Source organism: Brevibacterium sp. CFH 10365 (assembly GCF_009299785.1).
Classification (GTDB): domain Bacteria; phylum Actinomycetota; class Actinomycetes; order Actinomycetales; family Brevibacteriaceae; genus Brevibacterium; species Brevibacterium limosum.
Window position 1 is genome coordinate 230,127 of record NZ_VIGO01000006.1, and the last position, 57,671, is coordinate 287,797.

General features: G+C 66.6%; 48 protein-coding genes and 1 pseudogene (1 of these 49 only partly in view). 36 read left to right on the forward strand and 13 right to left on the reverse strand.

The window, feature by feature from the left end:
• Positions 1-82: 82 nt before the first annotated feature.
• Entirely contained in the window at positions 83-1,282 is a 1,200-nt protein-coding gene (locus FHG09_RS13840) for an acyl-CoA dehydrogenase family protein (RefSeq protein WP_152348378.1), read from the reverse strand.
• A 157-nt stretch (positions 1,283-1,439) separates the two neighbouring features.
• On the opposite strand from FHG09_RS13840, the gene dxr reads away from it, so the two are divergent.
• Positions 1,440-2,660, forward strand: a complete 1,221-nt coding sequence (gene dxr, locus FHG09_RS13845) for a 1-deoxy-D-xylulose-5-phosphate reductoisomerase (protein WP_227492769.1) — start codon at positions 1,440-1,442, stop codon at positions 2,658-2,660.
• Positions 2,657-4,198 (forward strand): M50 family metallopeptidase, encoded by a 1,542-nt coding sequence (locus FHG09_RS13850; protein ID WP_152348230.1) that lies wholly within the window; start codon positions 2,657-2,659, stop codon positions 4,196-4,198. Before dxr ends, FHG09_RS13850 begins: the two co-directional genes overlap by 4 nt.
• 50 nt (positions 4,199-4,248) lie before the next feature.
• Here the strand turns inward: FHG09_RS13850 and FHG09_RS13855 are convergent, their stop codons facing one another.
• Complete coding sequence (locus FHG09_RS13855) at positions 4,249-5,670, reverse strand: serine hydrolase domain-containing protein (protein WP_152348231.1); 1,422 nt, start codon at positions 5,668-5,670, stop codon at positions 4,249-4,251.
• 260 nt (positions 5,671-5,930) lie between these two features.
• Here FHG09_RS13855 and ispG point away from each other — a divergent pair, with 260 nt between their 5' ends.
• Entirely contained in the window at positions 5,931-7,094 is a 1,164-nt protein-coding gene (gene ispG / locus FHG09_RS13860; RefSeq protein ID WP_152348232.1) for a flavodoxin-dependent (E)-4-hydroxy-3-methylbut-2-enyl-diphosphate synthase, read from the forward strand.
• A gap of 81 nt (positions 7,095-7,175) precedes the next feature.
• Complete coding sequence (locus FHG09_RS13865; protein ID WP_152348233.1) at positions 7,176-8,057, forward strand: DUF4081 domain-containing GNAT family N-acetyltransferase; 882 nt, start codon at positions 7,176-7,178, stop codon at positions 8,055-8,057.
• A gap of 12 nt (positions 8,058-8,069) precedes the next feature.
• Here the strand turns inward: FHG09_RS13865 and FHG09_RS13870 are convergent, their stop codons facing one another.
• Together FHG09_RS13870 and FHG09_RS13875 are read right to left on the reverse strand one after the other, a co-directional pair.
• Entirely contained in the window at positions 8,070-8,486 is a 417-nt protein-coding gene (locus FHG09_RS13870) for an RNA-binding S4 domain-containing protein (protein ID WP_152348234.1), read from the reverse strand.
• Between the two features lies 1 nt (position 8,487).
• On the reverse strand, positions 8,488-9,321 hold the full coding sequence (locus FHG09_RS13875) for an NUDIX hydrolase (RefSeq protein WP_152348235.1): 834 nt from the start codon (positions 9,319-9,321) through the stop codon (positions 8,488-8,490).
• 206 nt (positions 9,322-9,527) lie between these two features.
• Between FHG09_RS13875 and FHG09_RS13880 the strand changes: the two genes are divergently transcribed.
• Positions 9,528-11,375, forward strand: a complete 1,848-nt coding sequence (locus FHG09_RS13880; protein ID WP_152348236.1) for a proline--tRNA ligase — start codon at positions 9,528-9,530, stop codon at positions 11,373-11,375.
• A gap of 9 nt (positions 11,376-11,384) precedes the next feature.
• The gene (locus tag FHG09_RS13885; RefSeq protein WP_227492770.1) at positions 11,385-12,194 is read left to right on the forward strand and encodes a TSUP family transporter; all 810 of its coding nucleotides are present in this window, start codon (positions 11,385-11,387) and stop codon (positions 12,192-12,194) included.
• 69 nt (positions 12,195-12,263) lie between these two features.
• Here the strand turns inward: FHG09_RS13885 and FHG09_RS13890 are convergent, their stop codons facing one another.
• A complete protein-coding gene (locus FHG09_RS13890; protein WP_152348237.1) occupies positions 12,264-13,283 on the reverse strand; it encodes an aminoglycoside phosphotransferase family protein in 1,020 nt (339 codons plus the stop codon).
• Positions 13,280-14,242, reverse strand: a complete 963-nt coding sequence (locus tag FHG09_RS13895) for a hypothetical protein (protein ID WP_152348238.1) — start codon at positions 14,240-14,242, stop codon at positions 13,280-13,282. Before FHG09_RS13895 ends, FHG09_RS13890 begins: the two co-directional genes overlap by 4 nt.
• Before the next feature lie 257 nt (positions 14,243-14,499).
• Between FHG09_RS13895 and rimP the strand changes: the two genes are divergently transcribed.
• The 14 genes from rimP to FHG09_RS13965 all read left to right on the forward strand — a co-directional run bounded on the left by rimP (position 14,500) and on the right by FHG09_RS13965 (position 29,337).
• On the forward strand, positions 14,500-14,964 hold the full coding sequence (rimP, locus tag FHG09_RS13900) for a ribosome maturation factor RimP (RefSeq protein ID WP_152348239.1): 465 nt from the start codon (positions 14,500-14,502) through the stop codon (positions 14,962-14,964).
• A gap of 136 nt (positions 14,965-15,100) precedes the next feature.
• Entirely contained in the window at positions 15,101-16,063 is a 963-nt protein-coding gene (gene nusA, locus FHG09_RS13905) for a transcription termination factor NusA (RefSeq protein WP_152348240.1), read from the forward strand.
• Positions 16,064-16,135: 72 nt separating this feature from the next.
• Positions 16,136-16,411 carry a YlxR family protein gene (locus FHG09_RS13910; RefSeq protein ID WP_152348241.1) on the forward strand — a complete coding sequence of 92 codons (276 nt, stop codon included), beginning with the start codon at positions 16,136-16,138 and terminating at the stop codon, positions 16,409-16,411.
• Between the two features lie 130 nt (positions 16,412-16,541).
• Entirely contained in the window at positions 16,542-19,457 is a 2,916-nt protein-coding gene (gene infB, locus FHG09_RS13915) for a translation initiation factor IF-2 (RefSeq protein WP_152348242.1), read from the forward strand.
• A 190-nt stretch (positions 19,458-19,647) separates the two neighbouring features.
• Positions 19,648-20,082, forward strand: a complete 435-nt coding sequence (gene rbfA / locus FHG09_RS13920) for a 30S ribosome-binding factor RbfA (RefSeq protein WP_152348243.1) — start codon at positions 19,648-19,650, stop codon at positions 20,080-20,082.
• Between the two features lie 192 nt (positions 20,083-20,274).
• Positions 20,275-21,141: a ligand-binding protein SH3 gene (locus FHG09_RS13925; protein ID WP_152348244.1), complete on the forward strand. Its 867-nt coding sequence runs from the start codon at positions 20,275-20,277 to the stop codon at positions 21,139-21,141.
• Between the two features lie 12 nt (positions 21,142-21,153).
• Positions 21,154-22,119 (forward strand): tRNA pseudouridine(55) synthase TruB, encoded by a 966-nt coding sequence (truB, locus tag FHG09_RS13930; protein WP_152348245.1) that lies wholly within the window; start codon positions 21,154-21,156, stop codon positions 22,117-22,119.
• A gap of 171 nt (positions 22,120-22,290) precedes the next feature.
• Entirely contained in the window at positions 22,291-22,911 is a 621-nt protein-coding gene (locus tag FHG09_RS13935; protein ID WP_152348246.1) for a hypothetical protein, read from the forward strand.
• Positions 22,901-23,272 carry a hypothetical protein gene (locus FHG09_RS13940; RefSeq protein ID WP_152348247.1) on the forward strand — a complete coding sequence of 124 codons (372 nt, stop codon included), beginning with the start codon at positions 22,901-22,903 and terminating at the stop codon, positions 23,270-23,272. The genes FHG09_RS13935 and FHG09_RS13940 overlap by 11 nt, the downstream gene beginning before the upstream one ends.
• Positions 23,273-23,428: 156 nt before the next feature.
• Positions 23,429-24,367 carry a bifunctional riboflavin kinase/FAD synthetase gene (locus FHG09_RS13945; protein WP_152348248.1) on the forward strand — a complete coding sequence of 313 codons (939 nt, stop codon included), beginning with the start codon at positions 23,429-23,431 and terminating at the stop codon, positions 24,365-24,367.
• A 91-nt stretch (positions 24,368-24,458) separates the two neighbouring features.
• Complete coding sequence (rpsO, locus tag FHG09_RS13950; protein ID WP_152348249.1) at positions 24,459-24,728, forward strand: 30S ribosomal protein S15; 270 nt, start codon at positions 24,459-24,461, stop codon at positions 24,726-24,728.
• 335 nt (positions 24,729-25,063) lie between these two features.
• Positions 25,064-27,286, forward strand: a complete 2,223-nt coding sequence (locus FHG09_RS13955; protein WP_152348250.1) for a polyribonucleotide nucleotidyltransferase — start codon at positions 25,064-25,066, stop codon at positions 27,284-27,286.
• Between the two features lie 62 nt (positions 27,287-27,348).
• Complete coding sequence (locus tag FHG09_RS13960; protein WP_227492771.1) at positions 27,349-28,626, forward strand: M16 family metallopeptidase; 1,278 nt, start codon at positions 27,349-27,351, stop codon at positions 28,624-28,626.
• Between the two features lie 69 nt (positions 28,627-28,695).
• Positions 28,696-29,337 (forward strand): TetR/AcrR family transcriptional regulator, encoded by a 642-nt coding sequence (locus tag FHG09_RS13965; RefSeq protein WP_152348251.1) that lies wholly within the window; start codon positions 28,696-28,698, stop codon positions 29,335-29,337.
• Between the two features lie 52 nt (positions 29,338-29,389).
• On the opposite strand, the pseudogene FHG09_RS13970 reads toward FHG09_RS13965, so the two are convergent.
• Positions 29,390-29,683: pseudogene (locus tag FHG09_RS13970) on the reverse strand (SDR family oxidoreductase); the annotation flags it as partial.
• A 115-nt stretch (positions 29,684-29,798) separates the two neighbouring features.
• On the opposite strand from FHG09_RS13970, the gene FHG09_RS13975 reads away from it, so the two are divergent.
• The 8 genes from FHG09_RS13975 (at position 29,799) to FHG09_RS14010 (ending at position 38,916) form a co-directional block, all read left to right on the forward strand.
• Positions 29,799-30,983: a Glu/Leu/Phe/Val dehydrogenase dimerization domain-containing protein gene (locus tag FHG09_RS13975; RefSeq protein ID WP_152348252.1), complete on the forward strand. Its 1,185-nt coding sequence runs from the start codon at positions 29,799-29,801 to the stop codon at positions 30,981-30,983.
• Between the two features lie 4 nt (positions 30,984-30,987).
• A complete protein-coding gene (locus FHG09_RS13980; protein WP_152348253.1) occupies positions 30,988-33,045 on the forward strand; it encodes an acetate--CoA ligase family protein in 2,058 nt (685 codons plus the stop codon).
• 2 nt (positions 33,046-33,047) lie between these two features.
• Complete coding sequence (locus FHG09_RS13985) at positions 33,048-34,685, forward strand: thiamine pyrophosphate-dependent enzyme (RefSeq protein WP_227492772.1); 1,638 nt, start codon at positions 33,048-33,050, stop codon at positions 34,683-34,685.
• Positions 34,686-34,751: 66 nt separating this feature from the next.
• Positions 34,752-35,918, forward strand: coding sequence for an acyl-CoA dehydrogenase family protein (locus FHG09_RS13990; RefSeq protein WP_152348255.1), 1,167 nt, complete (start codon positions 34,752-34,754; stop codon positions 35,916-35,918).
• 277 nt (positions 35,919-36,195) lie between these two features.
• On the forward strand, positions 36,196-36,822 hold the full coding sequence (locus tag FHG09_RS13995) for a superoxide dismutase (protein ID WP_152348256.1): 627 nt from the start codon (positions 36,196-36,198) through the stop codon (positions 36,820-36,822).
• Positions 36,823-36,948: 126 nt separating this feature from the next.
• Positions 36,949-37,509 (forward strand): GNAT family N-acetyltransferase, encoded by a 561-nt coding sequence (locus FHG09_RS14000; protein ID WP_152348257.1) that lies wholly within the window; start codon positions 36,949-36,951, stop codon positions 37,507-37,509.
• A gap of 202 nt (positions 37,510-37,711) precedes the next feature.
• Complete coding sequence (dapB, locus tag FHG09_RS14005; protein ID WP_152348258.1) at positions 37,712-38,458, forward strand: 4-hydroxy-tetrahydrodipicolinate reductase; 747 nt, start codon at positions 37,712-37,714, stop codon at positions 38,456-38,458.
• The gene (locus FHG09_RS14010) at positions 38,458-38,916 is read left to right on the forward strand and encodes a tetratricopeptide repeat protein (protein ID WP_152348259.1); all 459 of its coding nucleotides are present in this window, start codon (positions 38,458-38,460) and stop codon (positions 38,914-38,916) included. Before dapB ends, FHG09_RS14010 begins: the two co-directional genes overlap by 1 nt.
• Here FHG09_RS14010 and FHG09_RS14015 read toward each other — a convergent pair.
• A complete protein-coding gene (locus tag FHG09_RS14015; RefSeq protein ID WP_152348260.1) occupies positions 38,879-40,159 on the reverse strand; it encodes a heparan-alpha-glucosaminide N-acetyltransferase domain-containing protein in 1,281 nt (426 codons plus the stop codon). The genes FHG09_RS14010 and FHG09_RS14015 overlap by 38 nt on opposite strands.
• Positions 40,160-40,345: 186 nt before the next feature.
• A complete protein-coding gene (locus FHG09_RS14020) occupies positions 40,346-41,653 on the reverse strand; it encodes an ATP-binding protein (protein ID WP_152348261.1) in 1,308 nt (435 codons plus the stop codon).
• A 207-nt stretch (positions 41,654-41,860) separates the two neighbouring features.
• Between FHG09_RS14020 and dapA the strand changes: the two genes are divergently transcribed.
• Both dapA and FHG09_RS14030 read left to right on the forward strand, forming a co-directional pair.
• Complete coding sequence (gene dapA / locus FHG09_RS14025) at positions 41,861-42,784, forward strand: 4-hydroxy-tetrahydrodipicolinate synthase (protein ID WP_152348262.1); 924 nt, start codon at positions 41,861-41,863, stop codon at positions 42,782-42,784.
• 34 nt (positions 42,785-42,818) lie between these two features.
• Positions 42,819-44,465 (forward strand): ribonuclease J, encoded by a 1,647-nt coding sequence (locus FHG09_RS14030; RefSeq protein ID WP_152348381.1) that lies wholly within the window; start codon positions 42,819-42,821, stop codon positions 44,463-44,465.
• Between the two features lie 272 nt (positions 44,466-44,737).
• Here FHG09_RS14030 and FHG09_RS14035 read toward each other — a convergent pair whose 3' ends face one another.
• Entirely contained in the window at positions 44,738-46,699 is a 1,962-nt protein-coding gene (locus FHG09_RS14035) for an L-lactate permease (RefSeq protein WP_227492773.1), read from the reverse strand.
• A 280-nt stretch (positions 46,700-46,979) separates the two neighbouring features.
• On the opposite strand from FHG09_RS14035, the gene aceB reads away from it, so the two are divergent.
• Together aceB and FHG09_RS14045 are read left to right on the forward strand one after the other, a co-directional pair.
• Positions 46,980-48,584 (forward strand): malate synthase A, encoded by a 1,605-nt coding sequence (gene aceB / locus FHG09_RS14040; protein ID WP_152348263.1) that lies wholly within the window; start codon positions 46,980-46,982, stop codon positions 48,582-48,584.
• A 178-nt stretch (positions 48,585-48,762) separates the two neighbouring features.
• Positions 48,763-49,917 (forward strand): FAD-binding oxidoreductase, encoded by a 1,155-nt coding sequence (locus tag FHG09_RS14045; protein ID WP_152348264.1) that lies wholly within the window; start codon positions 48,763-48,765, stop codon positions 49,915-49,917.
• Positions 49,918-49,971: 54 nt separating this feature from the next.
• On the opposite strand, the gene FHG09_RS14050 is transcribed toward FHG09_RS14045, so the two are convergent.
• Together FHG09_RS14050 and FHG09_RS14055 are read right to left on the reverse strand one after the other, a co-directional pair.
• Complete coding sequence (locus tag FHG09_RS14050) at positions 49,972-50,433, reverse strand: universal stress protein (RefSeq protein WP_152348265.1); 462 nt, start codon at positions 50,431-50,433, stop codon at positions 49,972-49,974.
• Positions 50,434-50,443: 10 nt separating this feature from the next.
• On the reverse strand, positions 50,444-51,931 hold the full coding sequence (locus FHG09_RS14055) for a CitMHS family transporter (protein WP_152348266.1): 1,488 nt from the start codon (positions 51,929-51,931) through the stop codon (positions 50,444-50,446).
• A 143-nt stretch (positions 51,932-52,074) separates the two neighbouring features.
• On the opposite strand from FHG09_RS14055, the gene FHG09_RS14060 reads away from it, so the two are divergent.
• Together FHG09_RS14060 and FHG09_RS14065 are read left to right on the forward strand one after the other, a co-directional pair.
• Positions 52,075-53,988 carry an ATP-binding protein gene (locus tag FHG09_RS14060; protein ID WP_152348267.1) on the forward strand — a complete coding sequence of 638 codons (1,914 nt, stop codon included), beginning with the start codon at positions 52,075-52,077 and terminating at the stop codon, positions 53,986-53,988.
• Positions 53,985-54,644 carry a response regulator gene (locus tag FHG09_RS14065; protein ID WP_227492774.1) on the forward strand — a complete coding sequence of 220 codons (660 nt, stop codon included), beginning with the start codon at positions 53,985-53,987 and terminating at the stop codon, positions 54,642-54,644. The genes FHG09_RS14060 and FHG09_RS14065 overlap by 4 nt, the downstream gene beginning before the upstream one ends.
• Before the next feature lie 123 nt (positions 54,645-54,767).
• On the opposite strand, the gene FHG09_RS14070 is transcribed toward FHG09_RS14065, so the two are convergent.
• Positions 54,768-56,081, reverse strand: a complete 1,314-nt coding sequence (locus tag FHG09_RS14070; protein ID WP_319803266.1) for an MFS transporter — start codon at positions 56,079-56,081, stop codon at positions 54,768-54,770.
• 203 nt (positions 56,082-56,284) lie between these two features.
• On the opposite strand from FHG09_RS14070, the gene FHG09_RS14075 reads away from it, so the two are divergent.
• The gene (locus FHG09_RS14075) at positions 56,285-56,986 is read left to right on the forward strand and encodes an ArsR/SmtB family transcription factor (protein WP_152348269.1); all 702 of its coding nucleotides are present in this window, start codon (positions 56,285-56,287) and stop codon (positions 56,984-56,986) included.
• A gap of 508 nt (positions 56,987-57,494) precedes the next feature.
• On the forward strand, positions 57,495-57,671 hold the 5' end (the start) of the coding sequence (locus FHG09_RS14080; protein WP_152348270.1) for a DNA translocase FtsK. 2,607 nt of this gene lie beyond the right edge of the window; 177 of the gene's 2,784 nt are visible here — the first part of the coding sequence; the start codon lies at positions 57,495-57,497; its stop codon lies beyond the right edge, outside the window.

The following is a 57,671-nucleotide window of genomic DNA, read 5'->3' on the forward strand; positions in this document are numbered from 1 at the left end:
GAGACAGCGAACCGCCCGCCGAACCGGAGAGTTCGACGGGCGGTGAGTCGCTCGGCGCTCAGCTGCGCTTGGGCGATGCGGGTCAGTTAGCGAAGGCGTTGATCCCGGTCATGGTCCGCCCCAGGGTCAGCTGATGCACTTCGTGCGTGCCTTCGTAGGTCAGCACGGTCTCGAGGTTGACGGCGTGACGCAGCGGCGGGTACTCACTCGTGATGCCCGAACCGCCGAACAGGGCGCGCAGGTCGCGGCAGACGTTCATCGCGGTGTCGACGTTGACCATCTTGCCCAGGCTGATCTGTTCGGGGCGCACACCCTTCTCCGAATCCTTGAGCTTGCCCAGGTGAGCGGCGAGCAGTGTGATCTGCGAGTACTGACCGAAAGCCTTCGCGAGCTTCTGCTGGGTGATCTGGAACGACGAGAGCGGACGGTCGAACTGGATGCGGGTGCCGGTGTACTCCAGAGCCGAGAGCAGGGCATCGCGAGCGGCGCCGGTGACACCGAAGACGATTCCGTAGCGGGCCTCGGACAGGCAGGACAGGGGGCCCTTGAGGCCCTTGGCCTTCGGCAGCATCGCATCTTCGGGCAGGCGGACGTTGTCGAGGACGATCTCACCGGTGATCGAGGCGCGCAGCGAGATCTTGCGGTGGATCTCCGGAGTCTGCACACCCTCGGTGTCCGAGGGCACGACGAAGCCGCGGACGACGTTCTGTCCCTTGTCATCGACCTCTTCGGTCTTGGCCCACACGACCATGACATCGGAGACCGGCGAGTTCGTGATCCACATCTTCGCGCCGTTGAGGATCCAATCGGATCCGTCCTTCTTCGCCGTCGTCTTCATACCCGACGGGTCGGAGCCGACATCGGGTTCGGTCAGCCCGAAGCAGCCGATGGCCTTGCCGGCGGCCATCTTCGGCAGCCATTCCTCTTTCTGCGCTTCCGATCCCCAGTGGTGGATGGCGAACATCGCCAGCGAACCCTGCACGGACACAAGCGAACGCAGACCGGAGTCGACGGCTTCGAGTTCACGACAGGCCAGTCCGTACTGAGTCGCTGTCGACCCGCCGCAGCCGTAGCCGTCGAGGTGCATGCCCAGCAGACCGAGCTCGCCGAGCCCTTCGGCCAGTTCGCGGGCGGGGATGGTGGCGTCAAGGAAGTAGTCGCCGATCTTCTCCCGAACGTTCTCGTCCAGCCATTTCTTCACGATCGATGCGAATTCGAGGTCATCGGGTTCGAAGACCGAATCCAGTCCAAGAATGTCGTCGGGGCTCAGCGTCTTGCTCATATCCATCTCTTTCGCCATTGATTGTCTTCATTCACAGTTTTACCGGAACCCGGTGGAGGACCGGTGTCCCGAAGCACTACAGATGACCAGGTACGCTGGGCGACACACGAGCTCATGTCGAGTCATTTCCCAGAGAACTTTGGCATCATCGGTTGGCGTGAGTAAACGTGGTTTCATTGTAGTCGGCTCGACAGGTTCGGTCGGCACCCAGGCCCTCGACGTCCTCGCCGAACACAGGGACGAGCACGCGATCACCGGCCTGGCTGCCGGATCCCAACTCGACCTTCTGCTCGAGCAGGCTCTTGACTTCCGTGTGCCCGTCATCGGGCTCACGACCCCTCCGACCGGGGGAGAGCCCGAGGTGCGCGAGCGCCTGACCCAGTTGGCCGCCGAGCGGGGAATCGCTGATCCCGTCGAAGCCATCCACCTCGGGCACGACGCCGCCGAGGTGGTGGCGGGCTCGGACGCGGACATGGTCCTCAACGCGATCACCGGTGCGGCCGGTCTCGGCGCGACTCTGGCCGCTCTCGAGCGCGGCACGGATGTGGCCCTGGCGAACAAGGAATCCCTCATCATCGGCGGCTCCCTCGTCCTCGACGCAGCCCGGGCCACGGGTGCCCGACTCGTTCCCGTCGACAGCGAACACTCCGCCATCGCCCAGGCGCTGCGGGCCGGCACCCATGGGGAAGTCAGCAAACTCATCATCACTGCCTCGGGTGGGCCGTTCCGGGGAATGACCCGCGATGCCCTGCGCCGAGTCACCCCCGCTCAGGCGCTCAACCATCCCACATGGTCGATGGGCTCGATGATCACCATCAACTCGGCCACCCTGGTCAACAAGGGCCTCGAAGTCATCGAAGCGCATCTGCTCTTCGACATCGACTTCGACCACATCGAAGTCGTCGTCCATCCGCAGTCGCAGATCCATTCGATGGTCGAGTTCACCGACGCCTCGACGATCGCGCAGCTCTCCCCGCCGGATATGCGCTTGCCGATCTCCTATGCGCTGGGCACCCAGTATGATGGAACGACGAAACGGCTGTCCTCGGGGGCCGTCCCGCACAATTGGGGTCAGCCCATGCACTGGTCGTTCGAACCGGTCAACCATCTCGCTTTTCCCGCACTCGGCCTGGCCATCGACGCCGGCAGGAAGGGCCGCAGCTACCCGGCGGTGCTCAATGCCGCCAATGAGGAACTCGTCGCAGCATTCATCGCCGGTGACATCGCCTTCACCGGCATCGACAAGGGCCTCACCCGAGCACTGGCCGCTCACGAACCGGCGGCCGACCACACGGTGGAGACCGTACTGGGCGCCGATGCCTGGGCACGGGAGTTCGCTCGTGCCGATGTCGCCGAACAGAACGGGGGTCGTCGATGACAGTCGTGCTCTATATCGTCGGGATCATCCTGTTCCTCATCGGCATCTCGATCTCGATTGCGCTCCACGAACTCGGCCACCTCACCCCGGCGAAGAAGTTCGGGGTGAAGGTCACGCACTATATGGTCGGCTTCGGACCGACCCTGTTCTCCTTCCGCCGCGGTGAGACCGAACACGGCATCAAAGCGTTCCCCCTCGGCGGGTTCATCGCGATGCCGGGAATGTACCCGCCGGAAGACGCGACAAAGTCCCGCCTCGAAAGAGCAGCAGTCGCGAACAACGGGGCCGCTGCGAACAGCAGTGGCGACGGCACGGAAGGCCGCCTCGGCGAACCGGGCGCGGCACTCGACTCAACCGGCGACGGAACGGTGGAACACCTCGGCGAGGAGATGGATGACGGTGATGCCGCTCCGCTGCGCAGGGATCGGAAGAAGCGGAAGGGGCGGCTGTTCGAGAACACGATGGCCGATGCCCGGGAGTTCTCGAATCAGGAGATCGAGCCGGGGGAGGAGCACCGGACGTTCTATGCGCTCAGCGTGCCCAAACGGCTCGTCGTCATGTTCTCAGGTCCCTTCGTCAACCTGGTGCTGGGCATCCTCATCATGGGGATCTCACTGCTGGGCATCGGTGTGGTCACTCCGACGACCACGGTTCAAACCGTCGTCGAATGTGCCGTGCCCGCGTCCGAGGCGCAGGAGCGTCCCGCCTCGGAGCAGAACACGTGCCGACCAGACGATCAGCTCACGCCCGCGTGGGAGGCCGGGATCAAACCGGGGGATGAGATCACCGCGATCGCCGGCGTCGAGACGAAGGACTGGGACCAGCTGTCGTCGGTCATCAAGGAACATGCCGGTGAACGCGTCGATGTCGACTTCGTCCGCGACGGCGAGGCACAGACGGTGACGGTGCCGATCATCGCCACCGAACGGCCGAAAGTCGACGACGCGGGCAAGGCAGTGCTCAACCCGGACGGGACTGCGCAGACCGAGACCCAGGGATTCTTCGGCGTCGGCCCCGTCCAGGAACGCCGGTCCCTGCCGCTCGAGGAGTTCCCCGGCGCAGTGTGGGATCAGGTCTCCGGAGTCTTCCACGCGATCCTGACGCTGCCGGTCAAACTCGTCGACATCGGCGAGGTCGCCGTCGGCACGAAGGACCGCGACGCCGAAGGGCTTGTCGGCATGGTCGGCGTCGGACGCATCGCCGGCGAGATCGTGTCCACCGATCAGATCGACGTCGTCGACAAAGCGCAGATGGGGTTGGGCATGCTCGGCTCGCTCAACATCTTCCTGTTCGCATTCAACATGATCCCGCTGCTGCCGCTCGACGGCGGACACATCGCCGTCGGCCTCTACGAAGGCGCGCGCCGCCGCATCAACCGGTGGCGCGGACGCGGGCTGATAGGCCCCTTCGACACGGCGAAGCTGCTGCCCCTGACCTATGTGTGCATCGGGCTGATGCTGTGCATGACGGCGTTGCTCGTCTACGTCGACCTCGTCAAACCCATCACCCTCGACGCGATCTTCAACTCCGGGGGATAGGAGAGGCAGGGCGGCTGGGCTGAGCGACCGAACTCTGCGGCTGAGCTCGTTCAGCTGCTGAGGGTGATCGCCTGCACCTCGCCGAGGTGGTTGAGCCCCACCGTGATCGTCGCCTTCTCTGCTGTGCCCGTCACCGCCGAATCGCCGGTGTTCGGCACCGTGACCACTCCGCGCAGCGGGGAGACCATGGTCAGGTCCGCCCCGGTGAAGGGACGGTCGATCTGCTTCTCCGCCCGCCACCGGGCGAAGCGCTCCCGCCGTTCGTCGCGGGGTTCGTCGAGGTCCATATTCATCGAGAAGATCGCCTCTGCGACGGTGTCGTCGAAGTCGTTGACGAGGTTTGCCGCGGCCAGCACGGTGTCGGTCTGGGTTTGGGCTGCGGGGAAGCGCGGCACCGGCGCCGAGGTGGTCCGTCGTTCCTGCCGGGTGGCCTGTCGTCCCGTGGCCGCCGTCCAGCCGAGGTCGATTGCGTCCTGGACGACTCGCTGCGCCGGATAGTACGTGGTGTTGCCGAGCACGACGATGCTTAACCCCAGGTCCGGGAACCACCGCATGTGTGAGCCGTATCCGGGGTAGCCGCCGGAATGGCAGACGACGCGACCGAATCGGGTGTCCAGACGTGTCTCGAGCCCGTATCCGTAGCTGAGCGTCTCCGAGTGATGGTCACTCGTCTGGAGCTCCATGGTCCGTCGTGGCTGCTGGTCGTCGGCGAGGATCCGCGACCAGGCCCCGGGAATGTATGTGTCCAAGTGTTCGAGGGCAGCGAGGTGTGTGTCCATCCACGCACCGATGTCGTCCACGGTGGAGATGACACCGCCGATGGGGGAGAAGACCCCCGGGCCGGTGAGTTCTGCCGGGTGGAGACCGCCGTCGAGGTCGACGCGGTGGCCGGGCGCCAGGTCCGGGAAATCGGTGTGGTCGAATCCGGTGCGCTTGAGCCCCAGCGGCCCGAAAACCTCCGTGGACACGATCTCGGTGAACGTTCGGCCCGTGACCGCCTCGGCGACCATGCCGAGCAGGGCATATCCGAGGTTCGAATACTCGTAGCCGGTGTCGGCGGGCGCGCAGGCGATCGCGCCGCGGTGCAGCCATGCGGTGAGCTCGGCCGGTGTCATCGCCTCCATCCGATCGGCCCACGGGTCATCCTTCGTGAACCCCGTGCTCATCGTCAGCGCCTGTCGGCAGGTGCGGTCGGTGATCGCAGTGTCGGCGAGCTCGGGCAGCAGGACACCGAACGGTGTGTCCAGGTCGAGGCCGTCGGCGGCGAGAAAGCCGATGGCTGCGGCAGTGAAGGACTTCGTCATCGAGGCGATCCGGTACGGAACGTCGGCGTTCACGGTTCGGGCGGGGCCGCCTCGGCGAAAGATTCCCCAGGCCAGGGATCCGCCCTGTTCGTCGAGCTTCTGAGATTCGGCATCGAGGGCCGCGGTCATCGCCTCGATATCGGGTTCGACGAATTCGGGTGTGCTCACTGGGCCGCTCCTTTGTGCAGACTTCACGTCATCTTCACACTACCGTCAGCCGGTGACAGGGGTGCGCGGTCGGCGGCGCGGCAGTGGTGCGGAGGTGGGCCCGCGGTCGCGCAGGTGCCGTTCCAGGGTGCGCACTGCGGACGGTCGGTCGTGTGTCAGTGGGAGGTCCTACAATGGTGATGGTTCGCACAATCCGGGCTCCGCATCGGCGCCGACTCGGACATTGTGGCTGGTCACCAGCCCGACTGAAGGGATCCTTCGTGACATCGGTCAATCTCGGAATGCCCGCACCGCCGCCTCCCGTGCTTGCTCCGCGGAGGAAGACGAGGCAGATCAACGTCGGACGGGTGGGGGTCGGCTCCGATTCCCCGGTGAGCGTGCAGTCGATGACGACGACGCCGACGACGGACATCAACGGGACTCTGCAGCAGATCGCCGAACTCACCGCCGCCGGCTGCGATATCGTCCGCGTGGCCTGCCCGACCGCCGATGATGCCGCGGCCCTGCCGATCATCGCCGGCAAATCCCAGATCCCCGTCATCGCCGATATCCACTTCCAACCCAAATACGTCTTCGCCGCCATCGACGCCGGCTGCGCGGGGGTGCGCGTGAACCCCGGCAACATCCGCAGATTCGACGACCAGGTCAAAGAGATCTCGAAGGCCGCCGCCGAGGCGGGGGTGTCGATCCGCATCGGCGTCAACGCCGGGTCTCTCGACAAACGGCTGATGGAGAAATTCGGCAAGGCCACTCCCGAAGCGCTCGTCGAATCCGCGCTGTGGGAGGCTTCCCTGTTCGAAGAGCACGGATTCTTTGACTTCAAGATCTCCGTCAAACACCACGACCCGGTGATCATGGTCCGCGCCTACGAGCTGCTGGCCGAACGCGGCGATTGGCCGCTGCATCTGGGCGTCACCGAGGCGGGACCCGCCTTCCAAGGCACGATCAAATCCGCCACGGCCTTCGGTCACCTGCTGGCCGAGGGCATCGGGGACACCATCCGAGTGTCGCTGTCCGCACCTCCGGCCGAGGAGGTCAAGGTCGGCAACCAGATCCTCGAATCCCTCAACCTGCGCCCCCGGAAGCTCGAGATCGTCTCCTGCCCGTCCTGCGGACGTGCGCAGGTCGACGTGTACACGCTCGCCGAACGCGTCACCGCCGGCCTCGAAGGCATGGAGGTGCCGCTGCGAGTCGCCGTCATGGGGTGCGTCGTCAACGGGCCCGGCGAGGCCCGCGACGCCGACCTCGGTGTGGCCAGCGGCAACGGCAAGGGGCAGATCTTCGTCAAGGGAGAGGTCATCAGGACCGTACCCGAATCCGAGATCGTCGAGACCCTCATCCATGAGGCCAACCGCATCGCCGAGGAGGCCGCGGGCGAGTCATCCGGTGTCGCCTCGGGGCCGCCTGAAGTCACCGTGGGATAGGTGGGATACCTTGTGAGGACGAACAGATTCATGGTCCAGTCATTGGCCCATGCTGACGGCTGAGAAAGAGTTCAGGGGCACATGGCGCTGAGGATCGCACGACTGGAACATCAGCACACCCGGTGGCTGACGGACCTGCTTGCGCGCAACCCCTGCGAGAACGTCTACCTCATCTCCCTCCTCGAGGTCACGGGCACTGCCCGGCTGGGGTCACCGGCAGGAACGCTGTACGGAATCTTCGACGGTGACCGACCCGTCGCCGCCTACTGGGTGGGCGGGAACATCATCCCGGTCGCGGCGACTCCGGCGACGAATGACGTGCTCGCCCGCAAACTCAATGCCGACGGTCGCGTGTCCTGCTCACTCATCGGCAGTCGGTCGGTCATCCTCGACCTGCGGCAGCGACTCAACTGGGGCGAACCGCGCGGAGTGCGCGAGCGACAGCCGCTGCTGGCCATCAGCTCCGATCCGCGGGTGGCCCCCGATGAGCATGTGCACCGGGTGACTCTCGACGATCTCGGCGCAGTGTTTCCCGCCAGCGTCGACATGTTCACCAAAGAGGTCGGATTCTCACCGATCGAGGACGGCACCGCCGGGTACCTGTCCCGGGTGCGCGGGATCATCCGCAGCAAGAACTGCTACGCCAGGATCTCCGACACTCTGCCGCAGGGAGGAGCGGTGCCGAGGTGGCCTGCCACCGAACAGGACGAGCAGGTGCTGTTCAAGGCCGATATCGGCATCCGCGCTCGCCGCATCGTCCAAGTCCAGGGAGTGTGGGTCCATCCCGAAGTGCGCAATCAGGGCCTCGGCGCCTCGGGCATGGCCGCCGTCGTCCAACGCACCCGCGACAAAGGCCATTCCACGGTGAGCCTGTACGCCAATGACTACAACGAGACGGCTCTGCGCATGTATGCCCGTGTCGGCTTCGAACAGGTCGGCACCTTCGCCACCGTCATGTACTGAGTAGTCGGCGAATCAGTTGCGGCGATTGCGGGACTGCGGTTTGGCCATATCGCCGAGGAACTTCTCCATCTCCCGGCGGTCCTTCTTCGTCGGACGTCCCAAGCCCTTGTCGCGCCTGGGCACGAATCCGCGCAGCGCCGGATCGGGCGGGGGAGTGAGATCCTCGTAGCACTTCACGGCCACACTGGCCTGCATCCGAGTGGGGATGAACCCGGTGATCTTCCAGATGAATTCCGACCCGGCCTTGCGCACTCGGACCTCTTGGCCGATCGTCACCTTCTGCGCGGCCTTGACCCGCTGACCATCGACCTGGACATGGCCGCCGCGGCAGGCTTGAGTGGCGAGGTTGCGGGTCTTGAACATCCGTGTCGTCCACAGCCACACGTCGATGCGCATGTGCTTGGACGGGTCACGATCGATCTCAGTCATCTCACTCCCGTTGGGGTCCCTCTGGCGTTTCGATCCGAGTGTCGGCGCGCAGAGCCAGGGCCGAGCGCCTCGTGAACGTCTGGGCAGGGCGGCCCCGCCCCTGGCTGACGGCCTGGCCGGTGGGGTCGAGCAGAGGCAGCATGGTGCGGCGGAACGTATCGGCCTGCAGGCTCTCACCGGCGACGACCTCGTGGAGTTCGCGCAGCTGTCGCAGCGAGAATTCCCTCTCCAGCAGCCCGAAGGGGTCCGGGGTGCGTTCGTGGAAGTCTCGCAGCCGGTGCACGGCCACGCGCACGATCTCCTGATGTTCGGCACTGAGCTCACCGACGTCGTGGACGGGTACGAGCTTCCGGCTGTGGACGGGGGAGTCGGGATGATCGGAATCGGACTCCGCCGGCTCAGGTTCGGCCGCCTCGGGGACGGTCGACTCGGCGGGGGAGGAATCCGGGCCCGGCGCAGACGAATTCGGCGCGGCCGCCTCGGTGGGGGTGTCACCTGTGCCGTCATCCTCGGCGAGTCCGACGTCGGCGGCGGAGAGCACATCGAGGTGGGCCACGGAGATCACCCAGCCGCGATCGTCACGGTCGGGCTGGTCGAACACATGCAGCTGGACGGGAGCACGGTCGACGAGCCGAGCCTTCTCACGCAGACAGCGGGCAACTGCCTCGGCGAGGCGTTCCTGCGGACGCAGAATCGATCCGGGCAGCTGCCACTCCCCGTCTCCGGGATGGGTCATGAGAACATGCAGGCCACGGCCGGGCACGGGGCAGAGGACCGCGGTGTCGACCGCGACCGAGGGCCGCGGGAACTGCGTGAGTTGACTGGGATCAGGCATGCTCTTCGTATCGTTCGGACTCATCATTTCAGCGGGGACCGGGCGGGGAACCGGACGGTCCCGACTGATGCTGGACTTCGGTGCTGCAGCCACCAGTCTAATTCTCTTCCCCCAGGTGACGAATCCGCGCCCGCGCCGATTCCCTCCGCTTCGCCCGCGTGCGATAGTGTTCGATCTGAGTCTTGACAAGTTGAGGAGTTTTACCCATGGCCCTGCGCATGTCGTCCCTGTTCGTGCGAACCCAGAAGGAGGACCCGGTCGGCGCCGAGGTGGCCAGCCACAAACTGCTGCACCGCGCCGGATACATCCGCAGGTCAGCACCGGGAATCTACACGTGGCTGCCGCTGGGTCTGGCCGTGCTCGGCAAGATCGAAGCCATCGTGCGCGAAGAGATGGCGCTCGCCGGCTCCCAGGAAGTCCACTTCCCGGGCCTGCTGCCCGCCGATCCGTACAAGAAGTCCGGCCGCTGGGAAGCCTTCGGCCCCGACCTCTTCCACCTGCGTGACCGCCGCGAGAACGACTACATCCTCGCCCCCACCCATGAGGAGGTCTTCACCCTCCTGGTCAAGGACCTCTACTCCTCGTACAAAGACCTGCCGCTGTCGATCTACCAGATCCAGACGAAGTACCGCGACGAGGCCCGCCCCCGCGCCGGTCTGCTGCGCGGACGCGAATTCATCATGAAGGACGCCTACTCCTTCGACATCGACGACGCCGGTCTCGACGCCTCGTACGAGGCCATGCGCGTGGCCTACCTGCGCGCCTTCGCCCGCCTCGGCCTGCCGTGCCTGCCGGTCAAGGCGACCCCGGGTGCCATGGGCGGCTCCGGAACCGAGGAGTTCATCTACCCCTCCGAGGTCGGAGAGGACACCTTCGTCCGGTCCCCGGGCGGATACGCCGCGAACGTCGAGGCCGTGACCTCGATCGTGCCCGAAGCGATTCCCTACTCGCAGTCGCCTGCCGCCCATGTCGAGGACACCCCTGACACCCCGACCATCGAGACCCTCGTGGCCGCTGCGAACGCTGACCATCCGCGCGCCGATCGCGAATGGACGGCCGCGGACACCCTGAAGAACGTCGTCTGCGCCGTCACCCACCCCGACGGCACTCGCGAGATCATCGTCATCGGCCTGCCCGGCGACCGCGAAGTCGACCTCGACCGTGCCGCGGGCACCGGAATGCTCGGCGACGGCGAGGTCGACCTCGAAGCCGCGACGGCCGAAGACCTCGCCGCTCATCCCGAGCTCGTCAAGGGATACATCGGACCCGGCAACGACCTCGACAATCCCATGCTCGGTCTCGAATCGCCGTCGAAGATCCGCTACCTCCTCGACCCCCGCGTCGTCGACGGCACCCGCTGGATCACAGGAGCCAACGAGCCGGGTCGCCACGTCTTCGACCTCGTCGCCGGACGGGACTTCGCCGCCGACGGCACGATCGAAGCCGCCCAGGTCGTCCTCGGCGACCCGGCACCGGACGGTTCCGGTCCGCTGGAGCTGGCCCGCGGTGTCGAGATCGGTCAGATCTTCAAGCTCGGTCGCAAGTACGCCGAATCCCTCGACCTCAAGGTGCTCGATCAGAACGGCAAGGCCCAGACCGTGACCATGGGCTCCTACGGCCTCGGCGTCACCCGCGTCATGGCCTGCATCGCCGAGGAATACCATTCCGAGGACGGGCTCCTGTGGCCGCAGCATCTGGCCCCGGCCGATGTGCACATCATCGTCGCCGGCAAGGGCGAAGAGATCGCCGAGGCGGCCGAGAAGATGACGGCCGAACTCGAGTCCGACGGCATCAGCGTCCTCCTCGACGACCGCAACAAGGTCTCGCCCGGATTCAAGTTCGCCGATGCCGAACTCATCGGCATCCCCACCGTCATCGTCGTCGGCCGCGGTCTGGCCGACGGCGTCGTCGAGGTGCGTGACCGTCTGGCCGGCGAGAAGTCCGACCAGCCCGTCGCCGAGGTGGTCACTGCCACCGTGGCACGTGTCCGTCAGGCGTACGCCGAGGCCGCAGCCGCAGCCGATGCGGCGATCAGCGCCGACGAGAACGCCTGAGCCGCCTCGGTGTTCGAAGCCCTCGCCGGAGGCATCGACGTCACCTGGACGATGGTTCTGTGGCTGCTCGCCGCAGGACTCCTGGCCGGGTGGATCGACGCCGTCGTCGGCGGGGGCGGACTGATCCAGCTGCCCGCGCTGCTGCTGGTGCCGGGGATGAGCCCCGTCCAAGCGGTCGCGACGAACAAGATCGGCTCGATTGCGGGCACGACCGCCTCGGCGATCACCTACCTGCGTAAGATCACTCCGGACCGGTCGGCGACGATCCCGGCCGCGGCCTCGGCGTTCCTCGGTGCCGTGCTCGGGGCGAAGCTCGCGACCTTGGTGCCGAGCGAGGCCTTCACTCCGATCATCCTGCTGGCGCTCATCGGGGTCGGGATCTTCACCGTGCTCAACCCCAGCCTCGGCGCCGATGCCACTCTGCGTTTCGGGGAGACCTCGAAACGTCACCATGCGCTGTCATGGCTGATCGGGCTCGTCATCGGCATCTACGACGGAGTGCTCGGGCCGGGAACGGGATCGTTCCTCGTCATCGCCTTCGTCTCGATCATCGGATTCTCGTTCCTGCAGGCCTCAGCCACGGCCAAGGTCATCAACTGGGCCACGAACTTCGGAGCGCTCGTCTACTTCGTCCCCGACGGTCAGGTCGTGTGGCTGCTGGGCATCGTGGTGGCCGTCGGCAACGTCGCAGGCGGAATCATCGGCGCCCGCACCGCGCTGGCGAAGGGCTCCGGGTTCGTCCGCGTCATCTTCGTCATCGTCGTCTCCGCGATGATCCTCAAACTCGGCTACGACGTCATCTCCAGCCTCATCCACTAACTGCTACCCGACGGCGGCCCAGCAACCTTGCGCGAGGTTGCTGGGCCGCCGTCAGGTAGCAGTAAGGGGTCAGCCTATGGGTTTGAGGGCGTGGGCGTTGACTCCGGCGACGTCGGCGCCGGACAGGGCGCGGGCCACCCACAGGGACCGGGCGGCATCGGCCAGGCTCGAGGTCGAGCCGCCGGAGGCCGCGCGCAGATACCAGAACATGTTCGTGATCTCCCGGGCCACGGTCGCGCCCATCCCGTACTGCGGATCGACCCCGGCACACAGCGCCAGATCGGTGGCGAAGCCCCGCAGCCAGGCCGCCTGCGCCTGCGGATGATCCGACGGGATCTCGGCCAAGCGGTTCCACAGCACCGGGGCCAGCGTGTACGCGGTCGGACCGGCCAAGGGCTGCGGGTCGATGGCCTTCCACGTCGAAATGCCCGTCGGATCGGGATTGCCGGCGAGGATGTTGTAGTAGTGCAGGTCGGCGTGGATGAGCCAGTTCTCCTCCGAAGACGCCAGAGTCTGCATCCAATTGCGGGCGAACGACAGCAGCAGAGAATCGTGCGGACCCGCCTCCGACCACCCGGTCAGCAGCGCGGCATCGGCATCGAACGAGTTCAGCCACCCGGCCACGACATCCTGGACCCGCAGGAACTCCGAGGTCGCCGGAATCTCCAAGGACCGCTGCAGGGCACCCCACACCGGCGGCACGTCGGCCAGGGCCAACACGGACAGATTGTCCTTCGTGCGCAGCCGCTCCTGCAGAGTGACCCGGAAACTGCGATCATCGCGGATGACCCGGACCGCGCCGTGGCCGTTCCACATCGTCAGCGCCCGCAGCACCTGCGCATGCGCGGCCGTATGCGCCGAGGTGGGAGCGGCGAACCGCAGCACCCCCTGATAGTTCTCCTGAGTGAGCACCGGAATCACCAGCGACTCGCACCCGGCCCACGGCGCCCCCGGCACATCGTCGAAGCGCAGCTTCCACCGGTCGAGGAGCTCGTTGGCCATATAGTCGAGCGCCGCGACCCACGAATCGGTGCGGAATTCGCCGATGATCTCGCGCGTCGCACGATAGAGAACCGGTGGAACCTTCACTCCTGCACCTCCGCCTGCCCGGGTTCGTCATAGGTGAAGCGCAGCGGCTGCGGATCGGCGAAGACCGTTCGGGTCCGAGCCGATTCCCACAGTCGCAGAATCGCCGAGGCGTCCGCCTCCAACCAGGGCAGAAGCGCGGAGGCGACGCCGTCCTCGAGGGAGAGGGCGAGGTCCTTCGCGGATTCCGCATCGGTCGGTGTGGGGTCGAGCTTCCACGCCGAGGCGGCCGGGTCGGCCGCGTCCTCACCGAGGAGTTCCAGCATCTCCCCGGACAGGGCACCCAGGGACTCGAGCCGCGCGAGCGCCCCCTTGCGTTCGCGCGACTTCGCGTCGAAGTTCACAGCCAGGCGCTCATAGCCGTACGCGGCCGCCCGGGACTGGTTGAGGATCGCATTGAAGACCTCGGCGCGATCGCCCTGGTCCTCTTCGTCGACGTCCTGCTTCGAGTCCTGAGTCGTCTGCCTCCGGTCCCTGTCCTGGTCCATCTCGTCACGGCCGGTGCGGATGAGGTCGTCGGCTGTGGTGATGATCTCCGGCTTCTTCGTCCCGGCGATCAGAGCCAGGCCCGTGGCCACGTCGGCCAGGACGGGAATGAGCCCCGACCCCAGGGACGACGAGGCTTCGAAGACGGCTCGGGACGCGACCTCGGCGGCCTGGACGAAGGTGCGCTCCTCCTCGGTCGGGGGTGCTTCGGTGGCGAACTCTGTCGGCGGATTCCAAACTGGTCCGACCGCCGCAACGACATCGGCGAGGTCCTCACCAGCGCTTTCGGGGTCGCCTGGACCAGGAGAGGTGGAGTCGAGGATGCGGGCCAGACGATTGCGCAGCTGCTGGGTCGAATCCAGCGCGGGGATCTCGGGATCCTGATCGAGTCGCAGGCCGCAGGCGGTGAGCAGGCCCAGACTCAACCCGCCGACGCCGGCAGTCAGCAGGCTGCGGCGACTGACGGGAAAACGCATACGGCAATCCTATCGGATGCCCGGTCGTCGCCGAGGAACGCCCGAGCGATCGCCGAGGGACGCCCGACCGGCCGCAGAGGGACGCGCGACCGGCCGCAGCTCGAGACTCGGACACCCCACCGATTGGGGCGAAGGCTTAACCTCGACGGCGGCTGTCGCTTAGGGTGGGTGAGAACAAGGCGACCGCGCGAGTGCACGGTGCGTCGGACCCCTCGCCCCACCTCGGCGAGGGGAGAGGCCGGAGATATGGAGGAGAAATGGACGAAGACGTCGAGCGGATCAAGGGCCTGCTCGCCCCGCCCCTGCAGGACGCGGGATTCCACCTCGAGACCGTCAAGGCGGTAGCGGCCGGACCGCGGCGCACGCTCACCGTCGTCGTCGACCTCGACGAATCGAGCACCGACCCGATGTCGATGGAGAAGATCGCCGAATCGACGAAGATCGTCGGCGACGCCCTCGACGAGGTAGAGATCTTCCGGGACAAGCCCTACCAGCTCGAGGTCACGAGCCCCGGCGCCACCCGGAAACTCGAGATCCCACGCCACTTCCGACGTGTCATCGGCCGCCGCTTGGAGATCACCACGAAGAAGGACACCTTCAAGCTCGACCTCGCCGAGGTGGGGGAGAGTTCGATCACGGGCACCGACCCCCAGCGCAAGGAGCCGAAGACGGTCGACCTCGGCGATATCCGCAAGGCCCAGGTGGAACTGAAGTTCCGCTGAGGCGGAACTCACGCTCCGCCGGCGGTGAGGAGCCCCAACGGAGACAGAATGCGGGCGCGGACTGGGATAGACTGTGACGCCTGCATAAGTGAACACAGACAATTCAATGCTCGATTGAGCCGGAGAGGACTTAGACATGGACATCGACCTCAATGTTCTGCGCGTGATCGAACGAGAGCGTGAGATTCCGCTGGAAACCCTCATCGAACTCATCGAACAGGCGCTCTTCCTCGCCTACCAGAAGACCGAAGGGGCATGGCCCGACGCCCGCGCCGAACTCGACAAGTCCACGGGTGAGGTGCGCATCCTCGCCGTGGAGTTCGACAACGACGACAACCCGATCGGCGAATTCGACGACACCCCCACCGGTTTCGGCCGTATCGCCGCCCAGACCGCCCGGCAGGTCATCCACCAGCGGCTGCGCGACGTCGAGGACGAGACCCTGCTCGGCACATTCAAGGGCCGCGAGGGCGAGATCGTCTCGGGCATCATCCAGCAGGGCCGGGACCCGCAGATGGTCCAGGTCGACCTCGGCGATGTCGAAGCAGTGCTGCCCCCGCACGAACAGGTCCCCGGCGAGACCTATGCTCACGGCACCCGCCTGCGCGTCTACATCGCCGATGTCCACAAGGGAACGAAGGGCACCTCGGTCACTGTCTCCCGCACCCACCCGAACCTCGTGCGCAGGCTCTTCGCCCATGAGGCCCCGGAGATCGCCGACGGCACCGTCGAGATCGTATCCCTGGCCCGCGAGGCCGGCCACCGCACGAAACTCGCCGTGCGCGCCACGAAGCCCGGAGTCAACGCCAAGGGCTCTTGCATCGGCGAGCTCGGCTCGCGCGTGCGCGCAGTGATGAACGAGCTCGGCCAGGAGAAGATCGACATCGTCGACTACTCCGACGACCCGGCGAAGTTCATCGCCCACGCGCTGTCCCCGGCCAAGGCCAAGAGCGTCGAGATCCTCGATGCCGCCGCCCAGGAGTCGCGCGCCGTCGTCCCCATCGACCAGCTCTCCCTGGCCATCGGCAAGGAAGGGCAGAACGCGCGCCTGGCAGCGAAGCTCACCGGCTGGAAGATCGACATCGTCGCAGGCGAGTAGCCTTTCGCAGTGATCCGCACCACTGGCCCCCTTGGCGCGAGCGGGGTTGCCGGTGCTGTAGAATCATTCATTGTGAATGTTGGTGATGGACCCGTAAGGACGTGCATCGCCTGTAGGCAGAAGGCCGGTCGGGACGAGCTGACACGCTTCGTGTTCCGCCCCGATCAGCACCCCGCCGTCGTCCACGATGTGTCAGCGACACTGCCCGGACGTGGTGCTTGGGCGCATCCTGATGAGAAGTGCCTGAACAGGGCCCTGAGCACTGCCTCCTTCGCTCGATCCTTTCGAACGAAGATCACCGCCTCGGACCTCCCGAGGCCGGACACCGAACCCAAAGAGAACGGGTAGCCGAATGGATGACAAGTTGTGAGTGTCGCACGATGACACCCAAACGGAATTCGAGAGAGCAGTGAAATGAGAACTGCTCTTCATTGATGAGGTTCTTTCCTGACCGGGAAAGAACCCGGACAGGAGAACTGTGGCAAAGCCCCGTGTCCATGAGCTCGCGAAAGAGCTCGGCACAACAAGTAAGAACGTCCTCGAAAAGCTCCAGGACATGGGCGAATTCGTTCGCTCCGCCTCTTCGACGCTCGAAGCGCCCGTCGTGCGCCGCGTGAAGGAGGCATTCGCCGATTCCGCTCCCGCCGGTGGTGAGAAGAAGCCCGCCGATGGTGCGAAGAAGGCCGCCAAGCCGGCCGCGAAGCCCGGAGCCCCGAAGCCCGGTGCGAAGCCCGCACCCAAACCAGCCGCGAAGTCGGCGGCCAAGCCGGGCGCTGCGAAGCCTGCCGGATCCGCAGAATCGGCCCCCGCCGAGGATGCCGCCCCCGCTCCGAAGCCCGGCGCCAAGCCGGCCGCTCCGAAGGCCGCAGAGCCGACCGAGGCCCCCGCAGCCGAGACCAAGCCGGCTGCCTCCTCGGCGCCGAAGCCCGGTGCCCCGAAGCCGTCTGCCGCGCCCAAGCCGGGTGCGCCGAAGCCGGGCGCGCCCAAGCCCGGTGCGCCGAAGCCAGGCGGTCGTGGAGCTGCACGGCCCGGCAACAACCCGTTCGCTTCCTCGCAGGGAATGCCGAAGCCCGGCCGCGGATCCAAGTCCGGCGGTCGTCCCGGCGGCCAGGGCGGTCAGGGTGGCCAAGGCGGTCAGGGCGGCCAGGGCGGACGCCCCGGCAACAACCCGTTCGCTCCTTCGCAGGGAATGCCGAAGCCCGGCCAGAAGCCCCGCGGCTCAGGTGAGGACTCCTCGGGCGGTCCCCGTCCGGCACCTCGCCCGGGCGCACCTCGCCCCAACCCGTCGATGCTGAAGAACTCGGCGCTGAACAAACCCGCTCCCGGCCGCGGTCGCGGCGGCGGACGCGGAAATGCCCCCGGCGGCGCACCCGGTGCACCGGGCGGCGCTCCCGGCGGTCCTCGTCGTGGGCCCGGCGGCGGTCCCGGTGGTCGCGGTTCAGGTCGCGGTCGCGGAAGCACGCAGGGTGCATTCGGCCGCGGCGGCGGTCCCCGTCAGAAGGGACGCAAGTCGAAGCGGGCGAAGCGCGCAGAGCTCGAGCAGATGCAGGCTCCGTCGGTCGGCGGCGTCAGCGTTCCGCGCGGAGACGGCAATACGCCGCTGCGTCTGCGTCGCGGCTCCTCGCTGGCCGACTTCGCCGAGAAGATCAACACCGATCCGACGAACCTCGTGACCGTGCTCTTCCACCTCGGTGAGATGGCCACGATCACACAGTCCCTCGACGAGGGCACGTTCGAGGTCCTCGGTGAGGAGCTCGGCTACAAGATCGAGATCGTCTCGCCCGAGGACGAGGACCGTGAGCTGCTCGAGACCTTCGACATCGACCTCGACGCGGAAGCCGCAGAGGAAGATGACGAGGATCTCGCTGCCCGTCCTCCGGTCGTCACGGTCATGGGTCACGTCGACCACGGTAAGACCAAGCTGCTCGACGCGATCCGCTCGGCCAACGTCGCCTCTCGAGAGGCCGGCGGCATCACCCAGCACATCGGTGCCTACCAGGCTGAGGTCGAACACGAAGGTGCCGATCGCAAGATCACCTTCCTCGACACCCCCGGTCACGAGGCGTTCACCGCCATGCGTGCCCGCGGTGCGAAGTCGACGGACCTCGCGATCCTCGTGGTCGCGGCCGACGATGGCGTCATGCCCCAGACGGTTGAGGCTCTCAACCACGCTCAGGCGGCGGAGGTGCCCATCGTCGTGGCCGTGAACAAGATCGATAAGGAAGGCGCCAACCCCGCCAAGGTCATGCAGCAGCTGACCGAATACAACCTCGTGGCCGAAGAATACGGCGGCGAGACGATGTTCGTGCCGATCTCCGCACTCAAGCGCGAGGGCATCGACCAGCTGCTCGAGTCCGTCCTGCTGACCACCGATGCGGCCCTGGATCTGCGGGCGAACCCCGACAAGTCCGCTCGCGGCATCGCGATCGAGGCCAAGCTCGACAAGGGCCGCGGCGCCGTCGCGACCGTCCTCGTCGAGTCCGGCTCCCTGCGTCAGGGCGACGCCATCGTCTGCGGCACCGCCTACGGACGTGTGCGTGCGATGTTCGATGAGAACGGCAACCTCGTCGAGGAAGCCGGACCCTCACGCCCGGTCCAGGTGCTCGGTCTGTCTTCAGTGCCCCGCGCCGGTGACTCGTTCATCTCCACCGATGACGATCGCACGGCCCGTCAGATCGCTGAGAAGCGTGACGCCATCGAGCGCAACGCCGCTCAGGCTCGCGGTCGCAAGCGCATCAGCCTCGAAGACTTCACGAAGGCTCTGGCTGAGGGCAAGGTCGACATGCTCAACCTCATCCTCAAGGGTGACGTCTCCGGTGCTGTCGAAGCGCTCGAGGATTCGCTGCTCAAGATCGATGTGGGCGACGACGTCGACCTGCGGATCATCCACCGCGGCGTCGGAGCGATCACGGAGAACGACATCAACCTGGCCACGGTCGACAACGCGATCGTCCTCGGCTTCAACGTCCGGCCGGAAGCGAAGGCTCGCGACCTGGCAGACCGCGAAGGCGTCGACGTCCGCTACTACTCGGTCATCTACCAGGCGATCGACGACATCGAGAGCTCGCTCAAGGGCATGCTCAAGCCCGAGTACGAAGAGGTCCAGACCGGCACCGCGGAGATCCGCGAGGTCTTCCGCTCGTCGAAGTTCGGCAACATCGCCGGTTCGATCGTCCGCGACGGCCACATCAAGCGGAACTCGACCGCACGCGTCACCCGCGACGGAATCGTCATCGGCGACAACGTCCACATCGAATCGCTGCGCCGGTTCAAGGACGATGCGACCGAGGTCCGTGAGGGCTACGAGTGCGGTATCGGACTCGGCAAGTTCAACGACCTGCGTGTCGGCGACATCATCGAGACCTTCGAGATGCAGGAGAAGCCGCGCGACTGAACGGTCGCTTCCGACGAGTCACCCCGATGACTTCGAGCGCAGCAGCGCACCCGAGGATTCGGATGGGACTCGCCACGTGAGTCGAAGGCTCCGGTCGGCCCCCGGACGGGGACCGACCGGAGCCGGTTCGATTCCACAGCTAATATAGGGCCGGAGAGAAGCTCCGGCCCCGAACAGAAGGACAAGCACCATGGCAGACTCGACACGGGCCCGCAAGATCGCCGACCAGATCAAGGTCATCGTCGCCAGCACCATCGAGCGCAAGCTCAAGGATCCGCGCCTCGGCTTCGTCACCGTCACCGACGTGCGCGTGACCGGCGATCTGCAGCACGCCACCATCTTCTACACCGTCTACGGCGACGACCAGGACCTCGTCGGCACCGGTCATGCCCTCGAATCGGCCAAGGGCTTCATCCGCTCCGAGGTCGGCAAGGGACTGACGATCCGGCTGACCCCGAGCCTCGAATTCATCGCCGATGCCGTCCCCGAGGCAGCCGCCCGTCTCGACGGACTGCTCGCTCAGGCCGCCGCCGACGATGCACGCGTGGCCGGATTGGCCAAGAACGCGCAACATGCGGGCGAGTCGGACCCGTACAAGAACCACGACGACGCCGACGAAGACTGAGCCTCTCATCGCGGCGCTCATCGCATCGCCCCTGGTCATCGGGGAAGTGCCGCCGGTCGGCGGCTGAGGGCCCGAGTTGAGCTTCGTCACGTCCGGAAGAAAAGTTCTCGTAACAGTTTTGTTATCTTTCCGAGATGTCGTAGACTTTTTGCGGTAACGAAATGATTACGACTCTGTTAAGGGAATTCTGCATTGGGTAAGCACTCCTCACCGAAGCCGTCGTTCGCGAAGCAGCTGATCCGGGATCTGGCTCCCGGCAAGCGCCCCGCCGGCCGACGCGCAGCGAATGCGCCGTCCACGGCGACTTCCGTGCTGGCGACCGTCAAGCAGCGTCCCGTCGTCGCCGCGATCGCCGTTCCAGCCGCCGCGACCGCCGCCGTCGTCGGTTCGACCGTCGTCATGGGACCGCCCGAGTCCGGCAATGTCACCACCGAAGCCGCATCGACGACACCCGAGGAGTCGAACTCATCCTCGACCGTGAGCGAGAAGGAGCTCGACGCCGAGCGCAAGAAGGCCGGCGAAGAGTACCTGGAGAAGGTCAAGGACGACCCGAAGTACAAGAACAAGTCCTCGAAGACCACTCTCGAGGTCAAGGCGCCGCCGAAGCCCGAGCCGACCGCCGAATCCTCGGCCTCCCCGGAGAAGGGCGACAGCGACTCGTCCTCCGATGAGAAGTCCTCCTCGGACGAAGGCACCTCCTCGGACACCTCGGCTCCGCCGTGCAGCGTGTCCTCGTCGATCGAGTCCGGTCTGCTGCCGAACGCCGTCAACGGCTACCGCGCTGTGTGCGCGAAGTTCCCTGAGGTCAAGACCTTCGGCGGGCGCCGCCCCGGCACCGGCTCGGATCACAACACCGGTGAAGCCGTCGACATCATGATCACCGGCGCCACCGGCGACCGCATCGCCGACTACCTCATCCAGAACCAGGGCTCCCTCAACGTCAAGTACGTGATCTGGAAGCAGCGCATCTGGATGCCCGGCCAGGGCTGGAAGGGTATGGAGGACCGCGGAGACGCGACCGCCAACCACTTCGACCACGTGCACGCGTCCTTCAACTGATCGCCGGCCCCAGTGAGCGATTCTTCCCCACAGGGCGTCCTCGTCTGCGATAAACCGCAGGGACTGAGCTCCCACGGCGTCGTCTCCCGCATCCGCCGCTGGTTCGGGACGAAGAAGGTCGGCCATGCCGGCACTCTCGATCCGATGGCCACGGGCGTCCTCGTGCTCGGCCTCGGCCGCGGCACCAAGCTGCTCACCTATATCACCGGGGTCTCGAAGACCTATTTCGCCACCATCCGTCTGGGATCATCGACCCCCACGGATGATGCCGATTCCGAGCCCGATCGCTTCGCTGATCCGGCCGATCTCGCCCGCGTCGACCCTGCGGCCATCGAGGCCGCCGTGGCCGAACTGCGCGGTCCCATCGACCAGGTGCCCAGCGCCGTCTCGGCGATCAAGGTCGACGGCAAGCGCTCCTACGCCCGCGTTCGCGCCGGTGAGGACGTCGAGCTCAAGGCCCGCCGCGTCGAGGTCTCAGCCTTCGAGATCATCGACATCCGCTTCTCCGCCGACGAGGGGCACATCGACGTCGATGTCGAGGTCGACTGCTCGTCCGGCACGTATGTGCGCGCTCTGGCCCGCGATATCGGCACCGACCTCGGCGTCTTCGGTCACCTCACTGCGCTGCGGCGGACCCGCGTCGGAGAATTCCACATCGACCAGGCCGTGGCCCTGCCCGAAGACCTCGATGTTTCCGCGCCCGACCTCATCTCCCTCGCCGAGGCGGCCCGCACCCTGCTGCCCGTCGTCACCGTCGGGGCCGAACAGGCCACAGCGCTCATGCAGGGCAAGACGGTGGCCGCCGCCGACTGGAGCGCCGATTCCGGCAGGGCGGACTGCAGTGCCGGTTCCGGCGGGACGGACTCGGAGAGCCGCGAAGTCGCCGTGGTCTGCGACGACGCCCTCGTCTCTGTGGCCGAAGTGCGCCGGGGCGGCGGACTCAAATCCCTCACGGCCTTCGCCATCGGCCTCGCCTGAGCCGGTCCCGCCGGAGACCGACCAGTCGACCCGCGCCGACTTCGGCCGACCGACGCCGCCGTCGGCCGACCCACGCCGTCGACCGATCCACCGTGACAACATAATCGGTTGTAGTCATGAATTACAACCGAAAAGCTTGTGTCAGCCGACGGCATCTGATCTACTTGTCCTATGTTCGTCTTGACCCTCGACCAGCAGGACTCGCGGTCGAACGCCGACGCGGTGCCCCGAGTCCTCGACGCGCTGTCTCCGATCGCTGCGGTCGTTCCCTTCGCCCGCACCATCGGCGACGAGGTCCAAGGAGTCCTCGACGACCCCGAGGCCGTCGCCGAGGCAGTGCGCAGAATCGGCATCGACTCCGGCTGGCATATCGGCATCGGCATCGGTGAGGTCGAGCGGCCTCTGCCCGAGGCGACGACCGAGGGCAGGGGAGCGGCGTTCTATGCTGCCCGTCAGGCGGTCGAAACGGCGAAATCCGCACCCGCCCACCTCGTAGTCAACGGCGAGCCGGACGGCGAGCACCGCGTCCTGGCCGAGTCGGCTCTGCGCCTGCTCGTCAGCACCCTCGGCGAGCTGCGCAGCCACTCCCGCGGCTACGTCGGCTTCCGCCTCGACCATCCCGATGCCACTCAGGTCGAAATCGCCGCAGAATTCGACGTCTCCCAGCAGGCCATCTCTCGAGTGCTGTCGGCCGGTCCCGCCGAAATCGTCGCCGGAGCCGAACGCCTCGCCCGATATCACCTTTCCCGGCACGAGGCCGCCCAGTCGGAAGGAGCCGAGCATGTGGACTGACGTCCTCGTCGCCGTCGCCGCCGCAGTGGTCGCGGCGCTCATCGGCTGGCCGCTCGTCCCGCTCTTCCTTCGTCTGACCCATTCGGGACCGGGGACCAAGCCCGCACGCACCGGAGCCGAAGACATCGAAGTCCTGCGCGGCGGACTGTGGATCGGCATCGTCGAACGCGCACTCATCGCCGGAGCCATCGTGCTCGGCCGACCCGAACTCATGGCCGTGGTCATCGCGGTCAAGGGACTCGGACGCTTCGCCGAGATCAAATCCTCGGCGGCCGCGGGCGAGCGGTTCATCATCGGCACCTTCGTCTCGATCACCCTGGCCTCCCTCCTCGGAGTCATCGGATGGGCGATCGTGTCCTGACCGCCTCCTCTCAGCTCCGCCCCACGCCGTTCCCGCCTCATCGCCACGGTCACTGCACGGTCACGGTGGGGCAGGGCCGCCTCGGCGAGGTGCGGGTTAGGAGGCGGAAGATCTCTGCGATAATCTGAATCGGTGCACGGAAGGAGCGAATGTCTGGTGGAGCTGTATCACGGACTCGGTGAAGTCGAGGTCGACGCTGTCGGCACCGTCGTCACCCTCGGCAACTTCGACGGCGTGCACCGCGGACACCAGACGGTGCTGACCACCGTCGCCGCCCTGGCCAGGCAGGAGGGCCTGCGCTCGATCGCGATGACCTTCGATCCGCACCCGCGCACGGTCCACCGCTCCGAGGACCCGACCGTGATGATCACCTCGACCCGGCAGCGCGCCGAACTCATCGCCGCCACGGGAATCGACGGCCTCCTCATCCAGCCCTACGATCTCGACTTCGCCGCCCAGTCGGCCGAGGAATTCGTCCGCAGATACTTCGTCGAAGCCCTGCGCGCGAAGATCGTCGTCGTCGGCGATGACGTCCGCTTCGGCAAGGACAACGAAGGCTCCATCGAGACTCTGCGCCGCCTCGGCGAAACATACGGTTTCCGGACCGAGACGATCGATGAGGTCGGACGCGGGGGACGGTATTCGTCCTCGCGGATCCGCGAACAGCTCACAACCGGTGACGTCGCCGAGGCGGCAGACCAGCTCGGGCGCTACCACGCACTCCACGGCACCGTCGTCCACGGCGATGCCCGCGGACGCGACCTCGGGTTCCCCACCGCGAACCTCTCCGACGATCCCGAAGGGCTCGTCCCCGCTGACGGCGTCTACGCCGGATGGGCGACGTTCTCCGCTGAGGACCAGTCGTACCCGGCAGCGATCTCAGTCGGCACGAACCCGACCTTCCAGGGGCAGATCCGACGGGTCGAGGCGTACGTGCTCGACAAGGAGTTCGGCGAATTCGACGTCTACGACCGTGAGATGACTCTCGAATTCGTCTCCCGCATCCGCGGCCAGGTCGCGTTCACCGGGATGGATGACCTCATCGTGCAGATGCATGAGGACATCGCCGATGTGCGCGAAGTCCTGCACACCTGATAAGCTGAACTCTGCCGTTTTCACCGGCCGCGGTCCCCTAGTGCAGAGACTTCAGGTCCCTGCGCCGCGCAACGACACGAAGGAGAACTCCATGGCTCTCGATACCGCTGTGAAGCAAGAGATCATCAAGGAATATGCAACTCATGAGGGCGACACCGGTTCTCCCGAGGTTCAGGTTGCACTGCTGACCCGCCGGATCTCCGATCTGACCGAGCACTTCAAGGATCACAAGCAGGATCACCACTCGCGTCGTGGCCTGCTGCTCCTCGTCGGTCAGCGTCGCCGCATGCTCAAGTACCTGCAGAAGGTCGAGATCGAGCGTTACCGTTCGCTCATCAAGCGCCTCGGTCTGCGCCGCTGATTCGACGTCCGCGCAGCTGTTACGCAAAGCGTCCCACCTTCGGGTGGGGCGCTTCTGTGCTTCTGCGGTAGACTTCGTAACGGACAACCATGCCATGGACGTTTCGGTCTTCGGTAGTGGCCTCCGGAGGAATGAGCGCTTCGCGCCGGTTCCGTGGGCCCCGATCGATGACCGGCTTGGATCCATGGGATGTCCGAGCCAATATCCCGCCGGAACGGCGCGGGGTCTCGCACTGCCGAGGGCACAACGCCTGCGGCAGCGCGTTCACTCATGCGTTGAGGACAAGCATCTGCGCACCACAGACCACCGCGTGCCGGCACAACATAGGAGACTACGTGGGACTCAACCCTGAATCCGCCGTTGCCCATATCGACAACGGCAGCTTCGGCAAACACACCATTCGCTTCGAAACCGGTCGGCTGGCTCAGCAGGCCGCCGGATCCGCCGTCGCCTATCTCGACGACGACACCATGCTGTTCTCGGCCACTTCGGCCGGAAAGAACCCCCGTGAGGGCTTCGACTTCTTCCCCCTGACCGTCGACGTCGAAGAGCGCATGTACGCCGCCGGCCGCATCCCCGGCTCGTTCTTCCGCCGTGAGGGACGCCCCTCGACCGACGCGATCCTCACCTGCCGCCTCATCGACCGCCCGCTGCGCCCGTCCTTCGTCAAGGGTCTGCGCAACGAGGTCCAGGTCGTCGTGACCGTGATGTCGGTCAACCCCGACCACATCTACGACGCCCTGGCCATCAATGCCGCGTCGATGTCGACCCAGCTGTCGGGTCTGCCGTTCTCCGGCCCCGTCGGCGCTGTGCGCATCGCGCTCATCGACGGCCAGTGGGTCGCCTTCCCGAACCACTCGCAGCTCGAGGACGCCGTGTTCAACATGGTCGTCGCCGGTCGCGTGGTCGGTGACGACGTCGCCATCATGATGGTCGAGGCCGAAGCCACCGACAACGCCATCGACAAGATCAAGACCGGCGCTCAGGCCCCCACCGAGGAGGTCGTCTCCGAAGGTCTCGAAGCTGCGAAGCCGTTCATCGCCGAGCTCTGCCGTGCGCAGTCCGAACTCGCCGATCGTGCTGCGAAGCCGACCGCCGAATTCCCCGTCTTCCGCGACTTCGAAGATGACGTCTTCGACGCCGTCAGGGAACTCGCCGAGGCGAAGCAGACCGAGAACTTCAAGATCGCTGACAAGCAGGAGCGCGAAGCCGCCGGCGAGGTGCTCCTGGGCGAACTCTTCGACAAGCTCGGGGAGCGCTTCGAAGGCCGTGAGAAGGAGATCGCGAACGCGCTCAACGCGCTGACCAAGCAGGTCGTGCGCAAACGCATCCTCACCGATCAGGTCCGCATCGACGGTCGTGGGCTCAAGGACATCCGTCCGCTCACCGCCGAGACGAACGTCATCCCGCGCGTGCACGGTTCGGCCATCTTCGAGCGCGGCGAGACCCAGATCCTGGGTGTCACCACGCTGAATATGCTCAAGCTCGAGCAGACGATCGACTCGCTCTCACCCGAGACCTCGAAGCGCTACATGCACCACTACAACTTCCCGCCCTATTCGGTCGGTGAGACCGGTCGTGTGGGCAGCCCGAAGCGCCGCGAGATCGGCCACGGCGCCCTCGCCGAACGCGCCCTCGTGCCCGTTCTGCCCAAGCGTGAGGACTTCCCGTACGCGATCCGTGAGGTCTCCGAGGCTCTCGGCTCGAACGGTTCGACCTCGATGGGCTCGGTCTGCGCCTCGACGCTGGCCATGCTCTCTGCCGGTGTGCCGCTGCAGGCACCCGTCGCCGGCATCGCCATGGGTCTCGTCTCCGACGTCATCTCCACCGACCAGGGTGAGCAGACCGCCTACGCGGCTCTGACCGACATCCTCGGCGCCGAAGACGCCTTCGGCGATATGGACTTCAAGGTCGCCGGTACGCGTGACTTCATCACCGCGATCCAGCTCGACACCAAGCTCGACGGCCTTCCCGCCTCGGTGCTCGGTGCCGCACTCAAGCAGGCTCGTGAAGCCCGCATGGTCATCCTCGACGTCATCAACGACGCCATCGACGCCCCGGCCGAGATGGCACCGACGGCACCGCGGATCATCTCCGTGAACATCCCCGTCGACAAGATCGGTGAGGTCATCGGACCCAAGGGCAAGATGATCAACCAGATCCAGGAGGACACCGGCGCGGACATCAGCATCGAAGACGACGGAACTGTCCTCATCGGTGCCACCGACGGACCGGCCGCCGAGGCCGCCCGCTCGATGATCAACGCGATCGCGAACCCGCAGGTCCCCGAGGTCGGCGAACGCTACCTGGGCACCGTGGTTAAGACGATGAGCTTCGGCGCATTCGTCTCCCTGACCCCGGGCAAGGACGGCCTGCTGCACATCTCCGAGCTGCGTAAGCTCAACGACGGCAAGCGTGTCGAGGACGTCGAGGACGTCGTCGGGGTGGGCCAGAAGGTCCAGGTCGAGATCACGAAGATCGATGACCGCGGCAAGCTGTCGCTGGCTCCGGTCACCGACGAAGACGAGAACACGGACGAAGAGGGATCAGACAACTGATACTGAGCAGTTCGCACACCGGGGAGGGCAGCCGAATCGATCGGTCTGTCCTCCCCGGTGGTTTGACGCTGACCACCGAACACATGCCGGGCCTGGCCTCGGAGACCATCGGCATCTGGGTCGCCGCCGGGTCCCGCGACGAATCCGCCGAGACCGCCGGGTCGACGCATTTCCTCGAACACATGCTGTTCAAGGGCACCGGCACCCGCGACGCGAAGACCATCGCCGCGGCCTTCGACCGCACGGGCGGGGACTCGAACGCGATCACCGCGAAGGAGCTCACCTGCTATTACTCCAGGTGTCTGGTGACGGATCTGCCGGACATCACGGCGCTGCTCGTCGATATGGTGTCGAACGCCCAGCTCGAGAACGAGGAGTTCGAGCGCGAGCGCGGAGTCATCATCGAAGAGCTCGCGATGTCCGCCGATGATCCCGGGGACGTCCTCTTCGACGACTTCGACTCCCTGGTATTCGGCTCGCATTCGCTGGCTCGGCCCGTGGGTGCGACGAAGGACCAGATCCGTGTGCTCGGCCATCACACGGTCATCGACCACTACCAGTCGACTTATATTCCGCCTCGTCTGGTCATCGCTGCCGCGGGTGGGGCGACCCATGAGGAAGTCCTCGCTATGGTTGAGGACGCCCTCGCCGAGGCGGGGCTCGGGTCCCGTGCCGATGTGTGGTCGGGTGCGGAGAACGGTGCTCACGGTGCGGGCTCGGTGGAGAAGGGAGCGCACCTGGCCGGTGCGCCCCGAGTGCGTCCGCAGTTCCAATCCGGACAGTCGCACACCGTCAAGGACATCGAACAGCTGGGCATCATGCTCGGCTGCGAAGGCCTGGAAGAAGGCCACGACGACCGGTTCATCTACTCGGTCATGCTCACGATGCTCGGCGGCGGAATGTCCTCGCGACTGTTCCAGAGCGTGCGCGAGGAGCGTGGGCTGGCCTATGCCGTGAACTGTGTGGCCAGCCAATTCACTGACACGGGGACTTTCGGAATCTACGCCGGCTGCACCGCCGAGAACGCTCAGGCCGTCGTCGATCTGGCCTTGAACGAATGGGACCGTTTGGCGCAGGAGGCGCCGAGCCGGTTCGAACTCGACGAGATCGTCTCCCAGCTGTCGGGGTCGATGGTGCTCGGACTCGAATCGTCGGCGGCGCGCATGAACCGCCTCGCCCGGTCCGAGATCTTCGGTCTGCCGCTCGAATCGCCGATGGATCTCATCGAACGCGTCCGTTCGGTCACAGCCGAGGACGTCAGCGAGATGGCCGGGCGCCTGTTGTCTCGGCCCAAGGCACTGGCCTTGGTCGGCCCCGCCGCCGAGGTCGAACTGCCCTGACCGCGTCCGTGGGGTCAGGGCTGTGGCCGTGGGCTGCCGGTCGGCAGGAATCTGAAGGGAGACGGTGAGATGTCGAGGAAGAGCGCAGCCGTACGCCGGGAGGAGATCCTCGCGGCTACGGTCGAGGAGATCGAATCCTCCGGCCTGCGCACTCTGCGCGTCTCCGACGTCGCGGCACGTCTGAGTTTGAGCGCGAGCCTCGTCATCTACCACTTCGAGACGAAGGAAGCGCTCGTCGCCGAAGCTTTCGACTTCGCCGGTCGCCAGGACATCGACCATGCGCGTGAGCTCGCTGCGGACGGGCATGCCGCAGGGGATGCCGCCTCCACCGGCAGGTCGGCGTCGGCTCCCGGATCAGCTGCCGCGCGCCAGCGTCTGCGGGAGGTCATCGGCTGGTACATGCCCAGCGGGTCCTCGCGCAGCTGGAAGATCTGGATCGACGGCTGGGCGGCCGGGCTCTTCGATGCGGGCCTGAAGTCCACGTTCGCCGGTCTCGATCAGGAGTGGAAGGCGATCCTCGTCGGGCTCATGGATGAAGCCATCGCGGCTGGGGAGTGCTCTGCCCCGGAGGGCGGCACCGAAGCCTGTGCGACTCGGATCCTCGCCTTCCTCGACGGCCTGGCGATCCAGGTGGTGGTCAATCCCGCCGCCGTCGATGCCGACGTGCTGGCGACCTGGGTTGACGACTTCCTCGCCCACGAACTCGGTTGAGCGCGATTGTTGGGTCGATCACCAGCCCGATCCTCGTCTCCTCGTCCATCTAGCCCGTATCGATCGGACCGGGATTGACGACGTTCGCAGAGATCTTCTTCGGACCGAGTTCCCGGGCAGCTGAGATGACAATGCGATCGAGTGCGCCCTTCGACGCGCCGTAGGACAGATTGCCGGTGACATGATCGCTGGTGAACGCGACGATGGCTCCGCCCTCCTCGCCGATCTGCCGCGCGAATGCCGCGATGAGGATCAGTGATGCGCGAGTGTTCACTGCCATGTGGCGGTCAAAGCTCTCGGCGGTGGTGTCGAGGATCCCGGACTCTTCACCGTGCGCATGGCTCGATCCTAACGCCCTTGACGCGGTGGCCTGACCCCGGCAGACTGGAAATGCACGTTACTGAATCGCGATTCAGTAATGGCCTGATGCACTCCGCTCCCGATTCTTTCCTGGAGGCTCCATGTTCATGGACATCACGTGGCAGGACCCTGTCACCGGCGCGGCAGGCTATGTCGTCATCGACACCCTCGTGCGCGGAACCGCCTCGGGAGGGCTGCGCATGCGCAGAGGCTGCACCCTCGAGGAAGTCCGCGGACTCGCCCAGGGCATGACCCGCAAGGAAGCCATCCACCTGCGCGAGGGCCGTCACTACGTTCCGGTCGGCGGAGCCAAGGGCGGCATCGACTTCGATCCCCGGGCCCCGGGGGCCAAGGACGTCCTCGAACGGTTCCTCGCCGACATCAACCCGATCATGCACGCCTACTGGGCCCTCGGCGAGGACCTCGGTGTCCGCCAGGACGATATCGACGAGATCCTCGCCCGCCGCGAACTCGGTTCCGGACTCTCGGCCGTGGCGAAACTCGTCGACGATCCGTCCGCCGTCGACGCACGAGCCGAAACGGCCTTCTCCGCCGTTGTCGACGGCATCGCCCAGGACGAACTCGTCGGCGGACTCGGCGTGGCCACCTCGGTGCTCGCCGCCCTCGACGAAGCCGGACGCGAACCCAGCGAGTCCACTGCTGTCATCCAGGGCTTCGGGTCCATGGGCGGAGCGACCGCCCGCTACCTCGCCGAGGCGGGACTGCGGATCGTCGGCATCGCCGACGCCGACGGGTTCGTGACCAACCCCGCCGGGCTCGACGTCGAAGCCCTGCTGACGACCCGTGATCCCTTCGGCGGAATCGACCGGGCCTCTCTGCGTCCGGATGACCACGACGGCGACCGCGACGACTGGCTCGCCGCCGACGCCGACGTCCTCGTCCCCGCCGCCGTCAGCTACTCGATCACCCCGGACAACTGCGACCGCATCCAAGCCTCACTCATCGTCGAAGCCGCGAACATGCCCGTTGTGCCCACAGCCGAAGAACGTCTGCTGGCCCGCGGGGTCACCGTCGTCCCGGACTTCCTCGCGAACTCGGCGACGAACGCCTGGTGGTGGTGGGTGACCTTCGGCGACGTCGACGGCAGCTGGGACGACAGCCGCACCATCGTCACGACGACTCTGCGCGAACTCACCACCGAAGTCCTCACCGCCGCCCGTGACCAGGGCATCAGCCCCCGTGCGGCAGCGCAGGCGAAGGTCGATGCGAACCTCGACCACCTCGCCGATCGCACCGCCGCTCCCGCCTCGGCGTCGGAAAGCTAGCGACATGGATGCGTTCTTCGACCCCGGCAGTGTGGCCGTCCTCGGAGCATCGAATGATTCCAGCAAATGGGGATTCTGGCTCGCGGCCGGAGCCCTGCGCGGAGCCGAGCGACGCCGCGTCTATCTCATCAACGCGAAAGCCGCGTCGATCCAGGGCCGGCCGACGTTCGCCCGTCTGGGAGACCTGCCGGAGACCCCAGAGCTGCTCGTCATCTCCGTGCCCGGTCCCACCGTCGCGGGAGTCGTCGCCGAGGCCCTCGAGAACGGAGTGCGCGCCTTCCTCATCATCTCCGCCCGCGTGCCCGACGCCGACGCGCTGGCTGCCACGATCCGTGAAGCCGGAGGCCGCCTCATCGGCCCGAATTCCTTGGGCCTCGTCGACTCACGCACCGACCTGCTCCTGGCCTGGGGCAACTTCACCCCGGGAAGCCTGGCCGTGGTCACCCAGAGCGGGCAGCTCGGCACGGAGATCGCCACCCTCTCGGCCCGCAGCGGACTCGGCATCTCCCGGTTCGCCTCGATCGGCGGACAGTCCGACGTCCGCGCCGCCGAGGTGCTCACCACCCTCGTCGACGACCCCGCGACTGCCCAGGTCGCGCTCTACCTCGAGTCCTTCACCGGTGGCGCCGCCCTCGTCTCAGCGCTCAAGGCGCTGCGCGCCGCCGGGAAGCCGACGATGATCCTGACCACCGGATCCTCGAGTGCCGGTGCCCGGCTCGCGAAATCCCACACCGGATCGATGACCTCGGCAATGGACACCGTCGATGCCGCCTGCCGGGCCGCCGGCGCCATCCGCCTGACCACCCCCGGCCAGCTCGTCGAACTCGCCGGCTTCTTCGCCTCTGCCTGGCTGCCGAACGGCCGTCGCATCGGTGTGCTCTCCGACTCGGGCGGGCAGGGAGCGATCGCTGCCGACACGGCCGAGAGCTGGGACCTGCATGTCACCGAGCTGACACCGACCACTCGTGATCGTGTCGCCGGTGTCCTCACCGACGCCGACCACCTCGACAACCCCATCGACCTCGACGGAGCAGGGGAGAAAGATCTCGACGTCTACGCCGACCTCGCCGAGGTGCTGCTGGCCGACTCGGACATCGACGCCGTCGTCCTGACCGGATACTTCGGCTGCTACGGCGAGGACATCCCCGACCTCCTTGACCGTGAGCTGTCCGTCGTCGACCGATTGGGTGAGCTCGTCGTCGAGGCGAAGAAACCCGTCATCGTCCACTCGATGAGCGCATCCTCGCCCGCCATCACCCGGCTCTGGGAACTCGGCATCCCCGCCTACACCTCCATCGAGGCGGCCATGCGCGTGCTCGCCCGCGCCGGCTTCTACGCCGCCCACTCCGGACGACTCACCGAATCCCTCGACCTCACCGGCCCCGTCACCCCGTGGGGCACCGGATACGCAGCCGCCCGAGCCGTGATCGAGGACGCCGGAGTTCCCGTTCCCGCCGCCGTGACCTTGGGAAACGTGAGCCTGGGGGAGTCCCGTGAACCCGCCGAGGCGGTCCCGGACTCTGAACTCAGACCGCCGTTTGCGCTCAAGGCCGGATGGCCGGCGCACAAGACCGAAGTCGGGGGCATCGCCCTGGGTCTGAACGATCTGCCCGCGGTCGAAACGGCGTATGCGGACATGGTGGGCCGCCTCGGCGAGGGTGAGTACATCCTCGAGGAGATGGACACGCGCGAGCACGTCGTCGAGATCCTCGTCGGGGGTCGCCAGGATGAGAACTTCGGGCCGCTCGTCGTCGTGGCCGCCGGCGGCACGGAGACCGAACTCTTCGCCGATACCTGGCTCGAACTCGCCCCGGTCTCCCACACCGAGGCCCTGGGCATGATCTCGCGGCTGAGCTGCTCGCGACTGCTCACCGGATGGCGGGGCCGTCCCGCCGCCGAAATCGACGGCCTCGCCGAGGTCATCGTCGCCGTCTCACGGCTCGTCGCCAGCAGCAACGACATCGCCGAGATCGAAATCAACCCGGTCCGCGTCGCCCCGGACGGCGCCCTGGCCGTCGACGCGCTCGTCGTGACCACAGAGAACCCGAACAGCGAGGAATGAGAATGGAACAGACGGACATCACCGGCGGCGCACACCTGGCTCGGGCACTCGAAGCCGAGGGGATCACCCGAGTCTTCGGGATCCCCGGCACCCACAACCTCGAAATCTTCGCACAGCTGAGCGCCGCAGGCATCGACATCGTCTCACCCCGCCACGAACAGGGCGCGGGCTACATGGCCGACGGCGCCGCCCGCGTCACCGGCGAGGTGCAGGTCATCGTCACGACCACGGGGCCGGCCGCGCTCAACGCGCTCACCGCCCTGCTGCAGTCCTTCACCGACTCCGTTCCGGTCCTCCTCATCACCCCGGGCATGCCGCTGACCCACCCCGGCCGCGGCAACGGACTCCTGCATGAGGTGCGCCACCAGTCCGCGGCCCTGTCCGCCGTCCTCACCGAGGTCACGCGGGTCACGAGCCCCGGCGAGGTGCCCCTGGCCGTGGGGCAGACACTGTCGGCGATGCGCTCGGGCCGGACGCGACCGGCCGCCATAGAGATCCCGCTCGACCTCATCGAAACCACCGGTCCCGGGCAGCTCCATCCGTCCGTGACCCGGGCCCTGCCGGTCCCAGTGCCCTCACAGATCGACACCGCCGCCGAGGCGATCGCCGGCTCCCAGCGCCCGCTCATCATCACCGGCGCCGGTGCGCACGGGGCAGGTCAGGAGATCGCCGCGCTGGCGGTGAGCCTCGGTGCCGGGATCATCCTGTCGTCGAACGCGAAGGGGCTCATCGACGACCGCGCCGAGTCCACCATCGGTGCGGTCGGGGTCCTCGAACTGCTCCCGGAACTCACGGGCGATGCCGATGCGGTCATCGCGATCGGTACGGAACTGGCGCCCAGCGACTTCTGGCCGGAGCCCCTGCCGCTGCCCGACACCGTGGTGCGCATCGACATCGATGAGGTGCAGATGCTCACGAACGCGGCCGTCACCCATCCGATCCTCGCCGGCGCGCGGCCTGCGACCGCGGCGCTGGGCGAACGGGTGGCCGCGCTGCGGACGGAGTCCGCGACTGCCGCCGCACGGGACTGGACGGCCGGCTGGAAGGACAGGGCCGCCTCGGCGATGGAATCCGACGGTCGACCCTGGGCCGAACTCTCGGCCGCACTCACGACGTTCGCGGAGGCCGACGACTCGCCGCTCATCGTGGCGGCGGATTCGACGATGGCCTGCTACTACGGGGTGCAGACCGGGTGGAAGGCGCGCCCAGGGGACCGGTTCCTCTACCCGGCCGGGGCGGGAACGCTCGGCTTCGGACTGCCCGCCGGAATCGGCGCGAAACTCGCATCGCCTCAGGCCAGGGTCGTCGCGGTCGAAGGCGACGGAGGATCGATGTTCACGATCGCCGAACTCGCCGCAGCCGTGCAGGCACGGGTGCGGCTGAGCCTCATCATCATCGACAACGGCGGGTACGGGGAGATCCGCAACGAGATGGAAGACCGCGGGGACACCCCGTCAGGGGTGAAGCTGACCGGACCGGACTTCCCGGCACTCGCGCAGGCGATGGGGGCACGCGGGGTCCACGTCGACGGTGAAGACGCGCTGGTGGCGGCACTCACCGAGGCGGAGGATTCGACGGGTCCGACGCTCATCCACATCACCGAGGAGTCCCGAGCCGGAGCGGACATGCTCGGCGGCTGAGACCTCCGACCGCCGGTCGGGCGCAAGGGGGCACCCGACCTCCACACACATTTCGAAGGAGAACTGATGAGCTACACACCTTGGCCGCTGACCGATGAGCAGCACGACATCCTCGACCTCGTGCGCGGATTCGCTCATGACACGATCCGGCCGGCAGGACGCCGCGTCGACGAAGCCGACACCGAATCGCCAGTCGACATCTTCACGGCCGCCGCGAAGCTCGGGATCACCGACTTCATGATTCCCGAGGAGTTCGGCGGCGGCGGACTCACCGATGTCTTCACCCAATGCCTCGTCCAGGAGCAGCTGTGCTTCGGGGACCCGGGCATCGGGAACTTCGTGTGCTCGAACGGGTTCTTCACCGACCCGATCCTCGCTTTGGGCACGTCGGAGCAGAAGGAGGAGTGGCTGCGCCCGCTCACAGGTGCCGACCCGAAGATCACGGCGCTGGCGACGACGGAACCCGGCTCCGGATCGGACTCGGCCTCGATCATCACCCGTGCGGATGCCGTCGAGGGCGGGTACGTGCTCAACGGGCAGAAAGCCTGGATCTCCAACGCAGGACTCGCCGACTTCTACGTCGTCTTCGCCAAGACCGACCCGAGTCAGCGCTCGCGCGGGATCAGTGCGTTCCTTCTTCCCCGGGAGACCGAGGGGATGGAGTTCGGGGCGCCGATGAAGAAGATGGGGCAGCGGGCCATCGTGTGTCGGGAGATCTTCCTCTCCGACGCATTCGTACCGGTCTCGGGCCGCCTCGGCGAGGAAGGGGAGGGCTTCTACGGGCTCATGCGCACCTTCGACATCTCACGGGTGGTGCTCGGGGCCGCGGCGCTCGGCACGGCACGGGCGGCCTTCGAATATGCGCGTGACTACGCGCGGGAGCGCACGCAGTTCGGCACGAAGCTCATCGATCATCAGGCCGTGGCGTTCCGGCTGGCGGACATGTCGGCGCGGATCGATGCCGCGTGGCTGCAGGTGCTCAACGCCGCGCGGATGCTCGACGCCGGTGATGCCGTGGGTCGGCAGAAGGTGACGTCGACGGCGGCGATGGCGAAGCTGGGCGCCTCGGAGACGGCGATGTTCTGCACCTGGGCGGCCGTGCAGACCCTCGGCGGATGGGGGTACTCGCGGGAGCATCCGGTCGAGCAGTGGATGCGCGATGCCAAGCTGGAGGAGATCGAGGAGGGCACCTCGGACATCATGCGGCTGCTCATCTCCCGCAACCTCGGGTGAACGGGGAGCAGACTGCGCGCTGTGTGCTCTGCGTGCGGTGCGTGCTCTGCGTGCGGAGCCGGCGCGGTCTGCGTGCGGTGGCGGCGCGGTCTGTGTGCGGAGTCGGCGTGAGGAGACCGATGCTGCTCGCACAACGGGACAGTTCAGGTTCGACCTTCTTTTCACAGAAAATGGAATAGGACCCGCGAACCCCTTGTTGTCCGAGATGAGACCCTGGGATAGGGTCGAAATGAAGCCACCGATGTGGTGGTCATCAAATCTGATCAGGAGGAATCTCATGGCTGAGCAGTACACACTTCCGGAACTGCCCTACGACTACTCCGCTCTTGAGCCGCATATCTCGGCTCGCATCATGGAGCTGCACCACGACAAGCACCACGCCACCTACGTCAAGGGCGCCAACACCGCCATTGAGCAGCTGGCCGAAGCCCGCGAATCCGGCAACCTCGCCAACGTGCCGAAGCTGACTCGTGACCTCGCGTTCAACCTCGGCGGACACGTCAACCACTCGATCTTCTGGAACAACATGTCCCCGGACGGTGGAGACAAGCCGGTCGGTGAACTCGCCGCAGCCATCGATGACCAGTTCGGTTCCTTCGACAAGTTCCGCGAGCACTTCACCACCGCAGCCACCACGATCCAGGGCTCCGGCTGGGCCGTCCTCGTCTACGACCAGCTCGGCGGAAACCTCTTCATCGAGCAGCTCAAGGACCAGCAGTCCGACATCCAGCTCGGCGGCACCCCGGTTCTGCAGCTCGACATGTGGGAGCACGCCTTCTACCTCGACTACCAGAACGTCAAGCCCGACTACGTCAAGGCTTGGTGGAACATCGTGAACTGGGCCGACGCCGGCGCACGCTTCGACCGCGCAGTCGCTCAGACGAAGGGCCTCCTCCTCGGCTGAGACCCCTAATTGCTACCTGACGGCGGCCCAGCAACCTCGCGCGAGGTTGCTGGGCCGCCGTCAGGTGTGTGGGGGTGCGAAACGGGCACAGGCAGGCGGGCCGGCAGCTGCGGATAGGGTGGACGAATGAGCGCAATTCTCAGACCCTGGCAGTCAGAGGACGCCGAGATGTTGGGTGCGGTGTATGAGCAGGCCGATGGCGCTCTGCTGAGCAACATCCCCGACGACCGCACGATCGACGGTGCCCGGGCATGGATTGAGACCGTCACCGGCGCCGAGGCGGTCGGGGACCTCTGCGCTCGTGTGATCGTCGGCCCCGGTGACGGGTCGGACCGACGAATCCTCGGCAATGTCATGGCCTCGGGAATTGAGCACAGGCACTCGAGCGCATGGGTCTCCTACTGGTCCGTGGCCGAAGCCAGAGGCCAAGGACTGGTGTCGGCGGGGCTGCGCAGCCTCGTCGATCTCCTCCACGACGAACTCGGAATCTACCGGCTCGAACTCGGCTGCAGGGTGAACAATCCGGCATCAGCCGCCGTGGCCAGGAACGCCGGATTCCTCGTCGAGGGTCGCGAGCGAGAGAAGCTGCTCTACGACGGCATCCGCTATGACACGGAGGTCTGCGCCAGACTCACTGGAGATCCGCGGCACAGCGGACCGCGAATACCGATCACCGCATCGCGCTGACTCCGTTCCCGCCCCTCCAGAACTACCTGACGGGGGCCCAGCAACCTCGCGCGAGGTTGCTGGGCCGCCGTCAGGTAGTAAGAGGGAGTGTTCGGATGGTCACCGGATGCGGGGGAGCGACGGTGGAGTCGCTAGACTGGCTGGCGGAGATCGCAGGGATCGTCACACCTCGCCGGGATCGTCACATAAGGAGACCAGACACATGAGCATTCGCGTAGCCGTCATCGGAGCCAAGGGCCGGATGGGATCCCACGCCGTCGATGCGATCAACCACGCCGAAGGGCTCGAACTCGTCGCCGCGCTCGTCAGCAGCGATTCTCTGGAGACCCTGCTCGAGAAGGACATCGACGTCGCCGTCGAGCTCACCGTGCCGAAGTCCACCGAGGACAACGTCACCTTCCTCGTCGAGCACGGCATCGACACCGTCGTCGGCACCACCGGCTGGGACAATGACCGCCTGTCTCGGCTCGACGCCACACTGCAGGACCACCCGCAGACCGCGGTGCTCATCGCCCCGAACTTCTCGATCGGCGCCGTCCTGGCCATGCGCTTCGCCGAACTCGCCGCCCCCTACTTCGACTCCGCCGAGGTCGTCGAAATCCACCACACCCGCAAACTCGACGCCCCGTCGGGCACCGCGAACCACACGGCCCAGCGCATCGCCGCAGCCCGCAACGCCGCCGGACTGCCCGCCGTACCCGACTCGACCGAGGCCGATCCGCACGGTGCCCGTGGTGCCGTCATCGACGGCATCCACGTCCACGCCATCCGCCAGCAGGGCATGAACGCCCACGAGGAGATCCTCTTCGGCTCCGACGGCGAGGCCCTGACCATCCGCACGGACTCGCACTCCACCTCGGCGTTCATGCCCGGCATCGTCACCGCGGTGCGTTCGATCGCCGACTGCACGGGGCTCATCCACGGCCTCGAGAACATGCTCGACCTCTGATGTCGAAGGCCAAGATCGGGGCGATCATCGTCTCCGTCGTCCTCGTCTTCTACTTCGTCCTCATGGGACAGCGGGCGTGGATCCTCGTGCGTGAACCCGCCATGATCCCCAAGGTCATGGGCATCGCCCTGTTCGTCCTGCCCATCATCGGCGCCTGGACGCTCATCGTCGAGCTCGTCTTCGGAGCGCGCACCGAGAAGCTCGCACGCATCCTCGGCGCCGAGGGCGGCCTGCCTGTCGACGACCTGCCCAGGACGCCGGGCGGGAAGATCATCCGCGAAGCCGCCGACAAGGAATTCGTGAAATACCAAGCCGAAGCCGAGGCCGCTCCTGAGGACTGGCGGTCCTGGTTCCGGCTCTCCTGTGCCTACGACGCCAGCGGAGACCGCAAACGGGCTCGCGCCACGATGCGCAAGTCGATCAGCCTCTTCCGGGAAGGTCAGAAGCAGGGCGCTTAGGCCCCGGCGACGCCGCCCGGACGAGCGCGGCGATCCCGCCTTCCAGCGGCCCGCGTGAGCTGACGGCGAGTTTCCACACCAGAGGCAGCAGCACGAACGTGAGCGCGTGGATGACGAACTCGAGGGTCTGCTCGCCCGTCGTTGCGGACTCCTCCAGCGGATTGCCCACGACCTGGCGTCGCGTGATCTCCAACAGCACGACGTGTGCCGAATACACGCTCAGCGGCATCGATCCCGGTGCCGACAGCGGCGCGAGCACCCACGACCGACGGTCCAGCAGCACCGCCGCGGCTTGGCAGGCAGCGATGGTCATCACGGCTGTCCCGCCCGTGGAGAGCAGATCGAACGGCGTGCCCGAATGCGGACCGGCGATCGCCAACCACCACCACGACGTCGCCGGCGTCACCCCGTAGCTGCCGGTGAACAGCGCCGCAGTGAGATCCGTGCCCCACATCTGTGAGTCGGCCACGAGGGCGGCATCACCGCCGAAGACATTGAGCAGAATCCACGACGCACCGCGGCCGAGGACGAAGAGTCCGAGACCGGCCGTGAACAGTGCGAGCAGGTGGCGGCCGATGTCGAGCTTCGCCACGGCCATGCCCAGCAGAATATAGGACAGCCACTGCAGCACCGGGTAATAGCCGGTGAGGAAGAGGTCGGTGAGCATCGTCGACGGCGTCGCCAGGTCGAAGAACCCCATCGGCAGGTAGCTCGGTTCGAGGAGGAGCGTCGAGCGCACCCACATCGACACCACGGGGGAGACCACCATCCAGACCCCGGCGATCGCGAACAGCGCACCGGCCCGCAGCCGCAGGAAGAACAGGGCGAGAGCGAACATGATCCCGTAGTTGACGAGGATGACCGCGAGCAGTCCGGAGATCGACCCCAGGCACAGTCCGATGAGGACGATGGCTGCCGCCCGGATGAGCACGCTCGGCGCCGCATCGCGCAACCTCCCCGACCCCGCCATCCGGGACCGGGTCGACAGCACCAGCGAACAGCCGGCGAGGACCGCGAACAGTGCCGAGGCCCGCCCGGCGAAGACCGCCGCCCACGTCGGCATCCCCGTCTCGTCGCCGAGCGCGAAGATGTGCGTGACCATCATCGCCAGCAGGGCGATCCCGCGGGCGACGTCGAGCCCGATGAGGCGACCGTCGGGGCTGAGTCGACGGACCACCCTCGCCGAGGTGGCCGTGGAGTTCGCGTCGTGCGCTCGGTGGGAGTCCGCCGGGTGAGAGCTCATGGAACGATTCTCACACGACTTCGCGGCAATCGGGCCCGCGGGGCCCGGCCGTCCGCGAGGTCGGCAGCCACGGGCAGCGGTCGCGGGTCTGGATCGAACTCGTCACCGGCGCGACGAGTGCGGATCCGAGGAATCCGATCTGGTCACAGCCGGTCACAGCCTGGCCCAGTGACAGCCCGGCCCCGGTCACAGACGCGCGATCGTGTCCACGTCCTCACCGAATTCCCGGGCCGTCTCCTCGGACACGGTCGCCCTCGTCGCCCGCAGCGCCTCGAGGTAGTCATCGGTCGAGAGCACTTCCGTGCGGGAGGAGATGTCGACCTGCTGCTGCCGCAGCGACGACGCCAGAGCCTCCTGCGAGGCACGCCTGGCCGCATATTCGATATCTGCCGGAGTCAGCCCATCACTGGCATCGACGAGGACGGCGAGATCGACTCCGGAAATCGTGTGCTCGGGGATGTAGCGCGACCAGATCGCCTCCCTGGCGGTGGCATCGGGCAGACCGATCGGTATGACATAGTCGAAACGCCCATGCCGCAGGAACGCCGCATCGAGCGCCCGGACGAAGTTCGTCGCACAGATGAGCAGCCTGCCCTCGCGGTCCCGGAACTGACCGACCTGCTTGAGCAGCTCGTTCGTCACCCCCTGCGTCGGCGACGGCGGCTCACCCCCGCGCTTCGACGCGATCTCCTCGACCTCATCGATGAACACCACGGCATGCTCGAGCTCGTTGATCTGCTCGAACGTCGTCCGCAGACCCGCGGCCACACCACCGGGCTCACCCGACAGGCGCGAGGGGAACACCTCGACGAACGGCCAGTCCAGCCGCGAAGCCACCGCCTTCGCGAACGTCGTCTTCCCCGTCCCCGGAGGACCGAAGAGCATCACCGCCCGAGGTGGCACCACCCCGAAATGATCGGCGAGATCCGGTTCGGCCAAAGGCACGACGAGGCGGTCCTCGAGCATGTCCTTCTCCTCCTGCATCCCACTGACCCCGTCCCAGAGGTGGCGGGGCAGAATCCGTCCGCCCACCGCCTTGAGCCGGTCGAGCTCACGACGTTGGACGGGCAGGTGCCGTTCGACGTACTTCAACCCCGAACGGGTCTCGAAGCCGTTGGCCACCAGGCCATCGCACGCCGAGGTCCCGGCGGGAATGAGCATCGACAGTTTGCCCAAGCCCAGCGGCATGAGACGACGTTCGAGCGCATCGAGCAGCCCCGCCTCGGCGCGGGTGCCCTGCTTCCGCACGGTTTCGAGGACATGGAAGAACACGAGCACCCCCTGTCCGTGGGCGGCACGGCCGACGGCGGCGCCGACGACCTCCTCATCGCGGACGGCGACGACGGCCTGATTGCGCTGGCAGGTGGCGAGCACCTCGGAGAGCGGATAGAGCGGGGGAGCGGTCGTCGCAGACTCGGGAACGGCGGCCTCGAAGAGACGGATGATTCCGTCGAGATCATCATCATGGAAATCGCGGATGCGGGTGCGGGTCATCGAAAACTCCTTTGTTTCGGTGGCGGGCAGGGTCCAAGCGTAGACGATCTCCGCCCACCGGTCGTGATCTGTCTCTCACCATGCGCGCTCTGCGGCGTGCCCACGGACGGCCGGGCCGCCTCGGCGAGGGACCGACGAGGCGAATGACACCCGCAACGCGGGTGGACCACTGCACTCATGGGAGGAGGTGGGCGGTATCCTGGAACTATGGCGATTCTCGGTGACCAGGCAGCAGCGACTGCCATTGACGCGTTCGGTTCCGTCGGCACTGCAATGGTGACCCCATTCAAGCGCGACGGCAGCATCGACTATGCGTCCGTGGAGAAGGTGGCGAACCACCTCGTCGAGCTCGGCAACGACATGCTCGTCGTCTCCGGCACCACCGGCGAATCTCCGACGACGACCGACGACGAGAAGGTCGAACTCATCCGCGTCGTCCGCGGTGTCATCGGCAAGCGGGCGAAGATCATCGCCGGCACCGGCAACAACGTCACCGCGCACACCATCGACCTCTCCCGCCGATCGGCCGATGCGGGCGCCGACGGGATCCTGCTCGTCACCCCGTACTACTCGAAGCCGACCCAGCCGGCGATCGAAGCGCATATGCGTGCGGCCGCCGACTCCACCGACCTGCCGGTCATGCTCTATGACATTCCCGGCCGAGCCGGTGCCCCGATCATCACGGACACCCTGCTGCGACTGTCCGACCACCCGAACATCCTCGCGGTCAAGGACGCCAAGGGCGACCTCTTCGCCTCCTCGTTCGTGATGAACAACTCCTCGCTCGTGTACTACTCCGGCGAAGACGCCCTCAACCTGCCGCTGCTGTCCCTCGGCGCACTCGGACTCGTGTCCGTGGCCGGGCACGTCTGCTCCGACCGGTTCGCAGCCATGGTGGCCGCAGCGGCGAACAACGACCTCAACACCGCACGCACCCTTTCCCGCGACACCGCGGACGTGGTGGATGCGCTCATGAACCACATGCCGGGAGTCATCTCGGCGAAGGCCGCTCTGCAGGCCCAAGGAATACTCGACAACCGCGACGTGCGGATGCCGCTGCTCCCAGCTGATGAGGAGCAGATGGCGTTCGTCGCCGCCCAATTGACCAGGAGTGGTTACCTCAGTGAATAATGCATTGACACAAGAACTGTCCCTCCCACCGAAGATGGACAGAGAAGCCGTCCGCATCGTCGCGCTCGGCGGGCTCGGCGAAGTCGGGCGCAATATGACCGTCTTCGAATACCACGGCAAACTCCTCATCGTCGACTGCGGTGTGCTCTTCCCCGAAGAGGATCAGCCCGGCGTCGACCTCATCCTCCCCGATTTCTCCTACCTCGACGACCGCCTCGATGACATCATCGGCCTCGTGCTCACCCACGGTCACGAAGACCACATCGGCGCCGTCCCCTATCTGCTGCGCCGCAAGGGCGACATCCCGATCCTCGGCTCGCAGCTGACGATCGCGCTCATCGAAGCCAAGCTCAAAGAGCACCGGATCAAGCCCATCACCCGTGTGGTGAAGGAAGACGATGTCGATCAGCTCGGTCCCTTCGACCTCGAGTTCGTCGCCGTCAACCACTCGATCCCCGATGCCCTGGCCGTGTTCATCCGCACCGGCGCCGGAAACATCCTCCACACCGGCGACTTCAAGATGGACCAGCTGCCGCTCGACGGTCGCATCACCGACCTGCGCGCCTTCGCCCGCCTCGGCGAGGAGGGCGTCGACCTGTTCATGACGGACTCGACGAACGCCGAGGTCCCCGGCTTCACCGCGCTGGAGAAGGACATCGGGCCGGTGCTCGAGAACCTCTTCGGCACCGCCGAACGCCGCATCATCGTCGCCTCGTTCTCCTCCCACGTCCACCGCGTGCAGCAGGTGCTCAACGCCGCCACCGCCCACGGCCGCAAGGTGGCCCTCGTCGGCCGCTCCATGGTGCGCAATATGAAGATCGCCGAAGACCTCGGCTACCTCAACGTGCCGGCCGGGACGCTCATCGACATCAAGAAGGTCGACGACTTCCCCGATGATCAGATCGTCCTCATGTGCACCGGCTCCCAGGGAGAGCCGATGGCCGCCCTGTCGCGGATGGCCAACCGCAGCCACCGCGTCGACGTCGGCGACGGCGACACCGTCATCCTCGCCTCCTCGCTCATCCCCGGCAACGAGAACTCCGTGTTCAAGGTCATCAACGGCCTGATGAAGCTCGGCGCCCGTGTCATCTCGAAAGCCGATGCGAAGATCCACGTGTCCGGCCACGCCTCCGGCGGCGAGCTGCTCTACTGCTACAACATCGTCAAGCCCCGCGGCGTCATGCCCGTCCACGGCGAATGGCGTCACCTGCTGGCCAACGCCCGCCACGCCGAGGCGACCGGCGTCGATCCGAACGACATCGTCCTGGCTGATGACGGCTGGGTCGTCGACCTCAAGGACGGTCACGCCGAGGTCGTCGGCGCCGTCGACTGCAACTACGTCTTCGTCGACGGATCGTCGGTCGGTGAGATCACCGAGGCGGACCTCAAGGATCGTCTCGTCCTGTCCGGTGAGGGCTTCGTGACGATCTTCATGGCCGTGAATTCGCAGACGAAGTCCCTCATCGCCGGGCCCGAGATCCATGCCCGCGGTGTCGCCGAGTCCGACGACGTCTTCGACACGATCGTGCCGAAGGTCCAGAAGGCCGTCGAGGATGCTCTGCGCGACGGAACTGCCGATCAGTACCAGCTCCAGCAGGTGGTGCGCCGCACCATCGGCCGCTGGGTGTCCTCGAAGCTGCGCCGGAAGCCGATGATCGTCCCCATGGTCGTCATCGTCTGAGTTCGCGCCGTCTGAGGCGGCTGTGCCGGCGCGCGCTCGAGCGACCGCTCGCTCACGCAGCCAGACGCGACAGCGCGGTCTTCCGACAGCAGCTTGGTCCATGCACCGAGCTGATGTCGGAAGACCGCGCTGATGCGTCCTGGCCGACCGGATGAGTCACGTTCTGTTCTACGACTCAGGTTCAACCCCGATGCACAGAACAGAACGTGATGACGCCGGTCACAGAAGGTGATGACGGTCGGCGGACTGCCCGATTCGTCCCTGCGGAGGCGTCAGGAGCGGGCTGTGGGCTCCGGTTCGTCGTCATCGACGGAGGGGCCGACGTCGCGAGCCGTACGGCCACCTGCGCCGTCGCGAGACGAGCGCCCGTCTGCGCCTTCGGCATCGCCACCGGCATTCCCGTCGGCCGTGCCTCCGCTGCCGCCGCCCGCCTCGAGACCCGGCAGGGGCTTGCCCGGCGAGCGGCGGATCATGACCACGACGACGGCGAGACCGATGATGAGCGCGGTGAGCACGACGGTGCCCGCATTGAAGCCCAGCCCGTTGAGCCCGATGAATGCCAAGGCGCCCGCGGCCAGCGAATACACGAGCATCGGTATCGACGTCCGCCGAATGAGCTCGCCCTCCCGACCGACGAGTCCGACCGTCGCCGAGGCGGCCACGACGTTGTGCACGGCGACCATATTGCCCGCGGCCCCACCGACCGCCTGAGCCGCGACCACGGTCTCGGGGCTGGCCGCGCCGATGGCCGTGCCCGTGGAGAACTGGAACTGGGAGAACATGACGTTCGAGACCGTGTTCGACCCTGCGACGAACGCACCCAGGGCACCGATGAACGGGGCGAACAGCGGCCAGGCGTCGCCCACGGAACTCGCGGCCGCCTCGGCGAGGGTGACCGGCATCGAATCCAGGCCGGCGCCGTTGTAGTCGGCACCGGAGTTGATGAACACACGCACCAGCGGCAGCGAACACAGCAGCGCCACGGCCGCACTGGCGATCTGCGAACCGGCGATCTGCCACGAGCCTGCGATCTGCTTCTTCGTCATCCGGTGGATGAAGTAGGTCAGTCCGCAGGCGAGGACGAAGATCGCGCCGGGCGACCACAGCAGATCCATGTTCTGATTGATCGGAGTGCCGAAGATGCCCTCGATCTTGATCACCGCCGGACCGTTGAGGAACTCCTTGATCGCCGGCACATTGCGGGTGATGAGCAGCAGCGCGACGACGATGAGATACGGCGACCAGGCGCGGACCAGCGACATCTTCTTCTGCAGCTGCGCCTTCTCCTTGTTCGGGTCGACGGTGCCCATCCAGAACGCCGGCCACTTCTCACGCGGAGCGAAGTCCCAGGTCTTCTTCGGCATGAGGAAGCCCATCCGCGAGGTCGTCACGACGATGGCCAGACCGATGAGCCCACCGAGCAGGGACGGGAACTCGGGGCCGAGGACGTTCGCCACGATGAGGTAGGGAACGATCATCGCCAGGGCCGCATAGATGGCGAACGGAGCGATGGCCAGACCGTCGGCGAAGCGCCGGTTGGCACCGAAGAATCCGGTCATCAGGCACGACAGCAGCAGTGGGATGAGGATGCCGCAGCAGGCGTGGATGAGCGCAACCTGAGTCGCGGTGTGCGCGACGAACTCCGCCTGGTCGAGTCCGAGCTGACCGGCGCGCTCGGCGACATCGGCCGACATCGACCCGTCCTCCTGCGACAGTCCCGAGCCGATGCCCAGAACCATCGGAGTGCCCACGGCGCCGAAGCTCACCGGCGTCGACTGGATGATGAGACCCGCGAGCACCGCGGCGATCGCAGGGAAGCCGAGGGCGAGCATGAGCGGGGCGACCACGGCGGCCGGAGTGCCGAAACCGGCGGCACCCTCGATGAAGGAACCGAAGAGCCACGCGACGATGATGACCTGCACACGCCGATCCGGAGAGATCGCGATGAAGCCGGAGCGGATGGTCTCGATCGCCCCGGACCGCGTGATCGTGGCCAGCAGCAGAAGTGCGCCGAAGACGATCCACAGCAGGCCGATCGCGACGAGGAGACCCTGGACGACGGAGGCGCCGATCGTCACCCACTCGATCTTCCACGCGAAGTTCGCCACGAGTGCGGCGGCGATCAGCCCGACGGGCATGGCATATTTGGCCGGCCAGCGGAAGCCGATGAGCAGGATTCCCGCCAACAGGATGGGGGACAGGGCCAGGAGAGCTGCAACAGCGAGGTTGTCCACTTCTCAGTCCGATCTGCGGCACCTTTGCCGCGTCGATCCACGAAAGATGTTCCTTCGTTCATCTTCTCCAGCCCGCGACGTCGAGTCAACGAAAACACCGTCTCGAATCAGGGATAGGGTTTGACGAGACGTGCATCACCTCATATTCTTTCGTTGTGTGAACATAAATTTTCACGATGTGGAAGTTTCGCAGGCTAAACCCCGTTGACCAGCGAAAACGACGCACCTCTGAGTGCGGACAAGGACGCAGCACCTCTGTGCTGACTAAGGAGAACCATCGATGACCGCTCATATCGAAAACCTGGACATCCCCGCCGGGATGGAGATCACCGGTGAGCTGCCGGACGGGGCTGAGAAGGTCCTGACCGCCAAGGCGCTGGAGCTCATCGTCGACCTGCACCGGAAGTTCAACGGCGAGCGGCTCAGTCGTCTCGAAGCCCGCAAGGAACGCCAGGCCGAGATCGCCGCAGGCAAGGACCTCGACTTCCTGCCCGAGACCGCCGAGATCCGCAACGATCCCTCCTGGCAGGTCGCACCCCCGGCACCGGGCCTCGAAGACCGCCGTGTCGAGGTCACCGGCCCCACGTACAAGAAGATGACGATCAACGCGCTCAACTCCGGCGCGAAGGTGTGGCTGGCCGACCAGGAAGACGCGAACACCCCGCAGTGGGACTCGGTCATCCAGGGCCAGCTCAACCTGCTCGACTCCCTCAACCGCGACATCGACTTCACCTCGCCCGAGGGCAAGGAATACAAGCTCGCCCCCGATGAGGAGCTGCCGACCATCGTCGTGCGCCCCCGCGGCTGGCACATGCCCGAGAAGCACATCCTCATCGACGGTGAGGAGACCTCCGGTTCGCTCGTCGACTTCGCGCTCTACTTCGCCACCGCCGGTCAGATCCAGATCGAGAAGGGCCGCGGCCCCTACTTCTACCTCGCGAAGATGGAGAGCCACCTCGAGGCCCGCCTGTGGAACCAGGTCTTCGAGCACGCCGAGGACGCCTTCGGCCTGACCCGCGGCACCATCCGCGCCACTGTGCTCATCGAGACCTACCCGGCGGCATTCGAGATGGAGGAGATCCTCTACGAACTGCGCGAACACTCCGCCGGCCTCAACGCCGGTCGCTGGGACTACATCTTCTCCGTCATCAAGTACTACCGCTCCCGCGGCTCCGAGTTCCTGCTTCCGGACCGTTCGGACGTGACGATGACGGTGCCGTTCATGAACGCCTACACCGAACTGCTCGCACGCACGTGCCACAAGCGCGGGGCGCATGCCATCGGCGGCATGTCCGCGTTCGTCCCCTCGAAGGACGAAGCCGCGAACAAGGCCGCCTTCGACAAGGTGCGCGACGACAAGTCGCGTGAGGCCGGCAAGGGCTTCGACGGCTCCTGGGTCGCCCATCCCGGAATGGTCGCCCTGTGCAAGGAGGTCTTCACCGAGACCCTCGGCGACAAGCCCAACCAGATCGACAACAAGCGCGAAGACGTCGACGTCACCGCCGCCGATCTCCTCGATGTGAAGTCGACCCCGGGTGCGATGACCGAGGCGGGCCTGCGCACCAACGTGTCCGTCGGCATCCAGTACCTGCGCGCCTGGCTCGAAGGCAACGGCGCGGTCGCCATCAACGGGCTCATGGAGGATGCCGCGACCGCTGAGATCTCTCGCTCCCAGGTGTGGCAGTGGCTGGATGCCGGAATCACCCTGGACTCCGGTGAGAAGGTGACGAAGGAGCTCGTCGAGCGCGTCGTCGCCGAGGAGGTCGCCGAGCTGCCCGGTGACGACGCCGATTGGAAGGACGCCACCGACACCTTCGTCTCGGTCGCGATCGCTCCTGACTACGTCGACTTCCTCACCCTGCCGGCCTACGCCCGCATGCCGTGATCCGAACGTCGTGATCGACCACGGCCGATCCGTGTGCCCTGACCGGGGCAGACGGATTCGCGGCCGGTGAGTCGCTGGACGCCCCCGAAATCTGTGCCACACGCACCGACTTCGGGGGCGTTCTTCGCTAAGCTCGACGTACACATGCGCCCGGCGCCCGAGACCGCAGGAACGGAAGATGAGCCTGACCACAGACGAACTGCCCCGACTGGCCAGTCCCAGCAGCATCGCCGAACTCTCCGAGCTCATGGCCCGCGCCCACGGCGAGAACCGCACCGTCGCCGTGTTCGGCGGCGGCACCGCCTTCGACGATCATCCGCCTGCGGACACTCCCGGGCTGCTCATCGACCTGACCTCGATCGCCGAGGTGGCCGACCCTTCCAGCGACACCATCCGTGCCGGAGCCGGAACCCGGACCAGCGCGCTGAACAGGCTCACTGCCGAGTCCGGACAGGAGACCCTCGCCGATCTTCCCCTCGACCGCATCGACGCCGGGGCCACCCTCGGCGGGATGATCGCCACCGCGGCCGCCGGACCCCGCCACCTGCGCCGTCCGCGCCTGGCGGAGACCGTGCGGTCGGTGACGACCGTCGCCGCGGATGGGACCATCGCCCGCACCGCCGAGGGGCTCCATCCGGATCTAGGCGGCCGCGATCTTCCCCGGCTCGTCGCCGGATCCTGGGGGACCCGAGCGATCATCGTCGAGGCCGAGATCCGGCTGACGAACAGACCCGAAGTCCAGAGATTCGTGTGGATTCCCGGCACCGAGGCGGCCGCCGACCTGCTCATCGCCCGCCGTGGTCCCGATGCGGTCGTCATCGAGCGCCCACCCGGCTCACCCGCGGCGACAATGGTCCTCATCGAAGGGGAGCCCGATGAGGTCGAAGCCGAGGTGGGCCACCTCGTCGACCGGATCCCCGGGGCGACTCCCTGTGGGGAGCCGGAATGGTGGGGTCGTCGGGCGCGGCTGGCCGCGACCATCGCGGTGTCCGCGGCGCCGAGCTTCATTGCGACTCTCATCGATGCTGTCGCCCGGTTGGAGACGACGATCGGCTATCCGCTGCAGCTGCGGGGCACCGCCGCGGGATACTTCGAACTCGGCATCGGCGCCCCGGAATCCGAGCCGGGAGTGGCCACACGAGTGGTGCTCGAACACCTGCGCAGCTTCGGTCTGCACAGGATCGCCGCCCGGCTGATCCACGCACCCGCACCTGTCTGGGCTGAGGTCGACGCGTGGGGTCCGCAGCCGGGCCGACAGGGTCTGCGCGAGCTCAAGACGCTCGTCGACCCGCGAGGAGTCCTGGCCCCGGGCCGCGGCATAGCCGGAATCTAGCGCGGCGATGGCCGGCGCGCCAGCAGCACACCCGGCGCGATCGATATCGCGGTTCTACTTCACCAGCAGTACCGGGCACTCGGCCTCGAGGATGACCTGCTGCGCGCTCGACCCGAGCAGCAGCTTCACGACCGGCGAGCGGCGTTTGGCGGCCATGACGATGAGTCGTGCTCCATGGTCGTCGGCCAGGCCGAGGATCTGCTCGGCCAGATCGGAACCGGCACGGTGGACGGCATAGTCCAGCCCCGCCTCGGCGAGGGCGGCACCCAACCGGGTGCACTCGGCCAGGGGAGACGTCGAGGGGGCCGTCGTCGTATCCGTGCCGAACACGACCGCCTGCAGCGCCGCGTTCTCGCGTCGGGCCGCGGCGATCGCCTGCTCGAGCACCGCCTCCGAGGCGTCCGGACGCAGCGCCAGGACCACGGTCGCCGACGCCGAGTCGATGCCCGGCGAGGCGGTGACCTGCAGGGACGGGGCCGGGAAGCGGGACTGTGGGGCAGAATAGAGATCAGTCATCGTAAGCTCCTCAGCCGATTCCGATGACGCCGACGGCCACACCGACCGCGAGCATGACGAGGGCGACGATGAGCGCACGCCAGAGCACCTTCTTATGGTGGTCGCCGAGCTCGACGCCGGACAGCGACACGAGCAGCAGGATCGCGGGCACCAGCGGCGACTGCATATGCACGGGCTGGCCGGTGATCGAGGCGCGGGCCATATCGGCGGCCGAGATGCCGAAGTGGGAAGCGGTCTCGGCGAGCACGGGCAGGATGCCGAAGTAGAAGGCGTCGTTGCTCATGAAGAACGTCATCGGGATCGACAGCAGACCGGTGATCACGGCCATGTAGGGTCCCATCGAGGTCGGGATGACCTCGACGAGCCATTCGGCCATCGCATCGACCATTCCGGTGCCCGACATGATGCCGGTGAGCACGCCGGCGGCCATGACCATGGCGACGACGGAGATGATCGCGGTGGCGTGGGAGGCGAGCTCCTCCTGCTGGTCCTTCATCTTCGGGAAGTTGACCATGAGCGCGATGACGGTGCCGATCATGAACAGGTACGGCAGCGGCAGGATGTCGATGATGAGCAGGACCATCACGGCCAGGGTCAGGCCCAGGTTGAACCAGAACAGCTTCGGCCGCAGGGTCGCCCGATTCGGGTCGAGCGCGGTGTTCGCCAGACCCGAACCGGCGGATCCGGCCGCGTCGTCCGCGGAGGTGGGCCCCGCCTCGGCGGCGGTGCCGTCATTCGCCGAGGCGGCGCCCGAGTGTCCGTCCACGTGACCCGAGGTCGTGGTCGGATCCCCGGCGGCGGTTCCGGCACCGGCACCGGCGACGGCGCCGACGAGGTCCCTGCAGCTGTTCGATCCGCGGTCGGTGACCCAGGTGACGCCGTTCTTGGCCAGGCGGCGGCGTTCGGAGAGACCGAGCAGGTAGGCGAAGAGCAGGCACACGAGCAGACCCGCGGCCAGGGAGGGCACCATCGGGGCGAAGATCTCGTTCGCGTCGATCTGCAGCGCCGAGGAGGCGCGTGCCGTCGGACCGCCCCAGGGCACGATGTTGAGCGTGCCGTTGATGAGGCCGGCCACGCAGGTGAGCACCACCGGCGACATCTCGAGGCGCTGGTAGATCGGCAGCATGGCCGCGGTGACGACGATGAACGTCGTCGATCCGTCGCCGTCGAGGGACACGGCGCCGGTGAGCAGTGCGGTGCCGAGGACGACCTTGACGGGGTCGTTGCCGGCGATCCTGAGGATGAACTCGACGAGCTTGTCGAAGAGGCCGACGTCGATCATGATGCCGAAGTAGATGATGGCGAAGAGCAGCAGCGCTGCCGTCGACGACATCGAGGCGATCGCGTCCATGACCATCTCACCGATGCCCAGGCCGGCCCCGGCGAAGAGGCCGAAGATCGTGGGCACGAGGATGAGAGCGAGGATCGGCGAGAGTCGTTTGGTCATGATCAGCGTCATGAAGACGAGGATCATGGCGAAACCGAGAATGACAAGCACGAGCTTCTCCTTCGAAGGCGAATGTGAGGCTCGAAACACCGTAGGGCCCAGCTCACGTGCCGCGCGCGCTTGTGTGCACTGATGGCGTTTAGATCGTTGAGCGCCTTTTGCGCATTGCGCTCAACCGCGGCTACGCTGAGCGCGTGCCCCGGCCCCACCGTTCGTTCTCCCGTCGTGTGCTGATCTCTCAGCTCGCGCTCGTTGCCGTGATCCTCGCCCTGGTCACCGGAGTGTTCGCGTGGCTGGGGGCGCGCACCGTCACCGAGGTGACCGAGACCGAAGCGCTGGCCACTGCCCGGACGCTGGCGATCGACCCGGACGTCCGCGCCGCTGCTACGCAGGCCTCGGCCGAGCACGCCGACGAACCCGATGAGCAGCTCGTGTCCTCGATGCTGACGATCACCGATGATCTGCGCGACCGGTCGGGCATCACCTTCGCCGTCGTCACCGATGATCGCGGCATCCGACTCACCCACCCCGACCGGTCGAAGATCGGGCACAAGGTCTCGACCTCCCCGGAGGAGGCGCTGGCCGGTCGCGAGAACGTCTCCCACGAATCCGGGACCCTGGGTGAGACGGTGCGGGCGAAGGTGCCGATCTATTCGAGCGAGGACGGCCAGACCGTCGTCGGTGAGGTCTCGGTGGGCATCTTCGCCTCCGTGCTCGATGCCGATGTCCGCCGCGAACTCATCCTGCTCGGCACCGTGGCGGTGCTCGCCCTGGCGCTCGGCGGGATCGTGTCGGTCATGCTCGGACGCCGGCTGCGTCGGGAGACGCTCGGGGTCGGTCCCGAAGAGCTCGCCGAGATGGCCCGCGACCAAGGAGCCGTGCTGCATGGACTCGACGACGGGGTGCTGGGCTTCGACGCCAACGGGACGCTGACATTGAGCAACTCGAATGCGAAGGAGCTGCTCGGGACGGCCTCCGACAAGGCGGTGGCGGCCGTGTCCGACGGGAAGGGCAGAGCCGCCTCGGCGAAGGACGGCGACCAGGGGAACGACACGGTCGATGCGAACGGCGCTGTCGCCTCGGTGAAGGAGATCGACGACGCCGAGCTGATCGTCGTCCCCGACGAGATCACCGCGATGATGGCCGACGCCCCGGATGAGGGCGCACTGCGGCGGCGGATCACGATCGGCGACCGGATCCTGCTGGCCACGGCGGTGCGCGTCCAGCGCGACGGAGTCTCCGTCGGCGGGGTCGTGACCCTGCGCGACGAGACGCAGATGCTCACGATGGCCCGTCAGCTCGAATCCGTGACCGCCATGGCCCGGGCCCTGCGCACCCAGCGTCACGAATTCGCCAACCGGCTGCACACCGTGCTCGGCCTCGTCGACACGGGCGCGACCGACGAAGCCCACACCTACCTGTCCTCGATCCTCGGCACCGGCCCGATCACCACCCCGGTCGAGGACATCGATCTCATCTCCGACCCATACCTGCGCGCCGTTCTGGAGGCGAAGGGGACGACCGCCGCCGAGGCGGGGGTGAGCTTGGCCGTGACCCCCGACTCCCTGGCCGTGGGCGCGGTCCACGACCCGGAAGCGGTCACGCTCATCCTCGGCAACCTCATCGACAATGCGGTGCGTGCGGTCGTCGCGGGTCAGCGGTTCACCGACGACGGAGGCCGGGTCGAAGTGCAGGTGCTCAGCTCCGGGACGGAACTCCACGCGGTCGTCACGGACACCGGCGACGGGATCGACGACGAGCTGGGGAAGAAGATCTTCGACGAGGGATTCTCGACCTCGACGGCCGCCTCGGCGCCGGATTTCGGGATCGGACTGACCACGGGAACAGGCACCGGGGACGGCCACGGACTCGGCATCGGACTCGCGCTCAGCCGCCGGGTCGCGGAGAAGGGCGGGGGAGCGGTGTGGCTCATCGACGGCCACGATCCCGAACTCGGCGGGGCGAGCTTCGGCATGCGCCTGCCCGATGCGCTCGACGAACCGGCGGGCGACGGCTCTGCTGCTGAGACGGACGGCCATGCCGCCGCGGGAGCACGCGGTGCCGCCGCGGACGACGACAACGACTTCGGAACGAATGAGGAGAGATGATGGTCAACGTTCTCGTGCTCGATGACGACTTCTTCGTCGGGCAGATCCATGCCCGCTACGTCGACGAGGTGCCCGGTTTCACGGCGTTCGAACCCGTCCGCGACCTGAGAACGGCACGCGAAGTCATCGCAGAGAACGATGTCGACCTGCTGCTCGTCGACTATGTGCTGCCCGAGGGCACCGGGGTCGACCTCATCCGCGAAACCGACATCGATGCGATCGTGCTCTCGGCCGTCACGGATCCGCAGGTGGTCCGCTCATCGCTGCGGGCGGGGGCGATGACCTACATCGTCAAACCCTTCGCCGCCGAGGTTCTGCAGAACTTCCTGCGCCGCTATGCCCGGTTCCGCCGCTATTGGGAGCGGGAGAAGGTCGGTCAGGCCGATCTCGAACGGCAGCTGCGCAACCTCCACGATGCGGCGGCCGTCGGCGGGACCGGGGCGAGCCCGGCAGGATCGTCGACGACGACTCGGATCCTCACCGCACTCGAGGAGGCGAGCGGTCCGATGACGGCCCTCGAAGTCGCCGAGGCGGTCGGGGCCTCGCGTGCCACCGCGCAGCGGCATCTGGCGAAGCTTGCCGAAGCCCGCACGATCACGGTCTCCCTGCAGTACGGGTCGACGGGCCGGCCCGAACACCTCTACGCCACCCGCTGACCCGGCGCGTACGTAGATTCTGCACCGGATGGACTGTTTCTGCCCCGAACGGACCGATTCTGCGCTCAATGCCGGAATCATCTCGCTCTCAGGGAGTCTCTAGAACGGCGAACGAGCCTTCCCTCACTGTCGTTCGGCCGCTCCGTCGCTGCCGAGCAGATCGAGTTCGCGGGGGAGTTCGCGCATCCGCAGCAGGCGGGAGGCGAGCACCGGCAGTGAGCCGAGCAGAGCACAGGCCGCGAGAATCCACATCGTCCACGTGACTCCCAGCCAGTCACCGAGGACTCCGGCGAGGAAGGCGCCCAACGGCATCGGCCCCCATACGAGGAAGCGGATCGACGCATTCATCCGGCCCAGCAGCGGCTTCGGGCACAGACGCTGCCGGAAGCTCACCTGCGCAATGTTGTAGACGACGACCGCCCAGGTCACAAGGAACCAGCTGACGAGCAGAGTAGGCAGAGCAGGCAGGATCACCGCGAGCGGGACGCCGAGAAAGCTGAGGCCGCTGATCAGCGCGGACACGGCGATGCTCGTTCCCTCACCGAGGATCTTCTGCACCCAGGAGGCAGTGAGCGCACCGAGGATGCCGCCGACCGAGGCGACGGACATGATGATGCCGAGTTCGACCTGGTGAAGTCCGAGCGTGGTGAGCGCGAACAGCACGAGGAGAGCGAAGATGCCCGACGACGCGAAGTTCGTCAGTCCCGTGCATGCGGTGATCCGGCGCAGCAGCGGATGGCCGAGCACGAAGGCGAGCCCTTCCCGGATCTCGGCGACGAATCCGGCCCGATTCTCCGCCGGCCGTGGGCTCTCGCCGTGCCGGATGAGTCCGACGAGGATGCTTGAGAGTCCCATGCAGATGCTGGTCAGCCCGATGGTGAGCGGGGCGCCGATCGCGGTGACCAGGCCGGAGGCCAAAGTGGGGCCGGCGACTCCTGCGGTCTGCTGGCTGGCTTGGAGTCTGCCGTTGCCGTCGGAGATCGCCTCCCCGTCGACGAGTTCGGGCAGAAAGGACTGGTTGGCGATGTCGAAGAAGACGCTGACGATGCCGACCCCGGCCGCAACGAGGTAGAGCTGGATCATGCTCAGAGAGCCGAAAGCCCAGGCCAGGGGAATGGTCAGCAGGATTGCGGCGCGGATGATGTCGCCGGAGACGATGACGAGCTTCTTCGGCAGACGATCGACCCATGCGCCCGCGGGCAGGCTGATGAACAGGAACGCCGCAGACTCAAGGGTCGCGAGCACACCCATTTCGAAGGCATCTGCGTGAAGGAGCTGCACGGCGATGAGGGGGAGGGCGAAGAGGACGAGTTCGGAACCGAACACGGAGACGGTGTCGCCGGCCCACAGCTTCATGAAATCACGCTGTCTCCACAGGGAGGACCGCTGTGGCCGCTTCGGCGACCGGGGAACAGGCGTTGGTTCCGGTCCGATCAGCTTCGGTTCCGGACCGAGCAGTTTCGGTTCTGGTTCGCTCGGCGTTGCTGGGTCGGCTGCGGCCATTGCTCTTCCTTGAGTCGGCGGGCGGAGAATCAGTGATCGAGAACTGCCAATCAGTAATCCTCCAGGAGCGATTGAGGGAAGTCAATCACTCTTGGAAGATTGATTGACTTCTCCCGATCACTCGCTAGGTTTGAGGCATGAACGCAGATTCGCCAGGCCATCACGCTGCGGGGGATCCGTCCGCCCCGCGTGCGATCGGACAGCAACCCGATCCGCGCTCCAATGGGGATTCCCCTGCCGCAGCCGCCCTCGCCAGGGCCGTCGAACGCCGGGACGCCACCGACGCCGAGGCCAAGGCTCTGGCCTCGAGCATTCGGATTCGGATTCTGCGGCTGTGCCTCGACGAGGCGTTGAGCAATCGAGAGATCGCCGAGGCGGCCGGGCTCAATCCTGCGACCTCGCTCCATCATGTGCGGATGCTCGCCGACACCGGTTTCCTCGAGGTTCAGGAAGCACGGCGGGGCAAGCGCGGGTCCAGGGAGTTCCCGTACCTCGCCACGGGCAAGAGCTGGTTCCTCAACACCGGTGACATAACGAGCGAGATGCTCGATGCCTTCACCGCGGAGTTCACCGCCGCACCGTACGAGGAGCGGACGATGGGGCGGATGGCAGCAATGCTCACCGAGGATGAAGTCGAGGAGTTCCGGACCCGCATCGATGAGCTGTTCGAGGAGTTCCGGTCCCGCAGGAAGAAGGGCGGGGCAAAGCAGTGGGGACTCTTCATCGCCATGCACCCGAGCTCGTCGCGAACCATCACCGAGCAGGATGCTCCCGACCACGAAGATGCTCCCGCCGAAGACGCTCCCGACGACGAAGAAGACCCGGGTGCCCGCGGATGACGTCGACAGTGAACCTCTCCAAAGTTAAGTGGGTTCAGATTGCCAGAATAGCGACGAAAATATACATTCTGAACCCACTTATCTAGCCCAACCCCGCGAAATCGCACTATCCCAGGCTCAGCCAAGCTGATCCGCCGTGGGCGGGTCGACCCGTTACTGACAGGACCGACCTGCCAGCGACGAAGGGGACCAGGTTGGCCGACCTGCCAGCGACGAAAGGGACCAGGTGGGCCGACCCGTCAGGGACCAAAGGGGCCGACCCCGCGCTGGCGCGGAGGTGGGCGATCCGCCCTCTGCCAACCGCCCCGCCACACGCCGAAACCTGCGGATTTGCTGGGCAGGAGCGCAATATCGTCCTAAGATGAGAGACATGGCGACCAGAACGACTTCCCCCGCTTCTGGTTCCGGGAAACGCACAGCGCGCAAAAACGCTGGTCGGTCCGGTCAAGCGGGGACCGAAGAACCCGGGACAAACGTTGTCACCGGTGCATGGAGGGGAGTGGCCCACATGGCCGGAAACCGTGCGCGAAAGACTCTCAGCGACGAACCGACCGATCAATCACCGACGAAGCGGGACGGCACAGCCTTCTTCCTCATCGGACTCTCGATCATCATCGCCGCCTTCGAGTGGTGGAACATCCCGGGCGCGATCAGCGATGGCGTCCGCGGTATCGTCGAGGGCACC

Excerpts from the sequence above, each read along its gene's own strand:
- FHG09_RS13840 (WP_152348378.1), bottom strand. The coding sequence starts at position 1,282 with ATGAGCAAGACGCTGAGCCCCGACGACATTCTTGGACTGGATTCGGTC.
- FHG09_RS13850 (WP_152348230.1), top strand. The coding sequence starts at position 2,657 with ATGACAGTCGTGCTCTATATCGTCGGGATCATCCTGTTCCTCATCGGC.
- FHG09_RS13865 (WP_152348233.1), top strand. The coding sequence starts at position 7,176 with ATGGCGCTGAGGATCGCACGACTGGAACATCAGCACACCCGGTGGCTG.
- FHG09_RS13870 (WP_152348234.1), bottom strand. The coding sequence starts at position 8,486 with ATGACTGAGATCGATCGTGACCCGTCCAAGCACATGCGCATCGACGTG.
- FHG09_RS13875 (WP_152348235.1), bottom strand. The coding sequence starts at position 9,321 with ATGCCTGATCCCAGTCAACTCACGCAGTTCCCGCGGCCCTCGGTCGCG.
- FHG09_RS13880 (WP_152348236.1), top strand. The coding sequence starts at position 9,528 with ATGGCCCTGCGCATGTCGTCCCTGTTCGTGCGAACCCAGAAGGAGGAC.
- FHG09_RS13895 (WP_152348238.1), bottom strand. The coding sequence starts at position 14,242 with ATGCGTTTTCCCGTCAGTCGCCGCAGCCTGCTGACTGCCGGCGTCGGC.
- rimP (WP_152348239.1), top strand. The coding sequence starts at position 14,500 with ATGGACGAAGACGTCGAGCGGATCAAGGGCCTGCTCGCCCCGCCCCTG.
- nusA (WP_152348240.1), top strand. The coding sequence starts at position 15,101 with ATGGACATCGACCTCAATGTTCTGCGCGTGATCGAACGAGAGCGTGAG.
- rbfA (WP_152348243.1), top strand. The coding sequence starts at position 19,648 with ATGGCAGACTCGACACGGGCCCGCAAGATCGCCGACCAGATCAAGGTC.
- FHG09_RS13935 (WP_152348246.1), top strand. The coding sequence starts at position 22,291 with ATGTTCGTCTTGACCCTCGACCAGCAGGACTCGCGGTCGAACGCCGAC.
- FHG09_RS13940 (WP_152348247.1), top strand. The coding sequence starts at position 22,901 with ATGTGGACTGACGTCCTCGTCGCCGTCGCCGCCGCAGTGGTCGCGGCG.
- rpsO (WP_152348249.1), top strand. The coding sequence starts at position 24,459 with ATGGCTCTCGATACCGCTGTGAAGCAAGAGATCATCAAGGAATATGCA.
- FHG09_RS13965 (WP_152348251.1), top strand. The coding sequence starts at position 28,696 with ATGTCGAGGAAGAGCGCAGCCGTACGCCGGGAGGAGATCCTCGCGGCT.
- FHG09_RS13975 (WP_152348252.1), top strand. The coding sequence starts at position 29,799 with ATGTTCATGGACATCACGTGGCAGGACCCTGTCACCGGCGCGGCAGGC.
- FHG09_RS13980 (WP_152348253.1), top strand. The coding sequence starts at position 30,988 with ATGGATGCGTTCTTCGACCCCGGCAGTGTGGCCGTCCTCGGAGCATCG.
- FHG09_RS13985 (WP_227492772.1), top strand. The coding sequence starts at position 33,048 with ATGGAACAGACGGACATCACCGGCGGCGCACACCTGGCTCGGGCACTC.
- FHG09_RS13990 (WP_152348255.1), top strand. The coding sequence starts at position 34,752 with ATGAGCTACACACCTTGGCCGCTGACCGATGAGCAGCACGACATCCTC.
- FHG09_RS13995 (WP_152348256.1), top strand. The coding sequence starts at position 36,196 with ATGGCTGAGCAGTACACACTTCCGGAACTGCCCTACGACTACTCCGCT.
- FHG09_RS14000 (WP_152348257.1), top strand. The coding sequence starts at position 36,949 with ATGAGCGCAATTCTCAGACCCTGGCAGTCAGAGGACGCCGAGATGTTG.
- dapB (WP_152348258.1), top strand. The coding sequence starts at position 37,712 with ATGAGCATTCGCGTAGCCGTCATCGGAGCCAAGGGCCGGATGGGATCC.
- FHG09_RS14010 (WP_152348259.1), top strand. The coding sequence starts at position 38,458 with ATGTCGAAGGCCAAGATCGGGGCGATCATCGTCTCCGTCGTCCTCGTC.
- FHG09_RS14015 (WP_152348260.1), bottom strand. The coding sequence starts at position 40,159 with ATGAGCTCTCACCCGGCGGACTCCCACCGAGCGCACGACGCGAACTCC.
- FHG09_RS14020 (WP_152348261.1), bottom strand. The coding sequence starts at position 41,653 with ATGACCCGCACCCGCATCCGCGATTTCCATGATGATGATCTCGACGGA.
- dapA (WP_152348262.1), top strand. The coding sequence starts at position 41,861 with ATGGCGATTCTCGGTGACCAGGCAGCAGCGACTGCCATTGACGCGTTC.
- FHG09_RS14030 (WP_152348381.1), top strand. The coding sequence starts at position 42,819 with ATGGACAGAGAAGCCGTCCGCATCGTCGCGCTCGGCGGGCTCGGCGAA.
- aceB (WP_152348263.1), top strand. The coding sequence starts at position 46,980 with ATGACCGCTCATATCGAAAACCTGGACATCCCCGCCGGGATGGAGATC.
- FHG09_RS14045 (WP_152348264.1), top strand. The coding sequence starts at position 48,763 with ATGAGCCTGACCACAGACGAACTGCCCCGACTGGCCAGTCCCAGCAGC.
- FHG09_RS14050 (WP_152348265.1), bottom strand. The coding sequence starts at position 50,433 with ATGACTGATCTCTATTCTGCCCCACAGTCCCGCTTCCCGGCCCCGTCC.
- FHG09_RS14065 (WP_227492774.1), top strand. The coding sequence starts at position 53,985 with ATGATGGTCAACGTTCTCGTGCTCGATGACGACTTCTTCGTCGGGCAG.
- FHG09_RS14075 (WP_152348269.1), top strand. The coding sequence starts at position 56,285 with ATGAACGCAGATTCGCCAGGCCATCACGCTGCGGGGGATCCGTCCGCC.